This is a genomic window from Rummeliibacillus stabekisii (genome assembly GCF_007988965.1).
Taxonomy (GTDB): Bacteria; Bacillota; Bacilli; order Bacillales_A; family Planococcaceae; genus Rummeliibacillus; species Rummeliibacillus stabekisii.
Genome location: NZ_BJVD01000002.1, coordinates 346,029 through 392,546, shown reverse-complemented (window position 1 = coordinate 392,546; position 46,518 = coordinate 346,029). Strand labels below are relative to the sequence as shown.

The 46,518-nt window shown below is 37.4% G+C and carries 43 protein-coding genes, 1 tRNA gene, 1 other RNA gene, 1 pseudogene and 1 riboswitch (1 of these 47 cut by a window edge); of the genes and pseudogenes, 29 read left to right on the top strand and 17 right to left on the bottom strand.

The annotated features are described in order from the left end of the window. Positions 1-5: 5 nt before the first annotated feature. Positions 6-77 (top strand) — tRNA-Glu (locus tag RST01_RS07665). A gap of 124 nt (positions 78-201) precedes the next feature. On the opposite strand, the gene RST01_RS16295 is transcribed toward RST01_RS07665, so the two are convergent. From RST01_RS16295 to RST01_RS07650, 4 genes and pseudogenes are all read right to left on the bottom strand, one after another. Next, the gene (locus RST01_RS16295; RefSeq protein WP_371859440.1) at positions 202-546 is read right to left on the bottom strand and encodes a methyl-accepting chemotaxis protein; all 345 of its coding nucleotides are present in this window, start codon (positions 544-546) and stop codon (positions 202-204) included. 93 nt (positions 547-639) lie between these two features. Beyond that, positions 640-966: pseudogene (locus RST01_RS16290) on the bottom strand (PAS domain-containing protein); the annotation flags it as partial. 230 nt (positions 967-1,196) lie between these two features. Continuing rightward, positions 1,197-1,389: non-coding RNA, 6S RNA (ssrS, locus tag RST01_RS07655), on the bottom strand. Between the two features lie 127 nt (positions 1,390-1,516). Continuing rightward, positions 1,517-2,155, bottom strand: a complete 639-nt coding sequence (locus RST01_RS07650) for a YfbR-like 5'-deoxynucleotidase (RefSeq protein WP_184117536.1) — start codon at positions 2,153-2,155, stop codon at positions 1,517-1,519. Between the two features lie 346 nt (positions 2,156-2,501). Between RST01_RS07650 and RST01_RS07645 the strand changes: the two genes are divergently transcribed. The 10 genes from RST01_RS07645 to RST01_RS07605 all read left to right on the top strand — a co-directional run bounded on the left by RST01_RS07645 (position 2,502) and on the right by RST01_RS07605 (position 11,723). Continuing rightward, complete coding sequence (locus tag RST01_RS07645; RefSeq protein ID WP_147195674.1) at positions 2,502-2,939, top strand: hypothetical protein; 438 nt, start codon at positions 2,502-2,504, stop codon at positions 2,937-2,939. An 85-nt stretch (positions 2,940-3,024) separates the two neighbouring features. Next, the gene (locus RST01_RS07640; RefSeq protein WP_147195671.1) at positions 3,025-3,507 is read left to right on the top strand and encodes a hypothetical protein; all 483 of its coding nucleotides are present in this window, start codon (positions 3,025-3,027) and stop codon (positions 3,505-3,507) included. A gap of 98 nt (positions 3,508-3,605) precedes the next feature. Further along, positions 3,606-4,727, top strand: coding sequence for a sensor histidine kinase (locus RST01_RS07635; RefSeq protein ID WP_244946669.1), 1,122 nt, complete (start codon positions 3,606-3,608; stop codon positions 4,725-4,727). Between the two features lie 196 nt (positions 4,728-4,923). Then, a complete protein-coding gene (locus RST01_RS07630; RefSeq protein WP_147195669.1) occupies positions 4,924-5,412 on the top strand; it encodes a PaaI family thioesterase in 489 nt (162 codons plus the stop codon). 38 nt (positions 5,413-5,450) lie between these two features. Next, a complete protein-coding gene (locus RST01_RS07625; RefSeq protein WP_066791447.1) occupies positions 5,451-5,819 on the top strand; it encodes a helix-turn-helix domain-containing protein in 369 nt (122 codons plus the stop codon). 97 nt (positions 5,820-5,916) lie between these two features. Further along, positions 5,917-6,267, top strand: coding sequence for a cupin domain-containing protein (locus RST01_RS07620; protein WP_147195667.1), 351 nt, complete (start codon positions 5,917-5,919; stop codon positions 6,265-6,267). Positions 6,268-6,776: 509 nt separating this feature from the next. Beyond that, positions 6,777-7,547: a 3D domain-containing protein gene (locus RST01_RS07615; RefSeq protein ID WP_147195665.1), complete on the top strand. Its 771-nt coding sequence runs from the start codon at positions 6,777-6,779 to the stop codon at positions 7,545-7,547. Between the two features lie 153 nt (positions 7,548-7,700). Next, positions 7,701-10,235 (top strand): bifunctional lysylphosphatidylglycerol flippase/synthetase MprF, encoded by a 2,535-nt coding sequence (mprF, locus tag RST01_RS07610; protein ID WP_280524620.1) that lies wholly within the window; start codon positions 7,701-7,703, stop codon positions 10,233-10,235. A 117-nt stretch (positions 10,236-10,352) separates the two neighbouring features. Beyond that, on the top strand, positions 10,353-10,487 hold the full coding sequence (locus RST01_RS16260; RefSeq protein WP_255475973.1) for a hypothetical protein: 135 nt from the start codon (positions 10,353-10,355) through the stop codon (positions 10,485-10,487). A 126-nt stretch (positions 10,488-10,613) separates the two neighbouring features. Continuing rightward, the gene (locus RST01_RS07605) at positions 10,614-11,723 is read left to right on the top strand and encodes an amidohydrolase (protein WP_147195661.1); all 1,110 of its coding nucleotides are present in this window, start codon (positions 10,614-10,616) and stop codon (positions 11,721-11,723) included. Positions 11,724-11,764: 41 nt separating this feature from the next. Here RST01_RS07605 and RST01_RS07600 read toward each other — a convergent pair whose 3' ends face one another. After that, the gene (locus RST01_RS07600) at positions 11,765-13,009 is read right to left on the bottom strand and encodes a hypothetical protein (RefSeq protein ID WP_147195659.1); all 1,245 of its coding nucleotides are present in this window, start codon (positions 13,007-13,009) and stop codon (positions 11,765-11,767) included. A 92-nt stretch (positions 13,010-13,101) separates the two neighbouring features. Between RST01_RS07600 and RST01_RS07595 the strand changes: the two genes are divergently transcribed. Both RST01_RS07595 and RST01_RS07590 read left to right on the top strand, forming a co-directional pair. After that, positions 13,102-14,232, top strand: a complete 1,131-nt coding sequence (locus tag RST01_RS07595; RefSeq protein ID WP_147195657.1) for a mandelate racemase/muconate lactonizing enzyme family protein — start codon at positions 13,102-13,104, stop codon at positions 14,230-14,232. Next, on the top strand, positions 14,225-14,905 hold the full coding sequence (locus tag RST01_RS07590) for a GNAT family N-acetyltransferase (protein WP_184117535.1): 681 nt from the start codon (positions 14,225-14,227) through the stop codon (positions 14,903-14,905). The genes RST01_RS07595 and RST01_RS07590 overlap by 8 nt, the downstream gene beginning before the upstream one ends. 42 nt (positions 14,906-14,947) lie before the next feature. Here RST01_RS07590 and RST01_RS07585 read toward each other — a convergent pair whose 3' ends face one another. From RST01_RS07585 to RST01_RS07565, 5 genes are all read right to left on the bottom strand, one after another. After that, a complete protein-coding gene (locus RST01_RS07585; protein WP_147195655.1) occupies positions 14,948-15,157 on the bottom strand; it encodes a YczO family protein in 210 nt (69 codons plus the stop codon). Positions 15,158-15,204: 47 nt separating this feature from the next. Continuing rightward, positions 15,205-16,455 (bottom strand): Nramp family divalent metal transporter, encoded by a 1,251-nt coding sequence (locus RST01_RS07580; protein ID WP_244946675.1) that lies wholly within the window; start codon positions 16,453-16,455, stop codon positions 15,205-15,207. 304 nt (positions 16,456-16,759) lie between these two features. Next, positions 16,760-17,755 carry a DMT family transporter gene (locus RST01_RS07575; protein WP_147195651.1) on the bottom strand — a complete coding sequence of 332 codons (996 nt, stop codon included), beginning with the start codon at positions 17,753-17,755 and terminating at the stop codon, positions 16,760-16,762. 18 nt (positions 17,756-17,773) lie between these two features. Continuing rightward, positions 17,774-19,000 (bottom strand): peptidase T, encoded by a 1,227-nt coding sequence (gene pepT / locus RST01_RS07570; RefSeq protein ID WP_147195644.1) that lies wholly within the window; start codon positions 18,998-19,000, stop codon positions 17,774-17,776. 522 nt (positions 19,001-19,522) lie between these two features. Continuing rightward, positions 19,523-21,091 (bottom strand): FAD-dependent oxidoreductase, encoded by a 1,569-nt coding sequence (locus tag RST01_RS07565; RefSeq protein ID WP_147195642.1) that lies wholly within the window; start codon positions 21,089-21,091, stop codon positions 19,523-19,525. Between the two features lie 172 nt (positions 21,092-21,263). Here RST01_RS07565 and RST01_RS07560 point away from each other — a divergent pair, with 172 nt between their 5' ends. Beyond that, a complete protein-coding gene (locus tag RST01_RS07560; protein WP_147195640.1) occupies positions 21,264-22,952 on the top strand; it encodes a YrzE family protein in 1,689 nt (562 codons plus the stop codon). Between the two features lie 53 nt (positions 22,953-23,005). On the opposite strand, the gene nfsA is transcribed toward RST01_RS07560, so the two are convergent. Then, entirely contained in the window at positions 23,006-23,737 is a 732-nt protein-coding gene (gene nfsA / locus RST01_RS07555) for an oxygen-insensitive NADPH nitroreductase (protein ID WP_147195638.1), read from the bottom strand. A 176-nt stretch (positions 23,738-23,913) separates the two neighbouring features. Then, a riboswitch (SAM riboswitch) is annotated at positions 23,914-24,025 on the top strand. 108 nt (positions 24,026-24,133) lie between these two features. Between nfsA and RST01_RS07550 the strand changes: the two genes are divergently transcribed. Then, positions 24,134-25,429, top strand: a complete 1,296-nt coding sequence (locus tag RST01_RS07550; RefSeq protein ID WP_147195636.1) for an O-acetylhomoserine aminocarboxypropyltransferase/cysteine synthase family protein — start codon at positions 24,134-24,136, stop codon at positions 25,427-25,429. 236 nt (positions 25,430-25,665) lie between these two features. Then, positions 25,666-26,652, top strand: coding sequence for a homoserine dehydrogenase (locus RST01_RS07545; RefSeq protein WP_147195634.1), 987 nt, complete (start codon positions 25,666-25,668; stop codon positions 26,650-26,652). Between the two features lie 165 nt (positions 26,653-26,817). Here RST01_RS07545 and RST01_RS07540 read toward each other — a convergent pair whose 3' ends face one another. From RST01_RS07540 to RST01_RS07530, 3 genes are all read right to left on the bottom strand, one after another. Then, positions 26,818-28,149 (bottom strand): beta propeller repeat protein, encoded by a 1,332-nt coding sequence (locus tag RST01_RS07540; protein ID WP_147195632.1) that lies wholly within the window; start codon positions 28,147-28,149, stop codon positions 26,818-26,820. A 270-nt stretch (positions 28,150-28,419) separates the two neighbouring features. Continuing rightward, positions 28,420-28,977 carry a histidine phosphatase family protein gene (locus RST01_RS07535; protein ID WP_147195630.1) on the bottom strand — a complete coding sequence of 186 codons (558 nt, stop codon included), beginning with the start codon at positions 28,975-28,977 and terminating at the stop codon, positions 28,420-28,422. 142 nt (positions 28,978-29,119) lie between these two features. After that, a complete protein-coding gene (locus tag RST01_RS07530; protein ID WP_147195628.1) occupies positions 29,120-29,350 on the bottom strand; it encodes a helix-turn-helix domain-containing protein in 231 nt (76 codons plus the stop codon). Positions 29,351-29,517: 167 nt separating this feature from the next. Between RST01_RS07530 and RST01_RS07525 the strand changes: the two genes are divergently transcribed. From RST01_RS07525 to RST01_RS07510, 5 genes are all read left to right on the top strand, one after another. Further along, entirely contained in the window at positions 29,518-30,306 is a 789-nt protein-coding gene (locus RST01_RS07525; protein WP_147195626.1) for a hypothetical protein, read from the top strand. A 276-nt stretch (positions 30,307-30,582) separates the two neighbouring features. Next, positions 30,583-31,278, top strand: coding sequence for a response regulator transcription factor (locus tag RST01_RS07520; RefSeq protein ID WP_066791496.1), 696 nt, complete (start codon positions 30,583-30,585; stop codon positions 31,276-31,278). Then, positions 31,253-31,420 carry a hypothetical protein gene (locus RST01_RS15975; protein WP_158512612.1) on the top strand — a complete coding sequence of 56 codons (168 nt, stop codon included), beginning with the start codon at positions 31,253-31,255 and terminating at the stop codon, positions 31,418-31,420. The genes RST01_RS07520 and RST01_RS15975 overlap by 26 nt, the downstream gene beginning before the upstream one ends. Further along, positions 31,417-33,633 carry a sensor histidine kinase gene (locus RST01_RS07515; protein WP_147195624.1) on the top strand — a complete coding sequence of 739 codons (2,217 nt, stop codon included), beginning with the start codon at positions 31,417-31,419 and terminating at the stop codon, positions 33,631-33,633. The genes RST01_RS15975 and RST01_RS07515 overlap by 4 nt, the downstream gene beginning before the upstream one ends. Before the next feature lie 159 nt (positions 33,634-33,792). Continuing rightward, entirely contained in the window at positions 33,793-34,476 is a 684-nt protein-coding gene (locus tag RST01_RS07510) for a nuclease-related domain-containing protein (RefSeq protein WP_221297951.1), read from the top strand. A gap of 62 nt (positions 34,477-34,538) precedes the next feature. Here RST01_RS07510 and RST01_RS07505 read toward each other — a convergent pair whose 3' ends face one another. Further along, positions 34,539-35,750, bottom strand: coding sequence for an AI-2E family transporter (locus RST01_RS07505; RefSeq protein ID WP_147195622.1), 1,212 nt, complete (start codon positions 35,748-35,750; stop codon positions 34,539-34,541). A 280-nt stretch (positions 35,751-36,030) separates the two neighbouring features. On the opposite strand from RST01_RS07505, the gene RST01_RS07500 reads away from it, so the two are divergent. From RST01_RS07500 to RST01_RS07470, 7 genes are all read left to right on the top strand, one after another. Further along, a complete protein-coding gene (locus RST01_RS07500) occupies positions 36,031-36,846 on the top strand; it encodes a lipid II flippase Amj family protein (protein WP_184117559.1) in 816 nt (271 codons plus the stop codon). Between the two features lie 128 nt (positions 36,847-36,974). Then, the gene (locus RST01_RS07495) at positions 36,975-37,286 is read left to right on the top strand and encodes a hypothetical protein (RefSeq protein WP_147195618.1); all 312 of its coding nucleotides are present in this window, start codon (positions 36,975-36,977) and stop codon (positions 37,284-37,286) included. A gap of 114 nt (positions 37,287-37,400) precedes the next feature. Continuing rightward, the gene (locus RST01_RS07490; protein ID WP_147195616.1) at positions 37,401-38,495 is read left to right on the top strand and encodes a metallophosphoesterase; all 1,095 of its coding nucleotides are present in this window, start codon (positions 37,401-37,403) and stop codon (positions 38,493-38,495) included. Positions 38,496-38,594: 99 nt separating this feature from the next. Continuing rightward, positions 38,595-39,422, top strand: a complete 828-nt coding sequence (locus RST01_RS07485) for an undecaprenyl-diphosphate phosphatase (protein ID WP_147195614.1) — start codon at positions 38,595-38,597, stop codon at positions 39,420-39,422. A 457-nt stretch (positions 39,423-39,879) separates the two neighbouring features. Then, on the top strand, positions 39,880-42,105 hold the full coding sequence (locus RST01_RS07480) for a ribonucleoside-diphosphate reductase subunit alpha (protein WP_147195612.1): 2,226 nt from the start codon (positions 39,880-39,882) through the stop codon (positions 42,103-42,105). Positions 42,106-42,123: 18 nt separating this feature from the next. Further along, positions 42,124-43,164: a ribonucleotide-diphosphate reductase subunit beta gene (locus RST01_RS07475; RefSeq protein ID WP_066791519.1), complete on the top strand. Its 1,041-nt coding sequence runs from the start codon at positions 42,124-42,126 to the stop codon at positions 43,162-43,164. A 270-nt stretch (positions 43,165-43,434) separates the two neighbouring features. Beyond that, a complete protein-coding gene (locus tag RST01_RS07470) occupies positions 43,435-43,893 on the top strand; it encodes a VOC family protein (protein ID WP_147195610.1) in 459 nt (152 codons plus the stop codon). 112 nt (positions 43,894-44,005) lie between these two features. On the opposite strand, the gene RST01_RS16255 is transcribed toward RST01_RS07470, so the two are convergent. Together RST01_RS16255 and RST01_RS07465 are read right to left on the bottom strand one after the other, a co-directional pair. Beyond that, positions 44,006-44,128: a hypothetical protein gene (locus RST01_RS16255; protein WP_256366249.1), complete on the bottom strand. Its 123-nt coding sequence runs from the start codon at positions 44,126-44,128 to the stop codon at positions 44,006-44,008. A gap of 184 nt (positions 44,129-44,312) precedes the next feature. Beyond that, on the bottom strand, positions 44,313-45,107 hold the full coding sequence (locus tag RST01_RS07465; protein WP_066791523.1) for a TIGR00266 family protein: 795 nt from the start codon (positions 45,105-45,107) through the stop codon (positions 44,313-44,315). Positions 45,108-45,286: 179 nt separating this feature from the next. Between RST01_RS07465 and RST01_RS07460 the strand changes: the two genes are divergently transcribed. Further along, positions 45,287-46,518, top strand: partial view of an aldehyde dehydrogenase family protein gene (locus tag RST01_RS07460; RefSeq protein WP_147195722.1) — the 5' portion only. The gene runs 247 nt beyond the window's last position; 1,232 of the gene's 1,479 nt are visible here — the first part of the coding sequence; its start codon is at positions 45,287-45,289; the stop codon falls past the right edge of the window.

Genomic DNA, 46,518 nt, shown 5'->3' with positions numbered 1-46,518 from the left:
TAGAAGGCCCCTTGGTCAAGCGGTTAAGACACCGCCCTTTCACGGCGGTAACACGGGTTCGAATCCCGTAGGGGTCATAATAAAAAAACTCTTGGAAAATTTCCAAGAGTTTTTATTTTGCACTTTTTAAGCATAAGGTATTCCTTAATCCTAGGCGGACTTTATATACGTGTTATCGTAGTTCTATAGTGAAGTGCTCATTTACTTGTTTAGTGCTTCCAATTCTATTAAAACTTTTTTAAATTGAAGCTCTGCATCTAGAATGATATGTTGCAAATCTTTTGTGATATTGTTTACCTGTTTTGTTTCAATTCTAATATGATCCACATTCATATTAACTTGATTTATAAATTCTGCTACATTATTCGCTAGCTTGCGTACCTCTTCTGCCACAATACTAAAACCCTTTCCTTGGTCTCCTGCACGTGCAGCTTCAATGGCTGCATTTAATGCTAATATGTTTGTTTTCGTGGCTATGCTTCTCATTAATTGAGATACTTCACTTATTAATTGAGTCTGTTTAGTTAGTGATTGCAAAGCATCCATCTTGGATTCAGTGTTTTCCGTAACAGCTTTTACTAAGTTAGTTGGAATCTCTTTTAATTGGCGGGTGGTAGAGATAGTTTTATTTTCCCGTTCTGTAATATCAGTTGCAATCTTTAAGATACCTTCTATTTCACCTGCCTTGTTTAGGACAGGAATATAGGTAGCTTCAAGCCATACAGTTTTTCCATATTTATTAATACGTTCAATTTTTTCTTGAAATCGAACACCTTGCTTTAAATTTTCCCATAATGCAATGTATTCTTTGCTGCTTGAAAATTCATGTGTACAGAATTGTTCGTGTTTCATGTTTAACATTTCATTAGCTGTATAATTCAGTGTGTTTGCAAAGTTTTCATTTGCCCAGATGACTTCCCGATTCAGGTTAAATTCCACCATTGCTAAATTTTTTTCAAGCGCCAACAATACAAATTGCTCATTTAATATTTGAGAGCTGCCTGTTATAAGGTTAGTTTTAATGTTCTTTTTCCTCTCATTATATGTATTTCCTTTTTCCTATTTTAAAAAGAATTAAGTGTAATTATACCATTAGACTAATTCCTTTGATATATATTTCTTTGTAGAAAAAGGTAATAATAATTAAAGAACCAATAAAAAAGCATCCCTTATAAAAGGGATGCTGGAAATTCAATAGGTAAGCCGCCTTTGCCGTAATTTTAAATATCGAAAGTTTTAAACCACCACTCCTCAAAGTGGGTGTTCGCAGAGCATTTCATGTTCGTCCGCATCAAGGTGGATGCGGCATACCAGTCCGTACTCAATTAAAACTCCCTATTACAGCTTAAAGGTTAAAACTTCATATTATTACGTACAACGCAGCTTGTATTCATATAATACTCCCCTTGAAGGCAATCCGCAAGAGAGAACACCTATGAAATTATTGGGAAAATAAATCTTACTTTTTCTTCATTGTATAGAAGAAAATAAAAAAGCATATGCCTATGATTCAGGCCTAAGCTTCAGAAAGAACGTGTTGGGTAAGCGTAGTAATATCGATTGGCGTCTTCTCAGAAACTACGTCTGCCAAGATGACATTTTTAAAGTACTTTACACATGTAGGAAGAGGAATTTTCAATAACTTTGTTAATGCTTCCTCATACATGCTTACAAATTCCTTATCGGTGTTTCCTCTTTTCAACTCAGAGAAAGCTTCATAGAAGAGATCGAGCTTATCCGCAAATTCTAGCAATAGTCCTTCAAGCGTTGAATCTTTTCCTTCTTTCATGCGATCAAAGAATATTTCTTGGAATTCCTCAGGGATTTCGTGAAGGATGAATTTTTCCATCATTTTTTCTTCTACATGTGAAATCATCTGTTTTAATTCTGGTGATGCGTGTTTGACAGGGGTCTTAATATCACCAATGAAGACTTCCGCAAAGTCATGGTTAATCGTTTTTTCATAAAGTGACTTCCAATCAACTGTAGCCCCCTCCATTTCCTCTAGGGTACCGAAAAACATGGCGTATTGGGATACTTTCCAGGAATGTGCTGCCACGTTATGCTCTTCAAACTTAAAACGTCCTGGACAACGAATAATTCTTTCTAAATCCGTTAAACTTGTAAAAAATCTATGAATGCCTATATTAATCACTTCCTTGAAAATAGTATATGCCTTGCTAAAAAAATGTGAACATAAAAATGCGTATTAGGGTTTACTACAATCAGTGCAATAAAGCACATCAGAGAAAAATTTTGTAGCTTCACCCTTATTATAGTCGGAAAAATAAAAGTTATCCGGTTATTTACGGAAACGTAAACAGATCTTTATTTTGTATTTACATATTCGCTGTTATTCGTATATTTCATTATGAATGAACTCATATTTATCTATTTGAAAACTATTACAATAAAGAAGTTTCACCTTTTTGTTGATTGCATGTCTAGTCAATTTCTATTAAGGTAAAAGTAATAAATAGATAGAAAAGGAAGCAGAAGATATGCTGTATTCAACTGGCGTTTTTATCCATGTATTAAGTGCAATATTATCAATCGGCCCATTCTTTGTCCTTTTACCTATGCTTAAGAAAATGAAGACTGCTCTAATACATGAAGAAATGGTTGCCTATGTAGCAACGTTCCAGATAGCCATTCGTGTCGTGAAGCATGCGGGCCATGTTTTAATCATATCAGGAATATACTTGCTCTGGCGTAGTGGTTATTCGATTGCAACGCCATTTATAGCCGCTACAATTGGACTTTTGGTTGTATCGCTCTTTTTTCTAGCGAAAGCATTCAAACCGACAATGCGCACGTTTAATACTCCAGAATATGACCAACAACAATTTGTTGGTAAGCTAAAAAGAGCTACATGGATCTACGTAATTCTATTAACCTTAATGTTATGGTTCATGGTGACAAAACCTGTTTTATGGTGATTCATCGATGGCTCGATGAATCAATAGAAGAATTACTAATAATCCTACTTCTATAATGTGAGATTAATGAAAATAGGTGGAAAATATGAGATTAATGAGAATCGCTCTGATCCTGCTTGCTGTTATTCTGATCTTCTTCGGATGGACAGCATATAAAGAAAAAGGACAGAAGGAGCGCATCAATGAAATTATTAATAAACAGCAATATGTTAATGAAATAGAAGTAAAAGATCCTAACAAAGGTAAAATCATTTGGACCACAAAGTCTGAAGCAAACCAATTCAAAGAGCAATACCCTTTAAGCCATATTGAAAACCTCAAAAAAGAAGATCGAAATCAATTTGCTGAAAAACCGGATTATACTATTATTTATAAAGCAAAAGGCAAAGAACTATACAAGGTGGAGATCCTTCATCTTTTAGATAATAATAAAGTTAGCAAAGAAATGAATTCTTTTGTATTCCATGCGAATGATGAAGAATATATTATTTATTGGGCAGAACAGCAAAAAGTATTCGAGCAATCGTCTAATACACAAAAATTGCTTGAACGTATTCAGAAAAAGTAAATGCTTAGTAGATGCATTGTAAGATAAATAATTGCCCAAGAAATAATCCATATGAGTAAATGTTATAATAGAAGGAGTTTAAGACAAGGAGTGTTCCTGTGACAAAGTGGTATAGTGTTTTCCCTAAAAATCCAATTCTTAGCGGATTGGCGTGGCTCTGCCTTTGTTTTATTCCATTCTATATGATTTTTGATACATCACAAAAGCTAGAAAGCTCTATTGCAATTGCTATTCTACTTTTATATCTTATCTGTTTTCGGTTTGCCTATACTGCGACGAATGGACTTCTTTATTTGTGGATAGCTTTTGGCATGGCCATTAATGCGGTAATGACCGTTTTATTTGGATATATCTATTTTGCATTCTTCACGGCATTTTCAATCGGCAAAATTCATCATACGGTAGGATTTTATATCATGTATGGTTTGCATATTGCGTTGACGGTAGGCTCTGTTATTGGCGGCTTCTTTATAGAAACAGATGTATTCATTCAAGAACTTCCTCTTATTGTCGTTATCTTGTTTAGTGCAATAATGGGTCCCTTCTATTTATATAGCGAAAGTAAAAGCAAGAGGCTCCAAGGTGCGCTACAGACGGCTAATGCTAGGATTTCTGAGTTGAGTATATATGAAGAGAGGCAGCGGATTGCAAGAGACCTGCATGATACATTAGGACAAAAACTATCTATGATTGGTTTGAAAAGCGATTTGGCTGTACGTTTAGTGCAAAAGGATCCCAATGCGGCGATTCAGGAATTGAATGATATACGTCAAACATCCTCTATTGCATTGAAAGAGGTTCGTGAAATGGTCTCCAACATGAAAAATGTAAAACTGCAGGAGGAAATGCAACACGTCCAGCAAATCTTAAAAGCTGCGGATATTAGACTAAAAGTGGAAGGTAATCCTCAGTTTGATGCTATACCAACGATGTTAAGCAATTCGTTAAGCATGTGTCTGAAGGAAGCAGTAAATAATATTGTACGACATAGTCAAGCAACAGAATGCTCAGTCGCTATTAGTCAAACTTCAGATATGATTGAGTTGGTTGTAAAAGATAATGGAATTGGCATTAAAAAAGGTGTAAAGAGAAATACAGGTAATGGGTTAAACGGTTTAAAGGAACGTGTGGAGTTTGTGAATGGCGAGCTAGAGGTCAAAGATAATGATGGTACATTTATAAAAATCACTGTGCCTATTGTTAGGCCGCCAACAGAATAGCTCAAGTATCACATGAGATACTTGAGCTATTTAACATACATATGACTGAAATGTGAGTTTTATTTATTCAACTAGTCAAAAACATTAAAAATTTTCTTTTTAAAGATAAAATTCATGAAAAAGAAAAGGATATATTGTTTTAATGTCGAATTGTAAATAGTAAGAAAATTAAAAAATATAAAGGGGTTGGGTGGAAATGAATCAAGAAAATCAAAGAGCGATACAAGATGATTACCCAGATGACTTTGCTTGGTGCTATGGATGCGGACGTAATAATAATGAAGGAATTCATGTAAAGACATATTGGGAGGGTGACCAAACGGTTTCTTCTGTTCTTCCGGATAAAAAGTATACAGCTTTACCAGGCTTTGTGTACGGGGGTTTTTTAGCTTCATTTGTGGACTGCCATGGCACTGGTTCGGCATCATTAGCGTTGCATCGAAAAAAAGGCCATCAACCGGGCGACGGTGTCGAAGCGCCTCGTTTTGTCACAGCTTCTTTGCATGTTGATTATTTAAAACCCACACCTCAAGGTATTACCTTAAAGGCAACTTCAGAAGTGGAAGAAATCCATCCGAAAAAATTCAGGGTGAAAACCCAAATTCACGCAGGCGACCAACATGTGGCGAACGGAGAAGTAGTAGCAGTCGTAATGCCAGATACTTTTATAAAAGATAAAGATTAATATAAAAAGAAAACTTCATAATAGAGGGGAAGAGAAAAATGTTTAATCCACAAGACTTCGGAGAAAAATTAAAAGAATTGCGTATTCATAATGGGTACTCCATGCTGTCGTTAGGAAAAGCAATCGGCACATCTGCAAGCCGTATTAAAAGCTGGGAGATGGGCGAAAGTGTACCTTCCGCAAGCTGGATTGTGAAGCTGAGCAATATATTGCAAGTATCAGCAGATGAATTGTTGTTAAATATGCTTGAGGAACATGCACCTAAAGCAGATAAGCCATTTCCTAAAAAGAGGAACGTCATTTTAAATGATTTGAATATATTGCTGCATGAGCTAGATAAAAAAGATCTGTGGGAACTCTATACACTAGCTGAGTTAAAGGCTATGCAAAAAGAAGTAACACTATAACTTGATCTTACTCTAAAAATGCTGTGTTTAAGTTATATCCCTGTGAATCTTCTATTAAAGAACTTTCTTCTTATATAACTATTTCTGGAGGGCTTGAATGGAAATATACCAGTTCAGAAAAGATGTTGGTAAAAAAAACACAAAATTCGACTCAGATTTTATTCTGTCACGTGTTGCACAAACCCAGAGCTTATCTCAAATTGTGTGTATGTATCTTGAGGAGAATGGTAAGATTGGATATCATCAAGCTGTTGTACCTCAGTTATTTTTAGTTGTAAACGGTGAAGGTGTTGTTCGGGGGAATTCAGAGGAAGAGATAAGGGTTAATAGTGGAGATGCTGTCTTTTGGAATAAGGGAGAATGGCACGAAACCAAAACCGAAACAGGATTAACGGCTATCGTGATAGAGTGTGAAGCATTAGACATTTCATCATTAATAGCTCTATAGAAAGATAGCTGACGAGTATTTTAAAAGAGCGGGAGTAAAGAAGGGGTGGCAGTTACCACTCCTTTTTCTTTTGTATTTTAAAAGAAAAAGGGTAGTTTATTGGATATTTATAGAAATTAATACTTCACCTTAAATATAAAAGGATGTATTCTTCAACTTTCTTTGTAATATTTCAGCGTAAAATGCTTCGTTTTTCATCAATTTTGCCTCATTTTAACCCAATTTCAAATAATATTTTATATTTTTTCTATGTTTTTATCTGTTCCTTCATTTTTATAAGTTGAATTAACAGTATTTTAACCCTCTTTTTTCCATGATCTTTCATCCTATACATGCCAACTATTCGACGTATAATTTTAAAAAAATTAAATTGTTCATGTATAAATAGTCAGATAATTGGGAAAGAATGTAACACGATTGTTACAGCGCCAACATCTTTTAGCAATAGTTATGACATATGGGCGTGGTAAAGTTATTCGTGTTAGTACAAAGGAGGTCGTTTTTGAACGATGAAAAAATATTTAATTGCACTAGCAGGTGTATTCGCATTAGGAACTGCAGCTTTAACTACTCAAGCGTCAGCTGCTAGTTACAAAGTGGAAAAAGGAGATACACTTTGGAGCATCTCACAAGATGAAGACGTATCCGTAAAGGATCTAAAAAAGTTGAACAATCTATCTTCTGATATTATTGTTCCAAAACAAAAATTAAATACTGGTAAGAATGAAGAAAAGTCATATAAAATAAAAAAAGGCGACACATTATATAAAATCGCAACTGAAAAAGGTGTTTCTGTTGGAGATTTAAAAGCAATTAATGGACTTGCCGGAGATACTATTTATGTGGGACAAACTCTTGCATTAACTGGAGAAAAAGCAAAAGTAGAAGCTGCCTCTACACAACAAGTAGAACCAAAAGCAGCTAACCCTGTTGCAGCAGCTCCAGCAAAACCTGCTGCCCAACAACAACCAGCTACACAACCATCATCAGGTAAAACAATGACTGTGACAGCAACAGCATATACACCTAATTGTGCTGGTTGTTCTGGTGTAACTGCCACAGGCGTTAATGTAAAAGCAAATCCACATATGAAACTAATCGCAGTTGACCCAAGTGTCATTCCGCTTGGTTCAAAAGTGTGGGTTGAAGGATATGGTACAGCTATTGCAGCCGATACAGGTGGCGCAATTAAGGGACACAAAATTGACCTATTAATGCCAAACAATAGCCAAGCGAATAGCTGGGGCGTACGTACAGTAACAATAAAAGTATTGAATTAGTATTCAAATTCAACAATAGGTAATCAAAGAAAACGTTCGTAATGCAACCCGCATTATGAGCGTTTTTTTTTTAGATGGTTTACAATAGGGGTATCAAAAAACGGATGGGTGTAGATCAAAATTAATAAGACTAAACTTCTCCAATGGGTTAAAGTGGTTTTGCCAATATTATTAATGGTTTTTGCCATTCATGAGATCGCTAAAATTATAGGGAATGTAGATCGCCATGAAATAGCTGTTCAAATAGAAAATTTAGATATTCGAACAGTTGCTTTTACTGCCTTGTTATCTCTAGTGCTCGTTTTTCCTATGTTCTTTTATGATTACTTTATCGTTAAAAAGCTAAAATTGAATAGACCATTACGAAAATTAATGAAAGAGTCACTAATTATTAATTCATTCTCGAATTTAATAGGATTTGGTGGGTTAGTCGGCGTTTTGCTGCGTACGCACTATTTCAAGAAGAAAGAAGTTGACAACACCTCTTTCTTTAAAACGATTGCCTCGGTCACGCTCTTTTATTTGGCGGGCCTTTCCCTGTTTACTTGGATATTGCCTTTATTCTACTGGGATTTTCCTCTTTTCAAAGAGCATAAAATCGTTGTTTTTGCAGCAGGTTTAATTGGTTTATATTTACCTTTTCTCATTATTAAAGCTATCATACAGTTACTTTCAAAGAAGACAACCAAAAAGCACGTACTATCTGATGTATTACTGGTTTGCGTTTCAACCTTAGAGTGGCTCGGTGCTTTTACTTTTATTGTCGTGCTTATCCATCTTTTAAAAATACCAATCAGTATAGAATCTGTTATTCCTATCTTTGTTGTTGCGTCATGTGCCGGCATTGTCAGTATGATTCCTGGTGGGCTAGGTTCATTTGATTTGGTTTTTATATGGGGAGCCCAAGCTCTTCAAATACCGGAAGAATCGATTCTAATCCTATTGCTCTTTTATCGAGTAGGCTATTATGTTATTCCTTTTTTGGCAGGGCTGTTACTCTTTGTACGAGAGTTGTGGGGAAAGTTCAATGTGAGCTTTAATGCCATTCCAAGGTTTTTCCTTGAAAAAACCAGCCATATACTTGCCACAGCGTTTGTATTCCTAGCTGGACTTATTTTGCTGGTATCTTCTGTAGCGCCGAGAGCTATAGAAAGCATTCGCTATGCAAAGGAGCTAATGTCTTTTCCAATAGTCAATATTTCTCACCAATTGGCGGTGGCGACAGGCTTTGTGCTGCTGGCATTATCAAACGGCATATCGTATAAAGACAAAAATTCATATCGCATGACAGTGTTTGTATTGTTATTCGCTTCAGCACTTTTTATTGTGAAAGGTATCCAGTATAAGCAGGCCTTATTTATGTTGTTTGTAGCTGGGCTTTTGTTTTTGTCACGGGGCCGCTTCTATCGAGAGAGCTACATTGTAACGTGGGGTAGAAGCATATTAAATACTTTCATTATTTTGGCTATTTTACTGCTTTATATTGTTATTGGATTATTCGCATATCCAACGATAAAATATTCAATGCCGCAAAAGCTACAACCATTTTTTATCACAGATTCTAGCGATTTATGGAAAAGTGCTTTTATGGGTTTGATTGTTGTACTTATTGTAGTAGTCTGCGAAGTGTCACTGCGCAAATTAACGCAGTTTAAAAAAATATCTTCGCGCGAATATGAAGAAGAAATCTTTATCCACCTGAATAAATATGGAGGAAAAGAGTTATCGCATCTCATTTTCTTGCATGATAAGTATGTCTATTGGAATTCGAAAAAGACGGTCCTCTTTCCTTATCAGGTAGTCGCAAATAAACTAGTTGTGCTGGGCGATTTAGTTGGAGAGAAAGCAGATTTCAGAGAAGCCATTGAAGAATTTATCACGTTTGCTGACCGGTATGGTTATACGCCCATTTTCTATGAAGTAAGTGATTCATTCGTCCCTTACTTGCATGGTTTTGGCTATCTTTTCTTTAAGTTCGGGGATGAAGGGTATATTGATTTAAAAACGCCATTACCCGACTCAAATGGGTTGCGGAAGATAGAAGACACATTTAAGAAGAAGGGGTGCCATTTTGAAATATGGCCTCCACCTCATTCAGAGGATGAACTGAAGCAGCTTCGCCAAATATCAGATGAATGGTTAAATAATCGTAAAGAAAAAGGCTTTTCGCTAGGCTATTTCAATGAATCGTATCTCCAATATACGCCGGTTGCTGTTGTAAAAAGAAATCAACATGAAATTGTAGCCTTCGCAAATTTAATTCCGCTTTATGACCAAGAGCAGACAGTTACAATCGACTTAATACGTTTTAAAAAAGACTTTTTGCCTGAGCATATTTTAGACTACTTATTTTTAAATATCTTTCTGGCAAGTGAACAACAAGAATTTAAGCGTATAAATGTGGGGATGACACCTCTTTCACATGTAGGAATTTCACGATTTGCCGGTATAAGCGAAAAAATCGCAACGCGCATTGTTGTTGAAGGTGAGGGCTATTATAGTTCTCCTGCCATCCAGCGTATTAAAGAGACATATATTAACGAGTGGGAAACTAAATATGTTGCCTATCGCAAAAAGACATCATTGCCTTTTACTATTCTGCAAATCATGATGTTGATAGGTGATAATAATTTTTCAAATATGAGAATGCAAGTAACCGAAGTGAAGCAATCAAGAAAGAGAACATAGCATTTTGCGCTATGTTCTCTTTTTTCTTATTTTCTTATTTTAAATACTTGATTATAAATTGTATCTATTGTAAGATATAAAAAATCAGAAAATTCAACTAAAATAAGGAGTGTACAGATGAACCCATCTAGATTTGAAACGTATTTATTAGACGAAGAAAAGGAAGAGACAATGGAAAGTACTACAAACGAAGAAATGATTCCTCTTGAAGAACTAACACAGTTTCCTGCAGGTTTTTTCAGCGAATTATAATCAATACAACATGCCTACGCAGCCAAATCTATGGCTGTTTTTTTATTTGTAATCTAATCCGAAAAGGATAATGGCTTTGAAAACATTGGCTAATGCAGTATGATGAAAAAACGAGGTGATGGATAAATGGCAATTGATGAACAAATTTTAGAATGGTTTCATTACTTTCATGAACATCCAGAGGTGAGTTGGAAGGAACATGGAACTACCCGAAAAATTAGTAGTATTTTAGATGAATTACATATCCCTTACCGGGAATTTAAGGATATTCCTGGGCTTGTAGCTGAGATAGGCGAAGGAGACGAAGTAGTGGCAGTACGTGCAGATATTGATGCACTGTGGCAAGAGGTAGATGGTGAATGGAGAGCAAACCACTCTTGCGGCCATGATGCCAATATCTCAATGGTGCTCGGTGCATTGTTGCATTTAAAAGATGCCCCGTTACAGCACAAAGTACGTTTTATCTTCCAGCCTGCTGAAGAACAGGGAAACGGAGCGGTTGCTGCTTATGAACATGGCGCAGTAGATGATGTGTCACATCTCTTCGGCGTACATTTGCGCCCAATCGAAGAATTAGCATTAGGTATGGCATCACCTGCAATTCACCATGGCTCTGCAATCTTTTTAGAAGGCGAAATAAGAGGGGTTGATGCACATGGTGCTCGCCCACATCAAGGAAATAATGCAATTGATGTAATTATGGCGATTCATCAAATGGCAAAAAATATTTACATATCGCCATTTGAACCTCATTCTGTAAAGCTGACGAAAATGATAGCAGATGGCGGAAGTATAAATATCATTCCTGGTTCAGCAAGTTTTTCAATGGATATTCGAGCACAAAAGAATACGGTGCTGGAAGAAATCCAAGAAAAAGTAGAGCATGGATTGGCTAGCTTAGCTAAGCAATTCAACATTTCGTTGAATTGGAAATGGATTGACTTCACGCCAGGCGCAGAAGTGTCTAACGAAGCTGCAGATATGGCGGAAGCAGCAATTGTCGAAGCATTGGGTACAGAACATTTGGCACCACATGTCATTACACCTGGCAGTGATGATTTCCACTTTTATACGATTAAAAAACCAGAATTAAAGGCAACCATGATTGGTATTGGTGCTGACCTTGCACCAGGTTTACACCATCCACACATGTCGTTTAATCATAAAGCTCTATTCGACGGGGCGAAGGTGCTCGCAACTGTATTAGAGAAAAAAACTCAGAGCATTAACTTATAAAAAAGACCGGTTTGACATTATGCCAAACCGGTCTAATCTTATTAGGAATACGTAGAAAAATTAAGTTCATAAACAGCACGCGGTCTCCCTTGCTGATATAGCATTTCTTCACCTACCACGACAGCATAGCCATGGTCCACTAGCTTTTTTAAAATCCTTTCCGTTGTTCTTCGTGTGACCTGCAGGTAATCCGTCAAATCCTGTGCTGTGAACTGAAGGGACTTCCTAGATGTACTGAAGGCCATGATTTTTGAAATGTTTTGCGGACTTAGCTTTGTTTCTTTCGCCATTTGGAGCACATAAGGATCCTTTGTCTTGAGTGATAGCTTTATCATTTCAGGATGAGGATATTGAATAAGTTCCTTTTCCTCATTCATGATTAGTATGGTATTATGCTCTGCAAATTGTAGTGCTTGCCTAGCATTTTGCTTTGCTTCTCGAATAGATGTTCCATAGCCAAAGGTAAGCTTTGCTGTAGTTGAGCTTGAATGGAGTGCCTGTTCAAGCAAGCTGTACTGAAGAGCATTGTAAAGATGTCCATACGTTGTAAATACTTCGAAATGATAGTCATCAATCTTTTGGTATGTAGCATGAATAGTAGATGTGATTTGCTGTAAGAGCAATTGATTTTCCTTTTCTTGCTCTTTGAATGCTATAATGCCCACTACAGCTTTTGCTGATTCAGATTTCAGCATTTTGGAAAGTGACTTGGTTTGTTTCAAATGTTGGATGATTGTACTGTTCGGATCCTGCATACGGATGGCTGGTATACCTGCTGAAACTAGATCATCATATATTTGATGTATACTTGTAATAATGAATTTTGCTTTTCCTTTATGCCATAATTGTTGATGTGCTTCTTTGATTTGTTCAAATGATGATTCCAGCTCAATTTCCTGTATAAAAGGCGGTTCGCCAGAATAATGAATATCATTTAACACATGGCGGACATCTTTTGCATTCATGACATCAATAGAAATTTCAGAAATGGGTACTCTATAGTTAGACAGAACAGAGAGAAGAGATGTTGAAATAGCTGCTTCATCCTGTTTTAAATACGTCCAGGGAATAGGCCAGTCATGCAGCAATGGTTTAGCATATAAGTAAGGAAGAGTGCCTGATAACAATAAGGCATCACAAGGTTTAACTTGTTTCATTAGATTAGGTGTTTCATTTGGCGCCTGATAGATGTAAAATTCTAATTGGATATTAGATATTTCTTGAGCAATCGATTCTAACCTTTCACGAAAGGCAGAGGAACAAATCACAGCAATTTTAATGGGCATTGTACCGGTTCCTTTCTTTTTGCCTATTTAGCGACAGTTTAACGACAATATATCAAGGAGTCAAATAAATGTAAAGGGAAAGGGAGAAAAAAATGAAAATCACGAAAATAGATATTTATGCTATACATTTACCGTTAATCGAGCCATTTGTTATCAGCTATGATACATACGATACAATGCCATCCATTATCACTAAAATCACAACTGATGAAGGGATTGTCGGTTACGGAGAAGCAGTGCCAGATGAGCATGTAACAGGTGAAACATGGGAAGGTGCCTATATGATGTTGAAACATCAATTAGCACCAGCTGTCATAGGCCAAGATCCGCTTTGCTTTGAAAAGATCCATGATCTTATGGACAAGACGGTATATCTTGCACCTGCTGCTAAAGCTGCCATTGATATTGCTTGCTTTGATATTGCAGGAAAAAAACTGCAAGTGCCTGTTTATCAACTTATTGGTGGACGCTATCATGAGAAGTTTCCTATCACTCACGTTTTAAGTATCGGCTCGCCTGAGAAAATGGCACAAGAAGCAGCAGAACGCGTAGAAATGGGCTATCATTCCTTCAAAATGAAGGTCGGTACGGAAGTGATGAAGGATGTAGAGCGCATTAAAGCGGTTCGCGAGCGAGTAGGCGATGCTATTGATATTCGTGTCGATGTCAACCAAGGCTGGCATAATGCGGCCACAACACTTAAAGGATTACGAGCGCTTCGCAAGATGAATTTAGATTGGCTTGAACAACCGGTCGATGCAGATGATATAGATGCCATGGTCGAGGTAAAAGCAAAAAGCGATGTTCCCTTGATGATTGATGAAGGTTTGCATGGAATGAAAGAAATGCGTGAAATTATAGCTAAACGCGCAGCAGACAAAGTGAATATCAAGTTGATGAAATGTGGAGGCATCTATCCAGCTATGAAGCTTGCCCATATGGCAGAAATGGCGGGGATTGAGTGCCAAATTGGCTCCATGGTTGAATCTTCGGTCGGTTCTGCGGCTGGCTTCCATGTTGCTTTTTCGAAGAAAGTCTTTAAAAGCGTGGAATTGACAGGTCCGCTTAAGTTTTCAAAGGATATCGGTAACCTGCACTATGACGTGCCATTCATTTCCTTAAATGAAAAAAGCGGTTTAGGTGTAGATGTAGATGAAAGCATCATCAAAGAGCTCTGCCAATTTTCATGTAGTGTCGATGGAAAGGAAGAGGGCAATGAATGATATTGCAAAAGGAACGATTGGCGGGAATGTGTATCATGCAAGCATTTTAACTGCTGACCATTTGCCGGCAATCATGGCTTTGCAAGAAGAAGTAATTGGAGCCTTAACAGATCGTGATTCTCTGCAACCACTAAGCGAAGAAGAGATTATCCACATTTTTAACGGAAATGGCCTCATGATCGGTATTTTTATTGCTGATGAATTAATCGCTTTTCGTGCTGTGCTTTTGCCGGAGGTTGATGAGGAACATTTAGGACTAGACTGTGGTATCCCACAAGAACAGCTTTCACGTGTGCTTTATCAGGAAATTTCTAATGTCTCACCTCGCTATCGTGGATTAGGTCTACAAAAGAAAATGGCGTCTATTATTATGGATCAAATTGATTTAAGCCTTTACGATTATGTATGTGCAACAGTCAAACCTCTCAATATCCCTAGCTTAAAAGATAAATTCTCGCAGGGATTCCATGTGGCTGGATTGAAGGAAAAGTACGGTGGCAAACTGCGCTACATTTTTTTAAAAAACCTAAAAGAAAATGTTCCGAGCTTTACTCAAGAACAGGAAACGGCGATGACAGATACTTTAGGACAACAGCGGTTAATTAAGGCAGGATTTATTGGAACACATATGCTTCAAAGAGACGGTCAGTGGATTGTTGTCTATAGAAAGTAAAAAAAGCAAGCGGAGAACTATTCTCTGCTTGCTCTTCTATTCTCAGGATGTCCAGGATTCATTGTATTTGTCATCAAGCTCTTCTTCTTTTAACTCAAGTGCTTGTGATTCTGCTGGAATAGGATCAACTGTCTGCATATCTTCATGCAAATCATAGATACTAATGTTCTCAGAATCCAGCATGTCTGGCCGATCTTTATAGGGAAGATCAACAAATATTTTTTTGTTTTCAGGTAACGAATCCTTTTTCATTGCTCACACCTACCTTTTGTAGGTTAGTGTGTGTGCGTTGCATATTATTATGCACCCATGAATGTTTCATAGAGTAGATAAAGATTTAATAATACGACAATGGCTGCAACGATCCAACCGATAAAAGTAGTGATTTTATGATTTACAAGGCCACCCATTATTTTTTTATCACTTGTGAACTTAATGAGTGGTATAAGTGCGAAAGCAATACCAAAGGACAAGATAACCTGGCTCCATACTAAAGCCTTGGTGGCGTTTGCGCCGAACCCAATAATTAATAATGGCGGCAACATCGTAATAAAGCGTCTTAGATAAATTGGTATATGCTTCTTAATAAAGCCTTGCATTACCACGTCTCCAGAGAGTGTACCGACGGAGGAGCTAGCGAGCCCTGCGATTAATAAACCTAAGCCGAATGAAATGGCAGCTGTTGGCCCAAGCATGTCATGGAGCGAGTTGAAGGCTACATCCAAGTCTTCAACATTCATTCCTTTAGTATGGAATACGGCTGCTGCAATGATAAGCATACTCATATTAATTGCCCCGGCAATAATCATAGCGATCACAATATCAATGAATTCAAATTTAAAGATCTTTCGTTTTTGTTCATCATCTTTTCCAACCACGCGATGCTGTGTTAGAGACGAATGTAAATAAATAGCATGTGGCATAACAGTAGCGCCTAGTATGCCAGTAGCCAGAAGAATCGAATTAACTCCATCAAACTTAGGAATGAATCCTGCTGCTAACGCTCCTCCACTTGGATGGGCAAGGAATGTTTGAAAGGCAAATGCCAATACAACCATCATGACCATCGCTGAAACACCTGCTTCAAAAGCTCTTACGCCGCGTCGTTGTAATTCAAGGATGGCGAATGAACCTACTGCTGTAATAAGTGCAGCTGGCAACATAGGTATATCAAATAATAAATATAAGCCAAGCGCAGCCCCGATAAATTCTGCTAAGTCAGTAGCCATAATAACAAGCTCAGCTTGAATCCATAACAGTATAGAAGTAGATTTTTTAAATTTTTCCCGTGCAATTTCCGGCAAGTTTTTCCCTGTAGCAATTCCTAATTTAGCTGAGAGAGATTGAATTAAGACAGCCATTAGATTTGAAAAAGCAATGACCCATAAAAGAAGATAGCCATATTCAGATCCTGCGGTAATATTCGTAGCGAAGTTGCCTGGGTCAATATAGGCGACAGCCGCTATAAAAGCAGGCCCTAGAAAAGGCAAAATATTTTTGATGCCATGGGATTTGCCATTTAATACATCATCGGCGGTCGGGAAAGCCATTTTTGTTTTTCTATTTCTCATATTTTTCCCCTTCACTTAAAATTGTTGTTGTAGAAATAAAGTTTCCCTAAGGCAAATTTTATAGTGTAAAGTGTACCCTACATTTAATGAAAAGTAAAGCCTGGATTCTTTTCTATTTTAGAAATATTCCATTTAATGTGTGTAGGCATTTACCTGGATTCATAGAATTTTTTTGAATGGTCACTAAACAATATTCAATTGCCACTTGTTGATTATTATAAACATTGTCATGTTACCAATAAAAAAGCCCAAAGGAATCATGTTTCCTTTGGGCTTGAGTCTATTAAGCTCTTAATTTTGGTTTTTGCTTATGTTTAGCATTTGCCGCCTGTACTAGAATAGTCTCTTTTTTCTTTAATAGCATCGTATAGTAGCTATGCAGTGACATACCAATGATAATGGCAATTATCCCAAACAGCGCAAGCGGGGTGGGGAGCGGAATACCTAAGAGCAAAATTTCTCCAATGATGACGAATATAATCTCTGTTGATTGAGTAGCTTCGACAGCCGCTAGCTTGCCTTGGTCATGATGAACGCGGTCAGTCGCAATAAAAAATAGCACAGTCGCAATGACCCCTGAGCTGATGCCGACAATCAATGACTGAATCAACTGGCTCATAGATGGAAGGCCAACTGTAAATAGTGCATAGACGGCCATCACAATCCAAGCGGGCATAGAAGCGATCGTCATTCCCAGCACACGTTGGAACGTATCTAGTCTTCCCTGGCAAAGATCCATCATCTTACGGTTGCCAAGTGGATAGGCAAATGCCGCAACGATAACCGGGAGTATGCTCAACAATAACTGTGATGTAGAGACATTTTGACTACTAGGTATTTGAATTAAAATAATGCCTATCACGATAATGCTTGAGATAAGAAGTGAAGTGACGGGGACCTTTTGACGTATGGGACGCCCGTCAATATAATTCACAAAGAATGGCGCAAGCAGCACCCCTGCTATGATTGTAAACTGCCATGTACCGGACACAAGCCACCCTGGCCCATATGCCGCAGCGAATGTAAGCGGAGCATAAAAAAGGACAAAGCCGACAAAGCTCCAGCATAACCATGGCAAGGGCTTTGCTTTCATTTCTTTCGTAAGAACGGGCATCCCTTTACGTGCAGACACGATGATCAAGAGAAAAGGGAGCATGAAGAAATAGCGCAAAGACGAACTCCACAGAAAACTCCCGCCTTCTAATTCCATCGAATGATTTAATATAAAGGTCACGGCAAAAAATAAAGAAGCCAAAATACCAAGTGCTATTTCTTTCATCTCTCCACCTCTTTTCAATTATGCTTTTTGTTCAAATAATTGGACAATCTCGATAATGACATTTGTTGCTTTGACCATAGTTTCTGCAGATACATATTCAAATTTACCGTGCATATTTTCTCCACCTGCAAAGATATTAGGTGTTGGGAGTCCCATGTATGATAACTGAGAACCATCAGTACCACCACGGACAGGGGAGATTAATGGCTTGATGTCCAAGTTTTTCATTGCTTTCTCTGCGATATCTACAATCTCTTTTACAGGCAAGATTTTTTCTGCCATATTGTAGTATTGATCATTCATTTCTACGGTAATAGCTTCTTCGCCGTATTCTGCTTGGATTTTCTTCTCCGCGTCTTTCATAGAAGCTTTCTTCGTTTCAAATGCTTCGCGGTCATGGTCTCGAATAATATATGAAAGAGTAGTATTTTCTACATCTCCATCAAAACGCATTAAATGAATAAAGCCTTCACGATCCTCTGTTTTTTCAGGAACAGCCTCTTTTGGCATCAATTCTTGGAATTTAATCGCCATAGTAATCGCGTTGACCATTTTATCTTTAGCTGAACCTGGGTGTACACTTGTACCGCGTGTTTTAACTTTAACGCCTGCTGCATTGAAGCTTTCATATTGAAGCTCGCCTAATGGGCCGCCGTCCATTGTATAAGCGTAAGTCGCATTGAAGCGTTCTACGTCAAACTTATGCGGGCCACGGCCAATTTCCTCGTCAGGTGTAAAGCCGACACGGATCTTGCCATGTTTGATTTCCGGATGTTGAATGAGATATTCCATAGCTGTCATGATTTCGACAATACCAGCTTTGTCATCAGCACCAAGTAATGTAGTGCCATCTGTTGTAATTAATGTTTGGCCAACATAGTTTGATAGCTCAGGTGAATTTTTTGGTGAAAGGACAACCTTTTCATTTAATTGAATATCGCCGCCATCATAGTTGTCATGACGTTGCGGATTCACATTCGTACCTGTATAATCTGTCGCTGTGTCCACATGTGCTAAAAATCCGATTGTGGGAATGTCTTTTTCTGTGTTGGCAGGTAATGTAGCAAACAAGTAGCCAAACTCATCCACTGATACTTCTTCCATACCGATTTCCTTTAATTCGCTTTCTAATACACGAAGTAAATCCCACTGTTTTTCAGTAGATGGTGTAGTTGGGCTTTCTTCGTTTGATTGTGTATCAATTTTGGCATAGCGAATCAATCGCTCAATAACTGTTTCTTTCATTGTGTGAATCCTCCTTAAATTTTAAGCATTGCTATAATTCTAACACTTTCTTTAGTTGTGCGAAATATTTTCAGAAAAGAGGAGAGAGAAAATAATTGAAATAGTTAGCTATACTAACTTTATATAAGCTTAATAGAAGGTTACAATAATTAACAAATAGATTCATGAACATATTGCATTATATGGTATACCAGTTGGATTTTTATTATTAGGTTTTTTATTTCTCATAATAGGGGCTAATGGAGAAGGGTTGCCGAGTTTTTTTCTAGGCCATCTGGTGTGATGGAATGGTCAATTTCTAATAATGCTATCAAAGCTTTTAATTTTGTTCCCACAGCTTTAGGAATTACTTTTTTGATTTTGTTTGTTAGCACCTTTTCAATTTCATTTTATACATGGCAAAAGAATGTGTTGAGGGATATCGATAATGAAACAGAAAAGGGATAGCAAACAGCTATCCCTTGCATTTTTAATTCACAAATTTCGTGTGAAGATAAAACTCGTAGTTTGCGATTTTTTCTTTTAGTAACCTGAATTCTTCGAGGTGAAGTTATCAAAAAAGGTATGGTCATCACGTGACAATGGTTTTTCAGCTGGCCCTTCAATTACTTCGCCGGTATAAGTGAATCTGGAACCATGGCAAGGGCAATCCCAAGATCGTTGGCCATTGTTCCATTCAACCTCGCATCCTAAGTGAGTACAGGTTGTATCAACAATATGCAATTCTCCTTCTGTATCCCTATAAGCGCCTTTTCTTTGGCCGTTGATCGTGATAACGCCGCCTTCATCTTTCTTTATATCTTCTAACGATTTAGTAGTTATGCCAAATTTCCCTTTCATAAACTGCCTAGCAACATTCACATTTTGAGCTAAGAGATTTTTTAAGCTTGGATTTGCATAAAACCGTGATGGTGAATATAAGTCCTGATACTTACTTCCTTTATTTACAATGACATCATGGAATAGAAGGGCAGCAGCTGTTCCGTTCGTCATTCCCCACTTTCTAAAACCTGTGGCAATTAATATATTAGGATCATTGCTTGTGAGATTACCGATATAAGGCAACTTATCTAGTGTTATTAAGTCCTGAGCAGTCCATCGGTAGGCGATACTTTCAAGCCCAAGAGCATGTTCCGTAAAGTCTTCTAATGCTTTGTAGCGTTCTAGTATGTCCCCGCCTTGACCGGTTTTATGGTCCTCACCAAGAACAAGCACGTATTCCTCGTCGTTAATGGTTGCTGAGCGCAGAGAACGTGATGGCATCTCAGCGCTAATATACATACCGCCCGGATATTTGTTCTTTACTTTTGTAGCAAGTACATACGAGCTACTTGCATGCATTCTTGCTGAGTAGAGTCCCATGCCCTCATAAAAAGGGAAGTGGGTGCAAATAAGCACATGTTTAGCTGTAATGCTATGATTCTCGCGGGTTAAAACCTTTGGCTGTTCCTTTGTCTCTATGTTGACAGCTGTTGTATTTTCAAAGATTTGGCCGCCTTTTTCTGTAATGTGTTGTAGAAGATGTGCCAAGTACTTTAATGGATGAAATTGTGCCTGGTCTTTCATTACAATCCCGTTCTGTATATCGATATTAAAAGGAATGCTATTCACCAATTCGCCATTGATGCCAAGCTTTTCATAAGCCTCAGCTTCTTTCTTTACTTTCATTGCATATTCTTCCGTGATCGCATAAACGTAGGCATCCTGTTTAGAGAAATCACAATCAATGCGATGCTCACTAATTGTATTTTCGATGAAATGCAGTGCTTCTGCATTTGCTTCATAATAAAGCTTTGCCTTACTCTCACCGATATTCCTGATAAATTCATCATAAATTAAACCATGCTGAGCTGAGATTTTTGCAGTTGTATTCCCTGTGGTTCCATTGAGCACATGGTCTGCCTCGATTATAGCAACCTTTAAACCTTCGTTAACTAATAGAAAAGCAGAAGTAAGCCCGGCGATACCACCACCTACTATAACGACATCAACATTAATGTCTTCTTCTAAACGCGGAAATGTGGGCAACTTTACAGAGTCTATCCAATAAGATTGAGTGTTTTCTGGAAGCTTTCCATATTTTTCTGGCATTATTTATCCTCCAATTACCTTTTTTAAAAGAATTCCCGAATTGGAGGATAATTATACCAATCTAGTTGAACTATTTAATGATGTTGGAACTCCATATCCTCAAGCATATAAATTCTTTGAAACTTTCATTCACTCCAACCGTATTTATAGGATAAGAAAGGATGAGTAATACATGACACTAACTCTTACGATGTCAGCGTTGATCGGTTTGATCGCAATGGTTTTGGTAACGCCGCTTGCAAGTAAGACAGCAGAGGGCGATCGTAAAACATCGTTTAAATTAAAATTTGGCTTATTTATTTTTATTGTAGGAACATTAATTTCGAGCATTGTCTTCTATGTAACTAAAATAGATCAAAATTGGTCTATAATATGGCCTGTTATTTTAGTTCTTGCTATCATTGGTCTTTTATTATCTACAGGAATGGAACGTAAAATAAAAGGTTTAATCGCTTTTGCTAGTTTAATTTATTTTGGTTATCTTTTAGCTGCTCCCGTTTTTAACGCCAATCAAAAATTTGAGTCGGCGGATATGGATCACAAAGTGGAAATGAAAGCGTTTGATGACACGAAAACGCCTGCAAGTGTTCCACCAAAATTTGCACGAAATAAGATGAAGAAGGCCTTCAGCCAAGTGCCAAATCCTAGCTATTATGAATTAGGAGAATTGCAGATCCAAAAAGTAGCGGGCGAATATGTTTATATTGCACCCGTTGAGTTTTCTGACTTTTTCAAATGGATGAAGGGGAAAGTTTCGCCAGGGTATCTCATCATGAGTGCAACCGATTCATCTAACAATCCAAAGTTCGTTAAATCAGAAATGGTTTACACAGCTTCTGGCTATTTTAACAATAATGTCGAACGCCATATGAGACTTGCTAATCCAAAAGAAATTTTTTATGGCGATCCACAATTGGAAGTAGACGATGACGGCAAGCCGTATTACATCAGAACGTATGGAAAATTCATTTCTGCGCGTAATGGCTTTGATCCAAAGGGCATCGTTATGGTAGATGTAAAAACAGGCGCTTCTAAAACGTATACATTAGATAAAATACCTGCCTTTATTGACGGAGCGATCTCTCCCGAAGCAGTAAGCCGACAAAATGAATATTTCGGCAAATATGTGCATGGTTTTTGGAATAGTCTAGTCGGCAAGAAAGATGTAAAATTGCCATCAGATGAAGGGACAGAAGCGAATGTCAGCCCTGTCTTTGATGAGAATGGCACAATGTTTTACTTCACTGATTTTAGAAGTCCGAAAAAAGGTGTAGATTCTATGCTTGGCTACTCTTTAACAGACGCGCGTACAGGTCATGCAACGTACTATACAGGCAATAAAGAAGAATCCTATATGGATTCGCAGGGTGCAATTCAAATCATTGAGAAAAAATTTATCGAGAAAAAATGGCGTGCTTCTATGCCAATTATCTACAATTTTTACGGTGAAGCCAGCTGGCTTGTACCAGTGTTAGATTCCAATGGCTTCCTACAAAATTACTCGATTGTGTCTGCAGCAAGGCCTGAACTTTCAGTATCTGCAGCAACACCCAATGAAGCACTACGGCAATATAAAACCATTATCTCCCGAATTGGCAACAGTTCATTAAAAGGAACATCTGCAGCAGAAGAAAAAGAAACTCAAGGAAAAGTAGTCCGCGTTTATAAAGAAAAGAATGGGGATTTCACAACTATTTCCTTCTTGCTAGATAATAAAGAAAATTATATTGTGAGTTCAGAAGTGGCTCCTCTCGCAGTCTATCTGAAAGAAGGCGACACGGTGAAGCTGAAATATGTGAATTCAAGCGAAGTCTTTTTACCAGTAAAAGAAATGGTTATAGAGGGAATCGAAGAAAAATAATTAAAAAAGCTCTATAAGGCAGGCAAAAGCCAAAAACCTTATAGAGCGTTTTTCTATTTCCAAGTAAATCCTTTGGATGCAAGGAAGTCTTTGATAAATGGACGACGCTGTTCCACTAAGAAATCAGCCATTTGTTTTGTCCAATTCGACATTTTTTGATTCGATGAACGATGTTGGTAGTATTCTTCTAATGTCGCATCATATTCATCAAGTAATGTATCGTATTTTTCTTCATCATAACTATTTTCATGTAGCACGGCATCCAGTGGAAGTCTTGGTTTTGTTTCATTTCTTTTCGTCGGTTTTCCGATCGTCATGGCGAACATAGGAAAAACGTGTTCAGGCAGATTGAATAATTCACTGATATCAGCTGGGTTATTGCGTGCACCGCCAATATAACAAATGCCGTATCCTTCTGATTCAGCAGCAATAACAAAGTTTTGCGCAAATAGCGCTACGTCGGCTACGCCTGCAAGAAGATTTTCAGCAGAATCAGCCACAATTTCTACACCTTGCTTTTTGCCGGCAGCCTCCAAACGCTTGAAGTCAACGCAGAATAAGAAAGAAGCACCTGCTGTTTTGAATTGGAACTCATTGTTAGAGAGCTCGCCTAATTTTTTCTTTTTGTCGGCATCAGTTACCCAGATGACACTGTATGCTTGGATGAAATGTGAGGTAGCAGCCATTTGTGCTGTTTCAATTAAATCTCGTACAACCTCTTTTGGTATCTCTTCACCTGTATATTTTCGAACTGATGAATGGCTACGCAATAAATCTTTAACCATCTGTAGAACAACTCCTATTTTGTGGATTTCTCTAATTAACTATAGGAGAAATTGTAGGAAATGACTAGCGAAACGAATCCGCTTGTATGTAATATTTAGAAATATCAAAAAATAGTATTGACTTTTTAAAATGCAATACCTATACTTACAACAACAAGATGGAACAGAATAAATTACCTTTATCAAGAGTGGCGGAGGGAAAGGCCCTGCGATGCCCGGCAACCAGTAAGTTATCTTACATGGTGCTAATTCCTACAGATTCTTTATTGCGAATCTGACAGATAAGGGGAGGAAAATGCTAATGACCCTCTTCTTATGTGAAGAAGGGTTTTTCTTTTGGAAAAATCCTTGCCACACCTCAGCTTTCCATCTCAAACTATATTAGGGGGAATTAGAATGACAGAATTTCGTAAAGAGACTTTAGCAGTACGTGGTGGCCAAACGCCTGATCCTACAACTGGTGCAATTGGGGTGCCAATATACCGAACAACAGCCTATAGATTTAATGATACAGAGCATGCACGGAAATTATTCGCCTTGGAAGAGCCAGGCAATATTTATTCTCGAATCATGAATCCAACTGTTGATGTCTTTGAAAAACGAGTAGCCTTGCTTGAAGGTGGAACAGCAGCGGTTGCTTTATCATCAGGCATGGCGGCCATTTCATTTTCTATTTTAAATATAGCGCGTGCTGGTGATCATATAGTTTCAGCTGCGAGTGTGTATGGAGGAACGTACAATTTATTTGCTAATACTTTGCCGCGATACGGAATCAATACTACATTTGTAGATGAACGGAAGCTTGAAGATTTTGAAGGGGCAATCCAAAAAAATACAAAAGCGATTTATGTTGAAACGATTGGTAATCCTAGTCTTTCAGTAGCAGATATCGAAAGTATTGCGGATATTGCCCATCGACACGAAATCCCTCTAATCATCGACAATACATTTGCCTCACCGATTGGATGTAATCCTATTGAATATGGCGCTGATATTGTGATTCACTCTGCGACTAAGTGGATTGGCGGGCACGGTACAACAATCGCTGGCGTGGTGGTGGATGCAGGCAAGTTTGATTGGACACGAGGCAAATTCCCTGACTATACAGAAAGAGATGAATCCTATCATGGCATCCGCTATGGCATTGATGTGAGTAATGCAGCTTTCGCTACACGCCTGCGCGTACAATTGCTGCGCGACTTTGGGCCAACGCTTAGCCCAGATGCTGCCTTCCAACTATTGCAAGGTCTTGAAACACTGCATCTTCGTGTGCCTTATCATAATGAAAATGCTAGAAAGGTAGCTGAATACTTACGGCAGCATCCTCAGGTGGAATGGGTAGGATACAATGGCTTCTCTGATAGTGAATTCGCTCCTCTTGCTAAAAAGTATCTAAAGAATGGCTATGGCTCTGTTCTTACATTTGGAATTAAAGGAGGCAGAGATGCTGGACGCGAATTTATCGACAATGTCGAATTGTTCTGTCACGTGGCAAATGTAGGAGATGCCCGCTCATTGATTATTCATCCGGCCTCAACAACTCATCAACAATTAAACAGTGAAGAGTTGAAAAAATCAGGCGTGCCAGAGGAATTAATTCGCTTATCTATTGGGTTAGAAGCAATCGATGATATCATCTCTGCACTAGAAGAAGCATTCACAAAGGTAAGCCCAAAAGTTGCAGCAAAATAATTTGTTAATGAGTTTCGCTTCGCCTCAGGGAAGTAGCAGCATTTCCTGAAAAATTTTTTAAATAAATAAAGAAAAGAGTGATGGATTGTCTTTTCACTCTTTTCATTTTGATTTAAATGAACACTCCATGTACACACATGTCTTTCGTAGGAGGAATTATCTTGTAAACATACTCTGTGTAAGCTAAAATCATCAGTATGTAGATTAATTCAGTATAAGACAATGGAGGCGGTTTTTTGAAAAAGGTAAAGGTTGCTATATTAGGTTTTGGTACAGTTGGCCAGGGGGTCTATCGCATATTAACAGAAAAGCGCAGTCAATTGAAACAGATGCTAGATGTCGACCTAGAAGTAGCAAAAGTCCTCGTCAGCAATCCGAATAAGCCACGTCCTCATGCTGCTAAAGAGATGCTGACAAATCAGATAGAGGAAATCCTGGATATTTCGAATCTTGATGTTGTTTTCGAAGCAATTGTAGGAGAGGAACCTGCATATCAATACCTTGACCGCCTTATTGAAAAGGGATGCAACGTTATCACCGCTAATAAAGTGATGTTTTCTAAGCATGGCAAATCACTTCAGGAAAAAGCAGCGAAACATGGAGTGCAGGTAGGTTTTGAGGCAACAGTTGCAGGCGGCGTTCCTGTTATAAAAACGATGCAAAATCTGCTTCGTGTCAATGAGGTACAGCGCATTCAAGGTATATTAAATGGAACATCCAATTACATATTGACCCAAATGCGTGCAAGAGGAATGGCATTTGAGGAAGCTTTAGAAGATGCACAGAAATTAGGCTACGCTGAAGCAGATCCTTATAACGATATATCAGGCCAAGATGCTTTTCGAAAACTAATGATCCTCAGTGAACTAGCATTTAAAGAGCAGCCAGATTGGAAGGATGTAAAAGTACAAGGTATTAATGAAATCACATCCCAACAAGTAAAAGAAGCAACTGAAAAAGGCATGCGCTACCGACATATTGCACTAGTCCAAAAAAATTATAAAACAGGCGAGGTGCATGCGACAGTTAGACCTGAGCTCATAGATCAGAGTCACCCTCTCTATTCAATTGAGGAAGTAAACAACGCTGTTGCCATTGAGGCGGATCTGCTAGGCACCGTAACACTTGTAGGCCCAGGAGCGGGAATGCTTCCGACTGCGAGCGCGATGGTGGAAGATTATGGCGATTTGCTGACAAAAACTAAAACTGTTATTTCAATTTAACTCAATTAAAAGATATTTATCATAATATTGGTTTAAAAAGAAAGGATAGATGAACAGGAGTGTGGGCCTGTATACATCTATCCTTTTGCATTATATAACTTTTCTTCTTAGTCTTTTAGGTTGAAGAGTAGTTTTTCATGGCTTTACACTTCATACTTTTATCGTCTACTTAATCGGCATATCTTCCCATGAATAATCTGGTATTGTCGCAATCCATAACGTATCTTTCATGATATCCACATTCCAAACGATGAAATCTCTCGCATCAAAGACCTTTTTAGACTTTTGTTCATCTCTTGTATTGATGGAATAAATAGCTTCATCCCTATGTGTGCTACCGAATAACTCCTCTCCTTTTTTGATAAATCTAACTAGCACTTCATCAACTTGGATATTTCTCCAATTTTCCTTTCCTTTCTGTCGGAGATTTCGAGTCCAAATTCCGCCTTGTGTTGTAACAAATAGCCTATTATTAATTACTTTCATATCCATAGGTTCATCATTACGATTTGGTATGGTTATTAATTTCCATTGATCTTTTGTGTGTTGCAAAATACTTCCTTCATCTGTTAACACTACCAAATCACCGTTACCTGAGATTTGTAGCACATTAAATGGTTTAGGTACTATAGTTTGTTCCCAAGTCTTTCCTTGATTGATTGTATAGTAAACCTTGTCTTTTGAAGTCACAGCTATCTGGTTGTTGGAAGAAAAATCAATTTTCTCTATAGGGGACTCTAATGAAAGGATTTTAGTACCTCTTTTCGATGTAATACCTGCCCATATTTCTTTTTCTGTGGCTACGTATAATCGATCTTTCATATCGAACCAAGCATGTGCTACATAACCATTAACTTGCAGTTCTCTCCATGTTTCACCGTTGTTATGGCTCAATTCAATAAAGGGTTGCTTGGTTGTGCTAAACTGCGTTGGCTTTTTGTCACCCCATATCACCAATTGTTTGTTTCCTGCAACAACACCCATAATAGCCATTCCTTTTTTTGATAGAACTTCATTCTCAGTATGTTTGGATAGCAATCCACCGCCGATAGGTAGTTTATGAATTGCACTGACTATATCTCCGGTTTTGGCATTGAATGAAATTCGAGTAAAACGGTTATCTCGATCATTTCCAATCACTGTTAAAATAGGTTCACCCTCGATACTATCAAGTGTAAAATGATATCCTGTTGCCCAATCTTTCCCTTGTTTTAATCCGTATTTATCCTTAGCCTGCTGTAGAGCTTCAAAGCTATCTAACTTAATATCATCAAAGGGAATTGTTGGTCCTTGGGTTTGTTTACTCGCTCTAAACAAGGTAATTTTCTTTTCTGATATACCAATTATTACATAATCTTCTGTACCGGGTACCACAAAGGTCGTAAACCAATTAAAGCGTTTTCCTGTATCTCCTCTCGAACCTCCCATCGTTTCATCCACACTGTTTGCTGTTGTAAGTGTTGCATTTACATTCCATTCTTTCGCTCTGATATCCAATGTTAATCGCTTCTTTTAATGTAATTTCAAGATCTGAAGCAATTACTTCACGATCTTTCAAATTGACAATAACTAAAAAAACTAACAAACAAGTAACTATTTTTATGAACTTCAAAATTACCACCATCCTAAAATAATTTGCCTTTTTAGGTTATGGTAAATCAATCGTTATATCCTGCTTAAGTCAATAAAAAAAATTCCAGAATAAATTGATATAGAGTTCAGGAGCAATTGTGTTAATAACAATCACGCCAATTAAATAAAAAAGAATTAATCTCTATCCCAAATTCTTTCTACGTTTCTTAATACTTTTCCGTCAAAAGACAATTTAAATATATCTGGCATATCAAGATTCTGCCAAAAAGAAAAATTATACTGTCTGTCAAAGAAATTCATGATTAGCACCATGATATTTCCATGTGTTCCTATCACTACATTTTTATCTTTATAGTTGTCTAATATCTTATATGTAGCCTCAATACCCCTTTTTTGAGCCACAACGTTAGACTCTCCACCTTCCCATGAAAAGTTGTAGTCTTCCCATACTTTTGCTATTGCAAAAGCAAAATCATTTGAAGGGACTGCAGTTAAAGTCCGTTCTTTAAAACCTTCTATAATTCCTATATCTGTATGTATGTATTCTGCTATGCCCTCTACTGTTTGAACCGCTCTTTTATAAGGACTTGAAAGAACAACATCAATTCCCTCTGTTTTTAATAATCTTGTAACCAGAGTGGCATCAGAAAATCCCTTTTCTGATAAAGGTCTATTTAATTCATCAGGTGTATAACTGGAATGTGCATGTCTAACAAAAAATAAATTGGTCAATTGATTCAGCTCCTGTCAGTAATAATCCTATTTTAGCATTTGGGAATTTAGGAGGAGCGATAAACAAAAAAGTACACCACTAATTTTTAAGTGGTGTACTTATATTATTATCATTAATTTTATAAAGTAGTCCTCTTTGTCATTAATCCTCATCCTTAATATCAATATCCTCTGGAATAGGTGTGTTTTTCCATATTTCAATTTCTTCTTTTATTCTCTCCAATTGTTCAAAATAACGTTCAAATTGGTCGCTATTAACGAGGAATTGCTGGCCATCATGTACAGCGCGTATCCTTCCTTCTAAGACATAGCGCATCACTTGATGTTCGGGCATAGAGAGATCCTGTGCTGTATCTGCCACACTTTTGTACATCAAAAGAACCCCCTTTTTGCTTCATTATACTAGTAGATGTAGGGTTGCTCAACTGCTGGTTTGTTAGCTACAATATAAGACCGAGAGGCTAATGGTTTCTCGCTAAACTTTGCTAAGTGAAATTCTGGCAAAGTTAAAAGTAACTTTTATAGAATGAGGTTTATTTTTTGAAGAATAATAAAAGGCCTCTATGGGCAGCTTTAGTGATATTAGCGATGATTGGTGTTTTATTAATTGCATTTTATGAATTAGCTCCTAAAAAAGAGACGAAAGAAACGACCCTAAGAAATGAAAAACCAAAGACTTTGAAAATAGTAGAAAGTGGTGGAGGCGATTTCTTACAGACGCAAGGGCAAAAAGTGAGGGAAAAAGATAGAGCGACACTTGAGTTAATTCAACATTACAATATAAGGAAAGAGTATAATGTTGGCGAGATGCATATCTTTGTTAAGGAAGTTAAACTGATAAAAATGACAGATATAGTTGATGAAGAGAAACAGTATTTAAATAATTATAATAATAAGTCGATAGAGGATTTACTTAAAGAAAAAAACAAATACAAAGATGCAGATTGGAATGAATTAAATGAGGCTGTTCAAAAATCCGGATGGAAGATTAAAGACCATGCATATTACATAGAAATTATCTATAAAGTGACTAATCAATATCCTGAGGAAGTACAGTTCTTTAGCTTCCTAGATGTTCAATTTGATGGAGAAAGTTTTTTCGTTCCAAGAAGAAATTTTATCTTTAGTGATGATACCTTTGTTGGCGAAAGTAGCGCTTCAAGAGTCGACTATCGTAAAGGTGAAAAAAGAGAGGGAAGAATAGGCCTATTGCTGAAAAATCGTCCTAAACAAATGGGTGACATTCAGTTCTCTACAGACAATGTACGTAATGGCGTTACGCACGAATTGATAAGATCAGGAAAGAACTTTGACATTCCTTTAAAGTAGTAACTCTATTTCCAGAGCTGTATCATACTCCATTTTAGAATCAAGTAGAGTGGGCAAGTTACAAAAACAAACTATTATCACTTAGGAATGAAGTGATCTTAGTTTGTTTTTTGTTGTTTATTATTGTTGGTGTTAGAAAGTTCTCTTCGATAGGGTTGTGAAATCCTGTAAAATAGGATTAAATCTTAAGAATTTCTTCATTTTTAGGCTCACTTCTTTTTAAGATTTAACCTGTAAAATGAACTATATAGAAAACAGTGAAATGAGGTGCATGAAGTGGCATCCTATACAATATTAGTCACAGATGATGACCAAGATATTCGTGATGGCATTGAAATCTACTTAAAAAACGAAGGTTACCATGTATTAAAAGCAGCGAATGGGTTAGAGGCATTAGAGAAATTAATGGAAAATGAAGTCCATTTAATCATATTGGATATTATGATGCCAGAAATGGACGGCATACAAGCAACTTTTAAAATTCGAGAAGAACAAAATATCCCGATTATTATGCTGAGCGCAAAAGCGGAGGATGGAGATAAGATTCACGGATTATCAGTTGGTGCCGATGATTATGTGACAAAGCCCTTCCACCCATTAGAACTAATGGCTCGCGTTAAATCGCAATTGCGTCGCTACGTGAAACTAGGGACCTATCAAGAACAGCAAGGGAAAGTAGTATTAGGCGGGTTAGCATTAGATGCAGAAGCAAAGGAATTGTCGCTGGACGGCGAGCCTATAAAACTGACAAAGATTGAATATAACATCGTAGAACTCTTAATCACCAATGCAGGTCGTGTATTTTCAATAGAAGAAATTTACGAGCGTGTTTGGAAAGAAGCGGCTTACAATGCGGATAATATTGTTGCAGTTCATATAAGAAAAATACGTGAAAAAATAGAAGTAGATCCAAAAAATCCAAAGTACTTAAAGGTGGTGTGGGGAATTGGCTACAAAATGGAAAGAGCATAGCGCAATGATTTGGTCAATTATCGCTTTGTTGCTTGCATTCGCTAGTCTTTTATATTGCTTATCATTTATTTTGCACTTTATTGATTTTAGTTTTGCCAAAGCCCTAGCTCAGCTAACACGTACAATTGGAGGAAACGCATGAAACGAAATAAATATATTGCCCAGTTGTCTCTAATTTCTATTGTATTGGTTGGGCTATATTCATTTTTAGAATATGGCCACCAATACTTTCTGAAAAACTTTTTTGAATCTGATACTTTCCAATCAGATTATGACGATTTTACACACCAATTAGGCTCGCTTGTATTAAATCCAGCCGATGGAGATGAAGCGAAGAAAAAAATCAAGGTTTCTTCTAGTGAAATAGAGGATTATCGAAATTATTATGGAAGCTTAGGAGAGCAAATAGCCAATATTAAAGACCAGTATAGAGATAGGATCCAAGAAGCAAAAGATGCCAAGGCTACTACCGTCGAAGAGGCACTAATCAAAGAGCGAGAGAAAAAAATAAAAGATATCACAAAGAACTTTGAAGACGATCAATATGTACGCGACAAGATTATAAAAATTAAAGAAAAAGATATTGATCAGTATATAAGCGACAGAGAGAATAACAAAGAGGACTTTTTCAAATATTTCTCTTATTACTCATATAACCTCACTGATCTAGAGACAGGCCAATCATTTGTGAAGGGCAATGTGCAGGGAGATACAGCCTATACAAAGCGGTATAACCGTACCGATGATACCCTAGATTTATCATTATCTTCTGATGATATTGTCTATGAAGGAAGTGATGGAATCTCTTATGATGTGTCAAATTTATTGGAGCAGAAGACTCATCGATATACAGGAAGTATATCTATTTCAGAAAAATTATTTACACAATCAAGCTACTATGAGGAATATAAAAATTTTCAATTCCACAAACGACTTCTTTATTTTATTTGGTTAGTTAGTATATTTTCTATAATTGCCTTATTTTTATTACGTCCGTTTCAATTAGAGATACAGAAGGGCCGCGCACTTTACCAGTGGATACGCAAATGGCCTATTGATATAAGAGGGATATTTATTGCCTTAAATTTATTTGCGACTCTCTTTGCCGTTATTTTATTATCAGAACACTTTGTATTCACTCGTATATATGGAACTTTCTTTAATAAAGCGATGTTTGTTTTCACTTTTATATTCGAGTTTGCTCTATTGTTTGTTTTAGTACATTTAATCATCAGGCAATCGATGATGTTGATGAAAGACTTGGATACAGGGGAGAAGCGTGCGAAAGCTATTAAAGGATCTATCCTTCTTCATGTAATAAAGGATATTCAACATTTATTTTTATCTAGAAGCATTGGTCTACAATCTATCGCATTGCTAATTACTGTTTTTTTAGCAGGCGTAGGCATAGTCATTGTATCGGATGGTAGTGGAGGGGCATTTTTACTTTACATGTTTTTATTTATGTTTGTAGCAACTCCAGCAGCATTAGTATTTCTGCGTCGCATGGGTTATTTAAATCGAATGATGAAACAGACAGAGGATATGGCAAAGGGGCGATTAAGCGGTGATATTCCCGTTCGAGGCAAATCTCCTTTTGCCCAGCATGCAGCAAATTTGAACGCCTTACGTGAAGGTGTCCGTTCTTCTATTACCGAACAAGCGAAAAGTGAGAGGTTAAAAACGGAACTAATTACCAATGTCAGCCATGATTTAAGAACACCATTAACATCTATTATTACGTACACCGATTTATTGAAAAATCCTGCATTGACAGAGGATGAGCGTAATAGCTATATAGCGATATTAGATAAAAAATCACAACGCTTAAAAACATTGATTGAGGATCTATTCGAGGTGTCCAAGATGGCGACCGGTAATATCGAACTGCACAAACAGCGAGTTGATTTAAATCAACTAGTCAAGCAAGCAGTGGGCGAACATGAGGAAGAAATTGAAAAAGCAAATATTTCGTTCCGTGTGCAATTGTCAGAGGAGCCATTATTTGCATATGTAGATGGGCAAAAGTGGTGGCGCGTGTTAGATAACCTGTTGATCAATGCATTAAAGTATACAATGGAAGGAACACGTGTCTATATCACATTAGAGAGAGTGAATGATAAAGCGCAGTTTGTTATCAAAAATATTACGAAATATGAGTTTGGCGACCAAAATGTTGAGGAGCTCTATGAACGTTTTAAAAGAGCTGATACCGCTCGCCATACAGAAGGGTCAGGCCTTGGCCTTGCTATTGCTCAATCTATCGTCGATCTCCACCAAGGCAGCATGGAAATCACAATTGATGGCGATTTATTTAAAGTGGTTGTTTCTGTGCCATTAGAGCGTTTATATTGAAAAAATATAAATAGGTTCCAGAATTCTATATTGAATTCTGGGCTTTTTTTAATTCCATCAATAAACTAGTAGCTAAAAACAATATAATATAGGAAAATGATATTAATAATAATCTATTTAATGGTAAAAATATAAAAAGGTAGAAGTGGGTGATATACATTGATTATAATAGGAATCATCTTTATTTGTTTTTTGCTTTCTATCCAATATGTTCGATATATTGGTTATGAAAAAAGTGAATATAAACAACTGACAGGCACATCATTCGGGAAAACCTTTTTTAACAAGGGGCTATATGGGGAATATTTAATTGTAAAAGAGTTGCAAAAGTTGCCGGGCAAGCATAAAACGCTAGTCAATCTTTATATTCCTAAGCCAAATGGAGATACAACGGAAATCGACGTTATATTCATACATGAAAGTATGATTTATGTGATTGAATCTAAAAATTATAGCGGATGGATTTATGGTAGAGAACGCGATTATAAATGGACTCAGGTTTTTCAAAATAAAAAGAAGTATAAATTTTACAATCCTATCAAGCAAAATCGATCACATATACAACATTTGCAGCGTTTACTTTCAAGTGTAGATGAGAAGTTTTTTTATTCTCTGATTGTTTTTAGCAACCGTTGCACTCTGAAATCAATTGATATTGAATCAGAGTGTATAGAAGTTATCAATCGTAATAGGTTGCATGTGGTGAAGAAGATTAACGCTCTTCATAGGCCTGATGCAATACCAGTTAATCTTATCTACAATAAATTGTTGCCTTATACAAATGTAGAAGTACAAGTGAAAGAGAAACATATGAATGATCTTCGCAAGAAGCACTCATCTTAAACGAAAAAATGAAAGAGCTAGAGTACAGAACACACTGAACTCTAGCTCTTTTATACATTCAACTATTTATCTTGAGATTCTGGGCCTACAATAATTGGTGAGGTCTCGGTAGGAACGTCTTCTTCTTCTGTAATAATCTTTTTATCCGCAAACATGTTAGACTGCAATCGAATAAATTGATAAATATGTGTGACGATTACTTTTAGTACTGCATAGCCTGGTACCGCCAAAATAATCCCAGGCAAACCAAATAGATTTCCAGCAGTCAAAATAACGAAAATAACCGTTATCGGATGGACTCGCAGAGATTTGCCCATGATTTGTGGAGAAATTAGTTTTCCTTCAAGCAATTGAACGATGACCCAAACGATGGCTAATTTCAACAGCATAGATGGAGAATGAATCAGCGCAAGAATAATGGCTGGCGTGATAGCAATAATAGGCCCTAGATACGGCACCACATTCGTTACCATCGCAATGATTGCTAGCGTTAAGGCGTAATCTAAGCCGATAATAAGGTAGCCAATTAAAAGTAATGTGCCAATACATAAGGATACGAAGATTTGACCACGTATATATGAACTTAACGCATGGTTCATTTCGCTTAAGATTCGTTTGGTTTCTGAACGTGATTGATCTGGCAAAAACTGTAGAATATATGTTGGCAGATTATCACCATCCTTCAATAAATAGAAAAGAATAAAAGGAAGCACTGCCACAGCCATAATCACTTCTGTAATGGTTCCTACAACCGAAAATATACCATGTGAAAAATCTGCTGCATTATTGCTGAGATAGCCTGACACACTTTGCGATATTCGATCAATATCAGCATTTAGAGGTTGCATCCATTTTTCAACAAAATCATTATGTGCCAATTGTAAAACCGTATGTTGCACCTCTTTTGTGAGAGTTGGAATATTCATGATGAGACTTTGAATCTGTTCTTTTAAAATTGGCAGAACAGAGGAAATAATGACCGTAAGTATGCCGATAATCAATACGTATAATAATAAAATGGATATAGTCCGCTTTACCCCAGCTCGCTCGGAGAAATCAATCAACGGATTGAATAAATAGAAGCAAATTCCTGCCAGTATGATCGGCAAAAAGATAGTTCTAATAAAGATAGCGAAAGGGATTAAAACAAATCCAATTTTAGATAGCGCTAGAAGAGTTATACTCAAGATGAAGACAATAAGTGTATAGATAACAAATTTGCTGTTTAAAATTTTCTTTTTGAAGATAGTGCCTTTTGAATCTTTAATCTGCATTATACTCACCCACCCCTGGTCATTCTTTAGAATGTATCCAACAAATGCTGCTTATTTTTGAACCTTGCTTAAAAAATAGCGTCTTGCTAGTTAGATAACTATTCTTTACCCTTTATAAGACTGTTTCTAACTAAATTGCTTGCTTATACTGTAATGGTTCATGTCTCGGATGCTTGCAAGTCCGGTGGAAGGCTGCTCATGATGAAATAGCAAAATGCTTTATGAAATTTACATAATGATTAGAGAATATTTATGATAGAGATATCTATCATGGGAGGTTATACAGATTATTACGTCCAAACTTATCATCATCTCGCTATTTCTAGTGATTGTCACAATGATTGATACATTGGCTTATTCTACGAGAATATCGGGGGTTAGAGTGAAATTAATCGCTACGGCAATTTCTTTGTTTAGTACGCTTGTGATTGTTTCTAGATTCTCTACAATGATTCAACAGCCATTAACAGCTAAGCTTATTGTGGAAGCCCCAAAGATGGACAAATTAAGTTATATAGAGGATCAGTATCGAATATTAATTGCTGTGACATCATTAGGGGTTTTGCTCGGAATATTTCTTTTTCCTGCTTTTATTAACATTTTTTCAAGAGCTATTATTGGCTTATCAAATGAAAAGGGTTCTTTATTTACCTTATTTAAGAAGCAGTTCAATCTAAAGGGTATGAAAAATATTTTGCGTTGTTTTAGACTGCCAAAATGGCATTATTTGCACGATATCACATTCAAGACCATCCCTAAGCGTCTATTTATGATTAATATCCTTATCACAGCTGTATTTACAACAGGGGTACTCTCATCTATTTATGCCTCGATGCTAGTACCGAGCGATTATGCGCAGACAGCATTGATGTCTTCTGGAATTATCAATGGAATTGCGACATTGCTATTAACACTATTCATCGATCCAAAAGTGTCTGTATTAGCCGATCGAGTGATAAAAAAACAAGTAGATTATGTATATTTGAAAAGTTATTCATTAACCATGATTAGTTCAAAATTTTTTGGCACGCTTTTAGCTCAGCTACTGTTTGTCCCTGCGGCATATTATGTAGCTTGGTTTGCTGAATGGATTTAAGAACCAACACAATTTTAACTCCTTCTGTTAAGTAACCCAATTGCTTATAAAGATACTATGGATAATCGCCTCTAATTTGCCGTAATTAACCAAAAATATATATAATTACTGGTAAGGGGGAGGAAAGTTTGGATAATATAAAATTTATGATTAGCCGGCTTCTGTTCAACTTGCAATTACACGCGGGTAAGTTTAGATTACTAGGCTATGCGGTCTTGCTGGATGCATTGCTAGCGATAGGAGATATTACTGTTTATTTAGCTTTACCGGAATTATTTATAGGGATCCTGTTGACTAGTATTTTAATGGTTGTTGTTAGGAGATACGCGCCTGTTCTCTATAAAATAATCTTAAAAAGAAGCACTTTGTTAACTACTGTACTAACTGTATATTCTTGCATTATTTTTATGCATTACTTTATTTGGATTGCGCCATATTAAAATAAGTAAAAGCCTGATTTCCTTAGTAAAGTAAGAAATTGGGCTTGTTCTACTTCGTTATTTGATGGAAATATATTTACATACAGTTTAAAAAGGTGAGGAAAGGAGCGTTCTATGGGAGTCAGCAAAATAGTCAAAGGTCTTTTATTGCTTGTCATTTATAATTTGATTGTCTATTACCTTGGATGGAATGTGTACCACTTTTTATCAACCGTTTTTCACTCTCATTTTAGCCTTATATTTGCCATTGTTTGGCTTTATATCGCATATAGTATTGTCATCAGCAATTTCAATGAAAAGTTTCGTCTAACTAAAGTGGTGAGCGCCTACTGGATGGTGTTGGTCGAATATGGGCTTCTCTTGTTCCCGCTCGCTGATTTAGCCCTATGGCTCATTCCCTCACTAACAGTCTTATGGGTAGGAGTAGCTGTTATTGGCATATTCGCATTGATCATAGGAATTGGCTCATATATGGCGTATTCACCGGTCATTAGGAGAAAAGAGATAGCTGTTAAAAAAAATCATCCTAAAGGTAAAGATTTTCGTATGGTCATTGCGTCAGATTTTCATCTAGGCATCTTGTCTAACAAAAAGCTTTTACAAAAATTTGTGAATATGTCGAATGAGACCAAGCCTGACGTCGTATTATTAGTGGGGGATATTGTAGACGATCACCCGTATTGGTTTAAGGCATATCACATGGATGAGGTCATGAAAAAGTTAACTTCTACATATGGTGTATATGGAGTTTTAGGTAATCACGAATATTACGGTCGCCAAATTCCTATATTTGTAGAAGAAATGAAAAAATCTTCTGTAACCATCTTACAAGATGAAACAATATGTATAGCCGATGCGTTTTATTTAACAGGAAGGGAAGATAAGACGAATACTACTCGCAAGTCTTTAAAAGAATTAGCTGAGCATGTTGATCAGCAATATCCGTGGATAGTCATGGACCATACGCCATCAGATTTGCGCACACCTACAGAACTTGGTGTCGATATCCATCTCTCAGGCCATACTCATCTCGGGCAGATGTGGCCCAATCAGTGGATAACGAAAAAAACATTTGAGTTGGACTATGGTTATTTATTAAAAAATACAACGCACTATCTCGTATCATCTGGTTTTGGATTTTGGGGGCCACCGATTCGAACTAATAGCCGGAGTGAAATGTGGATTGTAGACGTGAAGTTGACGGATTAATGTAATGGAATTATAAAATAGCTACCATTCCCGATGTGTTATGATTAATTTTGCTGGCAATAGCCAAATGAAGCATCAAATAAAAGATAAGGAGTTATTATGGAAATAATTGAATTAATAAAATCCATCATTTTAGGTTTTGTGGAAGGCATGACTGAATTCGCCCCTGTATCTTCTACTGGCCATATGATTATCGTCGATGATATGTGGTTGAAAACGCAAGAGTTTCTTGGCGAGTCATCGGCCAATACATTCAAAATTGTGATTCAGCTGGGTTCTATCCTAGCAGTCGTTGTGGTGATGTGGAAGCGGATGTTAAGTCTTGTTGGTTTATATCATATCAAGGGACAAAGACCTCATCATCATTTCAATTTGTTGCATGTCATCGTGGGTATTATCCCTGCTGGTATATTAGGTGTTCTGTTCGAAGACTTTATTGACAAGCACTTATTTGGGATTAAAACTGTTATTTTCAGTCTGTTTTTCGGAGCGTTATTTATGATTGCCGCGGATAAATGGGGACCAAAAAGACCAAAAGTGCACTCGCTTGATGATTTATCATATGGGCAAGCATTTAAAGTGGGGCTTATTCAATGTTTATCCCTATGGCCAGGTTTTTCTCGGTCAGGCGCAACGATTTCTGGCGGTGTTATGCTAGGGCTAGACCATCGTACGGCATCCGACTTTACGTTTATTATGGCGGTTCCTATTATGGCGGGTGCCAGTCTTGTATCCCTGCTGAAACATTGGGATGAAATTAATTTCGGCGACATGAATTTCTATATCGTTGGATTTATCAGCGCATTTGTGTTCGCTCTTATTTCTATTAAGTTTTTCTTGAAGCTTATTTCGAAAGTGAAATTAGTGCCGTTTGCCATCTATCGTATTATTCTAGCGATTATACTTGCAATTATCGTATATATGTAGAAAAAGAGATGTCGGTTTTCGACATCTTTTTTTAATTGTGTGAAATATATTATTTAAGTGAAAGAGTGCCAAATAAACTTGTCTTGTGCTATAATAAAAAACAGTAAAAACACAATATATCTTTATTGTGTTGGTGATATAACACAATATATAGTATGAAAGCCACATTTTTATCTTTTCTGCAGTTAGACGGTTAAAGCTAGCCGCAATGGGGAAATTGCACATAAACAACAGGTGAATTTTCTTTCTGTAGACACAAGATGTAGCTTTTCAGCACTAATTATACAACCTAGATTATGTCGTTTTGTGTCTCATTTCGTAGGCTTCGGAATCAATAAATTTATTCCCTTATAAGCCTTGCGATTGTTCAGCCATTGGGTTAAAACAATCGCTTTTTTAACGAAAGAGCCAAAACGATTATCTTTTGGGATAGATTTTGTAAAAAGGAGACAAAAATATGCTAATTCGTTTGGATGAAAAAGAAAAAGTAATGCAGCAACTAGAAGAAGAGTTTGGTAAAGAGGATTTAGAGCTGCTTAGACGGAAGCATGAACGTTTAGAAGATAAGCATCCGGAATATACGCTTGTTGAGTGGACACGTGCTTTAGCGCTTGAAGCATTAAGCCTGTTAGATGAATTAGAACCTTATTGGACATTTGTCGCAGCACGGTTGTTGCTAGCAGAAATTTACGAAGAATATGCAGCACTTCGCCATGTTCAACCTACAGAGGTCTATCAAGCTTTTCCAAAACAGGTCCAAGAATTAGTAGAAAAAGGGTTATATGATCCGGCACTAGCTGAAGCATATACACCTGAAGAATTACAACAGCTAGCGGCAGCGATGGAACCGGAGCGCGATAAGTTATTTACATATATCGGCCTCAAAACATTGATGGACCGCTATGTGACTCGTGAACACGACAATACGCCAATCGAATTACCACAAGAGCGTTGGATGGTCATTGCAATGACATTGATGCAAAACGAAAGTGATAATCGACTAGATAAAGTAAAAGAAGCTTATTGGGCAATGAGCAATCTTTATATGACAACAGCTACTCCGACCCTTGCGAATGCTGGGAAAACGCATGGTCAGCTTTCTAGCTGCTTTATTGACACAGTAGATGACAGTTTACAGGGCATTTACGATTCCAACACAGATGTTGCGACATTATCTAAGTTTGGTGGTGGCATCGGCGTTTATATGGGTAAAGTGCGTAGCCGTGGTTCATCTATTCGTGGGTTTAAAGGCGCATCAAGCGGTGTGATTCCATGGATTAAACAACTAAACAACACAGCTGTATCAGTTGATCAGTTGGGTCAACGCCAAGGGGCAATTGCAGTTTACTTAGATGTTTGGCATAAAGATATTTTCCCATTCCTTGATTTGAAATTGAACAATGGTGATGAGCGTATGCGCGCACATGATATCTTTACAGGTGTTTGTCTCCCAGATATTTTCATGGAAGCAGTAGAAAATCGTGAAGAATGGCATTTATTTGATCCGCATGAAGTACGTACAGTTATGGGCTTCAACTTAGAGGACTACTATGATGAAACAAGAGGACAAGGCTCATTCAGAGATAAATATTTAGCTTGCGTAGAAAACCCTGAATTATCTTCTGAAGTCGTACCTGCTATTGATATCATGAAACGGATTATGCGTTCACAGCTTGAAACTGGCGTCCCATTCATGTTCTACAGAGATGAAGTAAACCGCATGAATGCAAACAAACATACAGGTATGATCTATTCAAGTAATCTATGTACTGAAATTGCACAAAACATGAGTGCAACTGAGTTTGAAACTATTACAGTGGAAGATGACTTAATTGTCACTCGCCGTAAACCTGGTGATTTTGTTGTGTGTAATTTATCATCTATCAATCTTGGTAGAGCAGTACCGGCGAATGTGCTAGAACGTTTAATCGGTATTCAAGTGCGTATGCTTGATAATGTAATTGAGTTGAATAATATCCCTGTTAAACAAGCTGAAATCACAAATTCACGCTATCGCGGTATTGGTCTTGGTACATTCGGATGGCACCACTTGCTTGCATTAAAAGGCATCACATGGGAATCAGATGAAGCAGTTACTTACGCGGACGAGCTATATGATCAAATCGCTTACTTAACTATTAAAGCATCTTCTGAGCTAGCGAAAGAAAAAGGATCCTACCCACTATTTGAAGGCTCAGATTGGCAAACAGGTGAATACTTCACAAACCATGGCTATGACGGCAAAGAAAAATGGGAACTATTGCGTCAACAAGTTGCAGAACAAGGAATGCGCAACGGCTATGTAATGGCGGTCGCTCCTAACTCAACGACTTCTATTATTGCCGGCAGTACAGCAAGTATCGACCCAGTGTTCCAGAAGAGCTATTCTGAAGAGAAAAAAGATTATAAAATCCCAGTTACAGTACCAGATTTGAATGAAAAAACAACTTGGTACTATAAATCTGCTTACTTTATCGATCAAAACTGGACGATTAAACAAAATGCAGCGCGCTCTCGTCATATTGACCAAGGTATATCCTTAAATTTATATGTACAAAATACCGTCAAAGCGAAAGAATTGCTGGCTCTTCATTTAAATGCATGGAATAGCGGCATTAAAACAACTTATTATGTACGTTCTACTTCAGTTGAATTATTAGAATGTGAGTCTTGTGAAAGCTAAAAAGGAGAGGGATTTAATATGACAACAGTCAATAAACGAGTACTTATGGACAAAGAAGCACCCAATCGTTCGACGAAAATTGTCAACGGCCGTTCATCTAACATTTTGAATTGGGATGATGTACGCTTTAGCTGGGCTTATCCTAAATACAAAAAAATGCTCGGTAATTTCTGGACGCCATTTGAAATTAATATGAGCAATGACATCAAACAATTTTCTCAACTAACAGCAGATGAACAAGAATCATTCAAAAAAATTATCGGTTTGCTAGCATTACTGGATAGTATCCAAACAGATTATGCCGGCAAAGTAGCTGATTATTTAACAGATTCAAGCCTTAACGCCTTGATGATTATTCTGGCACAGCAAGAAGTCATCCATAATCATTCATACTCTTATATTCTTTCTAGCCTTGTATCAAAAGATGAACAAGATCGCATTTTCGACTTTTGGCGCACTGAGCCAATCTTAGAGAAACGTAATGACTTCGTGATTAAAGGCTATCGCCAATTTTCTGAGGAGCCAACTATCGAAAATATGCTTGATTCCGTTGTTTATGATGTGATTTTAGAAGGCCTGTTCTTCTATTCAGGATTCTCGTTCTTCTATCATCTTGCGCGAAACCAAAAAATGGTAGCAACAAGTACAATGATCAATTATATTAATCGTGATGAACAGCTTCATGTCGATCTCTTTGTAAAGATTTATAAAGAATTGTTGGAAGAATACCCTGAGTACAACACACCAGAGCGTGAAAAACATGTGCAAGCGATCTTTAAAGAAGCAGCGCAGTTAGAAATTGAATGGGCACACGAAATTATCGGTGACAAGATCGAAGGGCTAGAGGTAGAAGATGTGGAAGATTACGTGTACTTCTATACTAATGTCCGCTGCAACCAATTAGGCTATGAACGTCCATTTGAAGGTTACCGCAAAAACCCAATGAAATGGATTAAAGCTTATGAGGATGTAGATCTTGGCAAGACAGATTTCTTTGAACAACGTTCACGTCAATATACAAAAGTTAATGTCCAAGACAATGGCTTTGATGAACTTTAATAAATAACTTTATAAATACCAAACGAGTACATCACTTACAAAAGTGATGTACTTTTTGTTTGCAGTTTTTACTGAAAATTGATAAATATCCTTTGCTTTTTAGTAAACCCTTGCTGGATTGCATGAGCTGAAAGCCTAGTAAGAAAAAAGTGATGGGGGAATTAAAGCTAAATAGGACAGATTAGTTGATTAGTATAAAAGTGAAAACTAAAATTAACATTAAAATTAATTATCAAAAATTTCACACAAGGGAATAAGGGGAGCATATTCATGATAAAAGGTATTTTTGAAACACATATAAATGTCAGTGATTATAAAAAATCTGCAGAGTTTTACGAGAAGCTGCTAAATATTATTCCATTATATGAAGATGCGGAACGAAAACTAAAGTTTTATTGGGTGGGACAACCTGGAGAGGCTATGCTAGGTATACGAGAGAACTATCCGAGTTCCTTAGTTCAAAGACAGCATTTTGCTTTCAGAGTAGATTTAAATGATATTTCTTCAGCGAAAGATTATTTGTCCTCTTTGAACATTGAGACAACAAACTTTTTTGGAGAGAGTGCTGATAATTTATTAGTATTTCCTTTTATGCCAGCTGTATCTATCTACTTTGAAGACCCAGATGGTCACTCAATTGAATTTATTGCTATGCTAGATGACCAGCCAAAACCGGAATTAGAGATTATGCCCTGGAAAGAATGGGAAACGTTATGTGGTAGAGAGTGATTAAATAAAATAACTACATAACTACAGTTGTCCAACTTTTAAGGCAACAAAAAGGATAGATGAATCAGCTATAACCATGCTGTTCATCTATCCTTTTTATATATAGGAAACATCAAAATTGATCTAAGTAAAAGTTCAGGCAAAAAGTCCATCCTGCCACAATAAAAGATCCAACGGCTAATACAAAAAAGAAAGTTCCAATAAGGCTTGTTTCTGACTCTTTTTTATCATTCATTGCGATCTTCCTCTCTGGCCGATTTTCTCTATTGTCAGAGTGCCCATTTAGGCATTAATGCATTCATAGAGTTGAGAAAATATCGAGCGGGAGGACAAGAAAAAACTCTTTTTATTCCCTCTAAAAAAGATGGAATAAAAAGAGTTATGGTTCGTTTATAACTTAACCGGCGTAAAACAGAGAGCTAGTCATCACTAAACAAGTTAAATACGCCGCCGATGCCGCGTTCACCAACCTGTGAACCCCCGACTGTTTGAGGAGCAGCAGCAAATACACGACTTGCTAAGCGGCTAAATGGTAATGATTGAATCCAAACAGTGCCAGGTCCTTGCAGTGTTGCAAAGAATAAACCTTCTCCGCCAAACAGAGCTGTTTTAACGCCGCCTACAGCTTCAATGCTATAATCAACGTTGCTTGTCATCGCAACCAAGCATCCTGTATCTACTCGTAGTCTTTCACCAGCTTGAAGATCTTTGCGGATAATCGTTCCGCCGGCATGGACAAATGCCATCCCATCGCCTTCTAGCTTTTGCATGATAAAACCCTCGCCCCCAAAGAAGCCTGTGCCTAGTTTGCGTTGAAATTCTACACCAATGGACACACCTTTTGCAGCAGCTAAGAATGCATCTTTTTGGCAGATGATTTTGCCATCGTAAATGCTTAAATCCATTGGTATAATTTTGCCGGGATAAGGAGCAGCAAATGAAACATGGCGTTTTCCCATATCTTCATTTGTGAAGGTCGTGATAAATAAGCTTTCTCCAGTAATCAAGCGTTTGCCGGCACCCATCAATTTGCCCATTAAGCCGCCGCCACCTCTACTTGAACCATCACCAAAAACAGTTTCCATCCGAATGCCGTCTTCCATCATCATAAGTGCGCCTGCTTCAGCCACCACTGTTTCATTTGGATCTAATTCCACTTCAACAAATTGCATATCATCGCCATATAATTTGTAATCAATTTCATGGTTATTCATAATCAAACCCTCCGAATCGTATAATCTATAACAAGTTACGTATGAGAGAATAAAAAAGTTCCGCAATATAATATTTTGAATAATAAAAACATTATACAAAGGATTTCCTCTTCTTATGTAGAATAGTAGAGCAAGAGGGTTGCAGATCGATCATACAACAAGGGGGAATAATGATGAGTATTCAATTAGAGCATTATATCGGAGGAAGATTTCTAGCAACAGAGGAAGAAAAATGGACAAGTGTGTTAAACCCAGCTAATGGAGAAGTATTGGCTGAGGTACCACTCGCCACAGAAGCAATCGTCAATGAAGCAGTGGCGCAAGCAAAGCAGGCGCAGCAAGAATGGGCTTTAGTGCCTGCACCGAAACGAGCGCAATATTTATATGCAATCGGCATGAAAATGCAGGAAAAGAAAGAACACCTCGCGACTGTCCTCACCAAAGAAATGGGAAAAGTGATTGAAGAGGGACGAGGCGAAGTACAAGAAGGCATTGATATGGCTTTCTATATGGCTGGAGAAGGCAGAAGATTATTCGGTGAAACTACCCCATCTGAACTTTCGAATAAATTCGCCATGAGCGTTCGAGCACCAATTGGTGTTGTCGGCTTAATCACACCTTGGAATTTCCCTGTAGCCATTGCGACGTGGAAGAGCTTCCCTGCAATCGTGGCAGGCAATACATTTGTATGGAAGCCAGCAACTGAAACACCAATGATGGCCTATGAAATGGCCAAAATCTTTGATGAGGTAGGCCTACCAAAAGGTGTCGCCAATATTGTTTTCGGTTCTGGCGGCGAAGTAGGAACGGCGCTGATTGAACATCCAGATGTCAAAGTCATCTCGTTCACAGGGTCCACAGAAACAGGCAGGAAAGTCGCTAGTCTTGGCGGACAGCATCTAAAAAAGGTATCCCTTGAAATGGGTGGGAAAAATGCGGTCATTGTCATGGCTGATGCTGATTTAGATCTAGCGGTAGATGGGATTTTGTGGAGTGCATTTGGAACAGCAGGGCAACGTTGCACCGCATGTAGCCGTGTTATTGTGCATAAAGATGTAAAGGAAGAATTAGAGCAGCGTTTGCTTGAGGCGATGAAACAGCTGTCAATCGGGGATGGATTAGATGAATCGGTCAAAGTTGGCCCTGTCATCAATCAAAAAGCTCTGGAAAAAATTCATTATTATGTGGAAGAAGGACAGAAAGAAGGAGCGAGGTTGCTTGCCGGAGGACATATTTTAACAGAACAACCTTATAGCCAAGGACATTATTATGCGCCGACTCTTTTCACTGATGTTGCACCGGATGCCCGCATTGCACAGGAAGAAATTTTTGGTCCTGTTGTTTCGCTAATTGCCGTAACTGATTTAGAAGAAGCAATCCAAGTAAATAATAGTGTTCAGTATGGATTGTC

Coding starts and splice junctions, on each gene's coding strand:
- RST01_RS16295 (WP_371859440.1), bottom strand. CDS start 546: ATGGATGCTTTGCAATCACTAACTAAACAGACTCAATTAATAAGTGAA.
- RST01_RS07645 (WP_147195674.1), top strand. CDS start 2,502: ATGCTGTATTCAACTGGCGTTTTTATCCATGTATTAAGTGCAATATTA.
- RST01_RS07640 (WP_147195671.1), top strand. CDS start 3,025: ATGAGATTAATGAGAATCGCTCTGATCCTGCTTGCTGTTATTCTGATC.
- RST01_RS07630 (WP_147195669.1), top strand. CDS start 4,924: ATGAATCAAGAAAATCAAAGAGCGATACAAGATGATTACCCAGATGAC.
- RST01_RS07625 (WP_066791447.1), top strand. CDS start 5,451: ATGTTTAATCCACAAGACTTCGGAGAAAAATTAAAAGAATTGCGTATT.
- RST01_RS07620 (WP_147195667.1), top strand. CDS start 5,917: ATGGAAATATACCAGTTCAGAAAAGATGTTGGTAAAAAAAACACAAAA.
- RST01_RS07615 (WP_147195665.1), top strand. CDS start 6,777: ATGAAAAAATATTTAATTGCACTAGCAGGTGTATTCGCATTAGGAACT.
- RST01_RS16260 (WP_255475973.1), top strand. CDS start 10,353: ATGAACCCATCTAGATTTGAAACGTATTTATTAGACGAAGAAAAGGAA.
- RST01_RS07605 (WP_147195661.1), top strand. CDS start 10,614: ATGGCAATTGATGAACAAATTTTAGAATGGTTTCATTACTTTCATGAA.
- RST01_RS07600 (WP_147195659.1), bottom strand. CDS start 13,009: ATGCCCATTAAAATTGCTGTGATTTGTTCCTCTGCCTTTCGTGAAAGG.
- RST01_RS07595 (WP_147195657.1), top strand. CDS start 13,102: ATGAAAATCACGAAAATAGATATTTATGCTATACATTTACCGTTAATC.
- RST01_RS07590 (WP_184117535.1), top strand. CDS start 14,225: ATGAATGATATTGCAAAAGGAACGATTGGCGGGAATGTGTATCATGCA.
- RST01_RS07585 (WP_147195655.1), bottom strand. CDS start 15,157: ATGAAAAAGGATTCGTTACCTGAAAACAAAAAAATATTTGTTGATCTT.
- RST01_RS07580 (WP_244946675.1), bottom strand. CDS start 16,455: ATGGCTTTCCCGACCGCCGATGATGTATTAAATGGCAAATCCCATGGC.
- RST01_RS07575 (WP_147195651.1), bottom strand. CDS start 17,755: ATGAAAGAAATAGCACTTGGTATTTTGGCTTCTTTATTTTTTGCCGTG.
- pepT (WP_147195644.1), bottom strand. CDS start 19,000: ATGAAAGAAACAGTTATTGAGCGATTGATTCGCTATGCCAAAATTGAT.
- RST01_RS07565 (WP_147195642.1), bottom strand. CDS start 21,091: ATGCCAGAAAAATATGGAAAGCTTCCAGAAAACACTCAATCTTATTGG.
- RST01_RS07560 (WP_147195640.1), top strand. CDS start 21,264: ATGACACTAACTCTTACGATGTCAGCGTTGATCGGTTTGATCGCAATG.
- nfsA (WP_147195638.1), bottom strand. CDS start 23,737: ATGGTTAAAGATTTATTGCGTAGCCATTCATCAGTTCGAAAATATACA.
- RST01_RS07550 (WP_147195636.1), top strand. CDS start 24,134: ATGACAGAATTTCGTAAAGAGACTTTAGCAGTACGTGGTGGCCAAACG.
- RST01_RS07530 (WP_147195628.1), bottom strand. CDS start 29,350: ATGTACAAAAGTGTGGCAGATACAGCACAGGATCTCTCTATGCCCGAA.
- RST01_RS07515 (WP_147195624.1), top strand. CDS start 31,417: ATGAAACGAAATAAATATATTGCCCAGTTGTCTCTAATTTCTATTGTA.
- RST01_RS07505 (WP_147195622.1), bottom strand. CDS start 35,750: ATGCAGATTAAAGATTCAAAAGGCACTATCTTCAAAAAGAAAATTTTA.
- RST01_RS07490 (WP_147195616.1), top strand. CDS start 37,401: ATGGGAGTCAGCAAAATAGTCAAAGGTCTTTTATTGCTTGTCATTTAT.
- RST01_RS07485 (WP_147195614.1), top strand. CDS start 38,595: ATGGAAATAATTGAATTAATAAAATCCATCATTTTAGGTTTTGTGGAA.
- RST01_RS07480 (WP_147195612.1), top strand. CDS start 39,880: ATGCTAATTCGTTTGGATGAAAAAGAAAAAGTAATGCAGCAACTAGAA.
- RST01_RS07475 (WP_066791519.1), top strand. CDS start 42,124: ATGACAACAGTCAATAAACGAGTACTTATGGACAAAGAAGCACCCAAT.
- RST01_RS07470 (WP_147195610.1), top strand. CDS start 43,435: ATGATAAAAGGTATTTTTGAAACACATATAAATGTCAGTGATTATAAA.
- RST01_RS16255 (WP_256366249.1), bottom strand. CDS start 44,128: ATGAATGATAAAAAAGAGTCAGAAACAAGCCTTATTGGAACTTTCTTT.
- RST01_RS07465 (WP_066791523.1), bottom strand. CDS start 45,107: ATGAATAACCATGAAATTGATTACAAATTATATGGCGATGATATGCAA.